49 protein-coding genes and 1 pseudogene (2 of these 50 cut by a window edge) are annotated in these 56,137 nt (G+C 72.9%); 26 read left to right on the forward strand and 24 right to left on the reverse strand.

Annotated features, from left to right (window positions below; translation table 11 throughout):
* A protein-coding gene (locus tag ACFVQG_RS01610) for a PP2C family protein-serine/threonine phosphatase (protein WP_383375572.1) crosses the window boundary here: on the reverse strand, positions 1–893 show its 5' portion. It extends 313 nt beyond the left edge of the window; only the first 893 of its 1,206 coding nucleotides appear in the window; its start codon is at positions 891–893; the stop codon falls past the left edge of the window.
* 331 nt (positions 894–1,224) lie between these two features.
* On the opposite strand from ACFVQG_RS01610, the pseudogene ACFVQG_RS01615 reads away from it, so the two are divergent.
* Positions 1,225–1,308 (forward strand): annotated as a pseudogene (locus tag ACFVQG_RS01615) (four-helix bundle copper-binding protein); the annotation flags it as partial.
* 79 nt (positions 1,309–1,387) lie between these two features.
* Here the strand turns inward: ACFVQG_RS01615 and ACFVQG_RS01620 are convergent.
* Entirely contained in the window at positions 1,388–2,851 is a 1,464-nt protein-coding gene (locus ACFVQG_RS01620; RefSeq protein WP_383375574.1) for an aminotransferase class I/II-fold pyridoxal phosphate-dependent enzyme, read from the reverse strand.
* A 196-nt stretch (positions 2,852–3,047) separates the two neighbouring features.
* Between ACFVQG_RS01620 and ACFVQG_RS01625 the strand changes: the two genes are divergently transcribed.
* Positions 3,048–4,244, forward strand: a complete 1,197-nt coding sequence (locus tag ACFVQG_RS01625) for an amidohydrolase (RefSeq protein ID WP_383375575.1) — start codon at positions 3,048–3,050, stop codon at positions 4,242–4,244.
* A gap of 245 nt (positions 4,245–4,489) precedes the next feature.
* Here the strand turns inward: ACFVQG_RS01625 and ACFVQG_RS01630 are convergent, their stop codons facing one another.
* Together ACFVQG_RS01630 and ACFVQG_RS01635 are read right to left on the reverse strand one after the other, a co-directional pair.
* Positions 4,490–5,032 (reverse strand): DUF6924 domain-containing protein, encoded by a 543-nt coding sequence (locus tag ACFVQG_RS01630; RefSeq protein ID WP_383375577.1) that lies wholly within the window; start codon positions 5,030–5,032, stop codon positions 4,490–4,492.
* 219 nt (positions 5,033–5,251) lie between these two features.
* Positions 5,252–6,526 (reverse strand): PHB depolymerase family esterase, encoded by a 1,275-nt coding sequence (locus ACFVQG_RS01635; RefSeq protein WP_383375579.1) that lies wholly within the window; start codon positions 6,524–6,526, stop codon positions 5,252–5,254.
* A 343-nt stretch (positions 6,527–6,869) separates the two neighbouring features.
* On the opposite strand from ACFVQG_RS01635, the gene ACFVQG_RS01640 reads away from it, so the two are divergent.
* From ACFVQG_RS01640 to ACFVQG_RS01675, 8 genes are all read left to right on the forward strand, one after another.
* Positions 6,870–7,046, forward strand: a complete 177-nt coding sequence (locus ACFVQG_RS01640; RefSeq protein WP_383375581.1) for a hypothetical protein — start codon at positions 6,870–6,872, stop codon at positions 7,044–7,046.
* 76 nt (positions 7,047–7,122) lie between these two features.
* Entirely contained in the window at positions 7,123–7,863 is a 741-nt protein-coding gene (locus ACFVQG_RS01645) for an NAD(P)/FAD-dependent oxidoreductase (protein WP_383375583.1), read from the forward strand.
* Between the two features lie 880 nt (positions 7,864–8,743).
* Positions 8,744–10,036, forward strand: a complete 1,293-nt coding sequence (locus ACFVQG_RS01650) for a helix-turn-helix domain-containing protein (protein WP_383375585.1) — start codon at positions 8,744–8,746, stop codon at positions 10,034–10,036.
* A gap of 13 nt (positions 10,037–10,049) precedes the next feature.
* Positions 10,050–10,808 (forward strand): toll/interleukin-1 receptor domain-containing protein, encoded by a 759-nt coding sequence (locus tag ACFVQG_RS01655; protein ID WP_383375587.1) that lies wholly within the window; start codon positions 10,050–10,052, stop codon positions 10,806–10,808.
* A 152-nt stretch (positions 10,809–10,960) separates the two neighbouring features.
* Complete coding sequence (locus ACFVQG_RS01660) at positions 10,961–12,820, forward strand: hypothetical protein (protein ID WP_383375589.1); 1,860 nt, start codon at positions 10,961–10,963, stop codon at positions 12,818–12,820.
* Positions 12,817–13,893 carry a hypothetical protein gene (locus ACFVQG_RS01665; protein WP_383375591.1) on the forward strand — a complete coding sequence of 359 codons (1,077 nt, stop codon included), beginning with the start codon at positions 12,817–12,819 and terminating at the stop codon, positions 13,891–13,893. Before ACFVQG_RS01660 ends, ACFVQG_RS01665 begins: the two co-directional genes overlap by 4 nt.
* 44 nt (positions 13,894–13,937) lie before the next feature.
* Positions 13,938–14,384, forward strand: coding sequence for a hypothetical protein (locus ACFVQG_RS01670; RefSeq protein WP_383375595.1), 447 nt, complete (start codon positions 13,938–13,940; stop codon positions 14,382–14,384).
* Positions 14,385–14,574: 190 nt separating this feature from the next.
* Complete coding sequence (locus ACFVQG_RS01675) at positions 14,575–15,960, forward strand: MFS transporter (protein WP_383375597.1); 1,386 nt, start codon at positions 14,575–14,577, stop codon at positions 15,958–15,960.
* A 46-nt stretch (positions 15,961–16,006) separates the two neighbouring features.
* Here the strand turns inward: ACFVQG_RS01675 and ACFVQG_RS01680 are convergent, their stop codons facing one another.
* The 4 genes from ACFVQG_RS01680 to lnt all read right to left on the reverse strand — a co-directional run bounded on the left by ACFVQG_RS01680 (position 16,007) and on the right by lnt (position 21,039).
* On the reverse strand, positions 16,007–17,950 hold the full coding sequence (locus ACFVQG_RS01680) for a helix-turn-helix domain-containing protein (RefSeq protein WP_383375600.1): 1,944 nt from the start codon (positions 17,948–17,950) through the stop codon (positions 16,007–16,009).
* Positions 17,951–18,025: 75 nt separating this feature from the next.
* Positions 18,026–18,826 (reverse strand): 3-hydroxybutyrate dehydrogenase, encoded by an 801-nt coding sequence (locus ACFVQG_RS01685; RefSeq protein WP_383375602.1) that lies wholly within the window; start codon positions 18,824–18,826, stop codon positions 18,026–18,028.
* A 54-nt stretch (positions 18,827–18,880) separates the two neighbouring features.
* Positions 18,881–19,360 (reverse strand): NUDIX domain-containing protein, encoded by a 480-nt coding sequence (locus ACFVQG_RS01690; protein WP_383375604.1) that lies wholly within the window; start codon positions 19,358–19,360, stop codon positions 18,881–18,883.
* A gap of 68 nt (positions 19,361–19,428) precedes the next feature.
* Complete coding sequence (gene lnt, locus ACFVQG_RS01695; RefSeq protein WP_383375606.1) at positions 19,429–21,039, reverse strand: apolipoprotein N-acyltransferase; 1,611 nt, start codon at positions 21,037–21,039, stop codon at positions 19,429–19,431.
* A 422-nt stretch (positions 21,040–21,461) separates the two neighbouring features.
* On the opposite strand from lnt, the gene ACFVQG_RS01700 reads away from it, so the two are divergent.
* Positions 21,462–22,490 (forward strand): O-antigen ligase family protein, encoded by a 1,029-nt coding sequence (locus ACFVQG_RS01700; RefSeq protein WP_383375608.1) that lies wholly within the window; start codon positions 21,462–21,464, stop codon positions 22,488–22,490.
* Positions 22,491–22,503: 13 nt separating this feature from the next.
* On the opposite strand, the gene ACFVQG_RS01705 is transcribed toward ACFVQG_RS01700, so the two are convergent.
* A complete protein-coding gene (locus tag ACFVQG_RS01705) occupies positions 22,504–23,052 on the reverse strand; it encodes a hypothetical protein (RefSeq protein ID WP_383375610.1) in 549 nt (182 codons plus the stop codon).
* A 73-nt stretch (positions 23,053–23,125) separates the two neighbouring features.
* A complete protein-coding gene (locus ACFVQG_RS01710; RefSeq protein WP_383375612.1) occupies positions 23,126–23,911 on the reverse strand; it encodes a glutamate racemase in 786 nt (261 codons plus the stop codon).
* 69 nt (positions 23,912–23,980) lie between these two features.
* Here ACFVQG_RS01710 and ACFVQG_RS01715 point away from each other — a divergent pair, with 69 nt between their 5' ends.
* The gene (locus ACFVQG_RS01715) at positions 23,981–25,144 is read left to right on the forward strand and encodes a glycosyltransferase (RefSeq protein WP_383376492.1); all 1,164 of its coding nucleotides are present in this window, start codon (positions 23,981–23,983) and stop codon (positions 25,142–25,144) included.
* Between the two features lies 1 nt (position 25,145).
* On the opposite strand, the gene ACFVQG_RS01720 is transcribed toward ACFVQG_RS01715, so the two are convergent.
* Entirely contained in the window at positions 25,146–26,459 is a 1,314-nt protein-coding gene (locus ACFVQG_RS01720) for a TerD family protein (RefSeq protein WP_383375614.1), read from the reverse strand.
* Between the two features lie 290 nt (positions 26,460–26,749).
* Between ACFVQG_RS01720 and ACFVQG_RS01725 the strand changes: the two genes are divergently transcribed.
* The 4 genes from ACFVQG_RS01725 (at position 26,750) to ACFVQG_RS01740 (ending at position 31,634) form a co-directional block, all read left to right on the forward strand.
* Positions 26,750–27,187 carry a DUF6643 family protein gene (locus ACFVQG_RS01725; protein ID WP_383375616.1) on the forward strand — a complete coding sequence of 146 codons (438 nt, stop codon included), beginning with the start codon at positions 26,750–26,752 and terminating at the stop codon, positions 27,185–27,187.
* Between the two features lie 42 nt (positions 27,188–27,229).
* Entirely contained in the window at positions 27,230–28,054 is an 825-nt protein-coding gene (locus tag ACFVQG_RS01730) for an MOSC domain-containing protein (RefSeq protein ID WP_383375618.1), read from the forward strand.
* A 424-nt stretch (positions 28,055–28,478) separates the two neighbouring features.
* On the forward strand, positions 28,479–29,081 hold the full coding sequence (locus ACFVQG_RS01735; protein WP_383375620.1) for a hypothetical protein: 603 nt from the start codon (positions 28,479–28,481) through the stop codon (positions 29,079–29,081).
* A 108-nt stretch (positions 29,082–29,189) separates the two neighbouring features.
* Positions 29,190–31,634: a right-handed parallel beta-helix repeat-containing protein gene (locus ACFVQG_RS01740; protein ID WP_383376494.1), complete on the forward strand. Its 2,445-nt coding sequence runs from the start codon at positions 29,190–29,192 to the stop codon at positions 31,632–31,634.
* Positions 31,635–31,666: 32 nt separating this feature from the next.
* Here ACFVQG_RS01740 and ACFVQG_RS01745 read toward each other — a convergent pair whose 3' ends face one another.
* A complete protein-coding gene (locus ACFVQG_RS01745) occupies positions 31,667–33,991 on the reverse strand; it encodes a hypothetical protein (protein ID WP_383375622.1) in 2,325 nt (774 codons plus the stop codon).
* Between the two features lie 323 nt (positions 33,992–34,314).
* Here ACFVQG_RS01745 and ACFVQG_RS01750 point away from each other — a divergent pair, with 323 nt between their 5' ends.
* Both ACFVQG_RS01750 and ACFVQG_RS01755 read left to right on the forward strand, forming a co-directional pair.
* Positions 34,315–35,154: a DeoR/GlpR family DNA-binding transcription regulator gene (locus ACFVQG_RS01750; RefSeq protein WP_383375624.1), complete on the forward strand. Its 840-nt coding sequence runs from the start codon at positions 34,315–34,317 to the stop codon at positions 35,152–35,154.
* A 117-nt stretch (positions 35,155–35,271) separates the two neighbouring features.
* Complete coding sequence (locus ACFVQG_RS01755) at positions 35,272–35,745, forward strand: SRPBCC family protein (protein WP_383375628.1); 474 nt, start codon at positions 35,272–35,274, stop codon at positions 35,743–35,745.
* A gap of 157 nt (positions 35,746–35,902) precedes the next feature.
* Here the strand turns inward: ACFVQG_RS01755 and ACFVQG_RS01760 are convergent, their stop codons facing one another.
* Complete coding sequence (locus tag ACFVQG_RS01760; protein ID WP_383375632.1) at positions 35,903–37,048, reverse strand: PLP-dependent cysteine synthase family protein; 1,146 nt, start codon at positions 37,046–37,048, stop codon at positions 35,903–35,905.
* 317 nt (positions 37,049–37,365) lie between these two features.
* Between ACFVQG_RS01760 and ACFVQG_RS01765 the strand changes: the two genes are divergently transcribed.
* Together ACFVQG_RS01765 and ACFVQG_RS01770 are read left to right on the forward strand one after the other, a co-directional pair.
* Entirely contained in the window at positions 37,366–37,686 is a 321-nt protein-coding gene (locus ACFVQG_RS01765) for a hypothetical protein (protein ID WP_383375635.1), read from the forward strand.
* Positions 37,687–37,869: 183 nt separating this feature from the next.
* Positions 37,870–38,361: an ATP-binding protein gene (locus ACFVQG_RS01770; protein WP_383375637.1), complete on the forward strand. Its 492-nt coding sequence runs from the start codon at positions 37,870–37,872 to the stop codon at positions 38,359–38,361.
* A gap of 45 nt (positions 38,362–38,406) precedes the next feature.
* Here the strand turns inward: ACFVQG_RS01770 and ACFVQG_RS01775 are convergent, their stop codons facing one another.
* From ACFVQG_RS01775 to ACFVQG_RS01795, 5 genes are all read right to left on the reverse strand, one after another.
* Positions 38,407–40,968 (reverse strand): ABC transporter permease, encoded by a 2,562-nt coding sequence (locus ACFVQG_RS01775; protein ID WP_383375638.1) that lies wholly within the window; start codon positions 40,966–40,968, stop codon positions 38,407–38,409.
* Positions 40,965–41,723 (reverse strand): ABC transporter ATP-binding protein, encoded by a 759-nt coding sequence (locus ACFVQG_RS01780; RefSeq protein WP_383375640.1) that lies wholly within the window; start codon positions 41,721–41,723, stop codon positions 40,965–40,967. Before ACFVQG_RS01780 ends, ACFVQG_RS01775 begins: the two co-directional genes overlap by 4 nt.
* Complete coding sequence (locus tag ACFVQG_RS01785) at positions 41,720–41,998, reverse strand: SHOCT domain-containing protein (RefSeq protein WP_383376496.1); 279 nt, start codon at positions 41,996–41,998, stop codon at positions 41,720–41,722. The genes ACFVQG_RS01780 and ACFVQG_RS01785 overlap by 4 nt, the downstream gene beginning before the upstream one ends.
* Positions 41,999–42,148: 150 nt before the next feature.
* Positions 42,149–43,390, reverse strand: a complete 1,242-nt coding sequence (locus tag ACFVQG_RS01790; RefSeq protein ID WP_383375642.1) for an ROK family protein — start codon at positions 43,388–43,390, stop codon at positions 42,149–42,151.
* A gap of 51 nt (positions 43,391–43,441) precedes the next feature.
* The gene (locus ACFVQG_RS01795; RefSeq protein WP_383375644.1) at positions 43,442–44,089 is read right to left on the reverse strand and encodes an alpha-ketoglutarate-dependent dioxygenase AlkB family protein; all 648 of its coding nucleotides are present in this window, start codon (positions 44,087–44,089) and stop codon (positions 43,442–43,444) included.
* 67 nt (positions 44,090–44,156) lie between these two features.
* Between ACFVQG_RS01795 and ACFVQG_RS01800 the strand changes: the two genes are divergently transcribed.
* Complete coding sequence (locus ACFVQG_RS01800; RefSeq protein ID WP_383376498.1) at positions 44,157–45,290, forward strand: methyltransferase; 1,134 nt, start codon at positions 44,157–44,159, stop codon at positions 45,288–45,290.
* On the opposite strand, the gene ACFVQG_RS01805 is transcribed toward ACFVQG_RS01800, so the two are convergent.
* Both ACFVQG_RS01805 and ACFVQG_RS01810 read right to left on the reverse strand, forming a co-directional pair.
* A complete protein-coding gene (locus ACFVQG_RS01805) occupies positions 45,271–46,134 on the reverse strand; it encodes a ketose-bisphosphate aldolase (RefSeq protein WP_383375646.1) in 864 nt (287 codons plus the stop codon). The genes ACFVQG_RS01800 and ACFVQG_RS01805 overlap by 20 nt on opposite strands.
* Positions 46,122–47,030 carry an SIS domain-containing protein gene (locus ACFVQG_RS01810; protein WP_383375648.1) on the reverse strand — a complete coding sequence of 303 codons (909 nt, stop codon included), beginning with the start codon at positions 47,028–47,030 and terminating at the stop codon, positions 46,122–46,124. The genes ACFVQG_RS01805 and ACFVQG_RS01810 overlap by 13 nt, the downstream gene beginning before the upstream one ends.
* Before the next feature lie 134 nt (positions 47,031–47,164).
* Here ACFVQG_RS01810 and ACFVQG_RS01815 point away from each other — a divergent pair, with 134 nt between their 5' ends.
* The 3 genes from ACFVQG_RS01815 to ACFVQG_RS01825 all read left to right on the forward strand — a co-directional run bounded on the left by ACFVQG_RS01815 (position 47,165) and on the right by ACFVQG_RS01825 (position 50,467).
* The gene (locus ACFVQG_RS01815) at positions 47,165–47,944 is read left to right on the forward strand and encodes a DeoR/GlpR family DNA-binding transcription regulator (protein WP_383375650.1); all 780 of its coding nucleotides are present in this window, start codon (positions 47,165–47,167) and stop codon (positions 47,942–47,944) included.
* A 190-nt stretch (positions 47,945–48,134) separates the two neighbouring features.
* The gene (locus ACFVQG_RS01820) at positions 48,135–49,964 is read left to right on the forward strand and encodes a glycoside hydrolase family 15 protein (RefSeq protein WP_383375652.1); all 1,830 of its coding nucleotides are present in this window, start codon (positions 48,135–48,137) and stop codon (positions 49,962–49,964) included.
* 44 nt (positions 49,965–50,008) lie between these two features.
* The gene (locus ACFVQG_RS01825; protein ID WP_383375654.1) at positions 50,009–50,467 is read left to right on the forward strand and encodes an archease; all 459 of its coding nucleotides are present in this window, start codon (positions 50,009–50,011) and stop codon (positions 50,465–50,467) included.
* A 184-nt stretch (positions 50,468–50,651) separates the two neighbouring features.
* Here the strand turns inward: ACFVQG_RS01825 and ACFVQG_RS01830 are convergent, their stop codons facing one another.
* The 3 genes from ACFVQG_RS01830 to ACFVQG_RS01840 are packed head-to-tail and all read right to left on the reverse strand — an operon-like array spanning position 50,652 to position 53,614.
* Positions 50,652–52,088: an RtcB family protein gene (locus tag ACFVQG_RS01830; RefSeq protein WP_383375656.1), complete on the reverse strand. Its 1,437-nt coding sequence runs from the start codon at positions 52,086–52,088 to the stop codon at positions 50,652–50,654.
* A gap of 20 nt (positions 52,089–52,108) precedes the next feature.
* On the reverse strand, positions 52,109–52,957 hold the full coding sequence (locus ACFVQG_RS01835) for a universal stress protein (protein WP_383375658.1): 849 nt from the start codon (positions 52,955–52,957) through the stop codon (positions 52,109–52,111).
* Positions 52,958–52,972: 15 nt separating this feature from the next.
* The gene (locus ACFVQG_RS01840; protein WP_383375660.1) at positions 52,973–53,614 is read right to left on the reverse strand and encodes a phosphoribosyltransferase; all 642 of its coding nucleotides are present in this window, start codon (positions 53,612–53,614) and stop codon (positions 52,973–52,975) included.
* Positions 53,615–53,768: 154 nt separating this feature from the next.
* Here ACFVQG_RS01840 and ACFVQG_RS01845 point away from each other — a divergent pair, with 154 nt between their 5' ends.
* Together ACFVQG_RS01845 and ACFVQG_RS01850 are read left to right on the forward strand one after the other, a co-directional pair.
* Entirely contained in the window at positions 53,769–54,350 is a 582-nt protein-coding gene (locus ACFVQG_RS01845; RefSeq protein ID WP_383375662.1) for a redoxin family protein, read from the forward strand.
* Positions 54,351–54,356: 6 nt separating this feature from the next.
* The gene (locus ACFVQG_RS01850) at positions 54,357–55,229 is read left to right on the forward strand and encodes a cytochrome c biogenesis CcdA family protein (protein ID WP_383375664.1); all 873 of its coding nucleotides are present in this window, start codon (positions 54,357–54,359) and stop codon (positions 55,227–55,229) included.
* Positions 55,230–55,245: 16 nt separating this feature from the next.
* On the opposite strand, the gene ACFVQG_RS01855 is transcribed toward ACFVQG_RS01850, so the two are convergent.
* Positions 55,246–56,137: the 3' portion of a lysine N(6)-hydroxylase/L-ornithine N(5)-oxygenase family protein gene (locus tag ACFVQG_RS01855; RefSeq protein ID WP_383375666.1), read on the reverse strand. 434 nt of this gene lie beyond the right edge of the window; 892 of the gene's 1,326 nt are visible here — the last part of the coding sequence; the start codon falls outside the window, past its right edge — the gene reads right to left on this strand; it ends in the stop codon at positions 55,246–55,248.

Raw genomic sequence — 56,137 nt, forward strand, 5'->3', positions numbered from 1 at the left:
GGGCACTTCAGGATGGTGGTCCAGCGGCCACCCCGAATCAGCACCGGTGGCGGGTGACCGTAGTTGACCCAGCTCAGTTGTCCGGTGCCGAGGTCGAGGTCGGCGATGACGCCGGTGGCGTAGCGGTCACGGTGGAACTGCTCCATGAGCGCCGCTTCGATGGCGGCGCCGGTCTCGGCGAGGCTGGCGCCCCTACGGCGGTGGCTGCGGCAGGTGGCGACGGCCAGGTTCGCCGTCAGCCCGGCGGCGGTGTCGTGTCCCATGGCGTCGAACAGGGCCAGACGGGCGGTTTGACCGGCCAGCGCGTAGTCGAAGGCGTCACCTGCCGTCTCGTAGGCCGGTTCCATGACCGCAGCGATCGTCACCCTGCCGTTCGAGAACACCTGCGGCGGCATCAGGGTCCACTGCATCTCAGCCGAGGGGCTCATGGGCCGGGTGCGGGAAAGCCGGGCGTAGGAGTCGCTGTAAGCGCGCTTGGACACCAGCAGCAGGCCCAGCAGGGAGGCCAGATCCTCCCTCGCCTTCCCGTCCGCTCCCCCGGTCGGCACGGCATCCACCCGCAGGACGCCCAGACGCTCGGTGCCGTCCAGTACCGGCACCCAGTGCCGTCCTCGGCCGTCGGACACGGCACCGCCCAGACCCCGCTGGAAGGCCCTGCCCGCGAGGGTGGCGTCGATGCGCAGCTCCTCGCCCCCGTGCCCGGCGTCCGGACCGTGGCCGGTCAGTTCACGCAGCACGTCCTGCTGCAGGTCGGCCAGGAAGATGGCGACCCGCCCCAGGCCCGCCCGGGTGGCGTGGGAGGCCACCAGGGTGGGCAGGTCCTCGAACGTCGACAGGTGACTGGCCCGGGTCAGGGCGGTCAGTACGCGGGCCGGGTCCTCGTACGCTGCCACGGTCTATTCCCCTCAAGAGGGGACTGCCCGCGTCCGTCCGTCGCCCTCGTCGAGAGGGGCCTGGGCCTGCTGGTGGCTGAGGAAGACGGGAAGCCCGGAACACACTGCCGCCGTCAGCCTACTGCAGTCACCGCCGCGCCCTGGGCGAGGTCGGGTAACACCCTCTCCGGGCCCTCTCTCCGACGGCGAGGGCCTGCCGCCCCGGGAGTCTTCGCGCCCGGGCGGGGTCGTCCAGAGGCGTCCGGTGCTACGCGTCAAGGGTCGGGGTCCGCCCCGCTCCGGACCCCCACCGCACTCACTGGAGGTCCGCTTGAACGCCGCGATCCGGGACATGCTCGCCACTCACCCCGCCGACCTGGGCGGTGTGGACCGTGGCGAGTTCGCCCGCTGCATCGAGGACTGCGTCGCCTGCGCCCACCGAGCCGGGCCCCGCCGGGACCACATCTTTCGCACGGCCGGGTGGGTGGGCGGGCGCCGCGTGCGATCAACCGTCGTCAGTCCCGCGCCACCACACGGAGCGTCTTGAGCGAAGGGTCGGCCGCGTCCGGGATCAGGACCCCGTGCTCGACACCGCTGCGCAGGTAGTCCATCACCTCGTCGGTGATGACTTCACCGGGAGCGACGACGGGCACCCCCGGCGGGTACGGGCTGATCATCTCCGCGGCGATCCGTCCCGCGGACCGCTCGACGGGCACGTGCTCCACCGGGGCGAAGAACGCCTCCCGCGGCAGCATCGCCTGCTCCAGTTCCAGGGACGAGGGCTCGGGCAGGCGCACCGGCGGCTGCTTCTCGATGGAGTCGGCGCCCTCGACCAGCGCGCGCAGGGCGTCCAGCAGGACCTTCTCGGTCTCGTCGTCGTCGGCGTGCGTGAGGGACGCGCTGATCCGGCAGGTGTCGGAGCCGCCGACGTCCACCTGCCGGTTCGCCCGCAGCCATTCGGCCGCCTGCATGCCGCTGATGCCCAGTTCCCGTACGTCGATCACCATCTTCAGCGGGTCGAACGCGGCGGCGAACCCTTCCTCGACGACCTCCCCGCCCATGGGCCGCAGGCCGGGCAGATCGCCGACGGCCGACCGGATGCGCTCCGCGCGGTGCAGCGCAGCGTCCAGGAGATCGTGTCCGTGTTCGACCATCTGACGGCGCCAGCCGTCGAGGGTCGCGTAGACCAGGGAGGAGGCACTGGTGGTGCCCAACAGGTCCTCCCGCTGCTTGAGGACCTCCGGCGACACCCGGTCGTACTGGAGGTGGAAGACGGAGCTCTGCTCGATGGCCCCGCCCATCTTGTGGACGCTGGTGACCACCAGGTCGGCCTCGGCGTCCATGCCCCAGGCCGGTAGCCCGGGATGGAACGGAAGGTGGGCCCCCCACGCCTCGTCGACGATCAGCGGGACGTCGTACTCGTGGCAGACCCGGGCCACGCCCGCCACGTCCGCACAGGTGCCCCAGTCGGTGGGAGTGATCAGCAGCATGCCCTTGGCATCCGGGTGCTCCTGAAGGCTGCGCCGGACGTCGTCGGGCTCCGGCGGGTGCACCAGGTGCCGCCCGGCGTCGAACTTCGGGTGCACCCAGATCGGCTCCACACCGTTGACGACGACGGCCGCGATCACCGACTTGTGCGCGTTGCGGGACAGCAGCAGTTTCTCGCCGGGACCGGCCACGGCCAGCATGGCGGTCTTGACCGACAGTGAGCTGCCACAGGTGGAGAAGAACGCCCGCTCGGCCCCTACCGCGTCGGCCATCAGTTCCTGGGCCTGGCCGAGCACGTTCTGGGACTGACGGCGGTCGTCCAATCCGTTGAGGGACAGTACGTCCGACCGGAACACGTCCAGCCCGACGATGTCCGCGACCCGCGGGTCCACGCCTCGGCCCTGCTTGTGCCCCGGCGGACCGAAGACCACGTCCCCACGACGCCGGAACTCCTCGAGCGCCTCCAGCACGGGTACCCGCGAGTGATCCATCGTTCCTCCCAGCGGTCATCCTCCACCCGGCCGTTTTCGGCGCGGCGACTGCGCTCCGCGTCGTCCGAGAGCACACCGGACGTGTTGCACCGGTTCCCCGGTCGAAACCCGGAAGTGTCGCGAAGCCCGGTTGACGGCACCCGGTGGTGCACGGCGCGAAGACCGACGACCGCGCACCTTGATCCGAGGAGGCCAGATGGCTCGTACGCCTTCCGACGACGACACGCATGCCGACATCCACGACAGGCTGCGCGCAGAGGTCGCGAAACGGGCGGATCAGTTGTGGGAGGTCGCCCGCGAGTTGCACGCCCGTCCCGAGCACGCCTTCTCCGAGCACCACGCCGCGGCGCTGCTGACGGGCGCGCTGGAGAGCGCCGGTTTCGAGGTCGAGCGCGGGACGGCCGGGATGCCCACCGCGTTCACCGCCCGCTCGGGCCGGGGGCGTCCCGCCGTGGCACTGCTGCTGGAGTACGACGCCCTGCCGGGTCTCGGCCACGCCTGCGGACACAACCTCATCGCAGCCGCCGGTCTGGGAGCGACGCTCGCGCTGGACACGGTGCTGGACGCCTCGGCCGGGCGCGTCATGGCGGTCGGGACGCCGGCCGAGGAGGGCGGGGGCGGAAAGGTCCTGGAGGTGGAGGCTGGCGTATTCGACGACGTCGACGCCGCGCTGATGTTCCACCCTGGCGTGTACGACTGGACGCGGGCGCCGCTGACCGCACAGGTGCAGCACCGGGTGGCCTTCCACGGCCGCGCCGCGCATCCCACCGGCAACCCGACCGAGGGCGTCGACGCTCTCTTGGCGCTGGTCGAGCTGTTCAACGTCCTGACCGCCCTGGGCAGGCGTCTGCCAGCAGCCTCCCACATCCAGGGGATCGTCACCGACGGGGGCACGGCGACCAACATCGTCCCGGAGTACGCGGAAGGGCTGTTCGGCCTGCGCGCGGCAACGAACGAGGCGTTGGAGCACCTGACCGGGCAGTTGCGCGCCGCCGCCGAGGGCGTCGCCCACGCCACGGGCACCCGGGCCGAGGTGGAACGGGGCACGCTCCGCTACGAGCACTTCCGTGACAGCGGCCCGCTGTCCGAGACGTTCGCCGGACACCTGTCCGCGGCGGGGATCGAGCTGACGCCGCCCGCGCCGGGCGTCTACCTGGGATCGTCGGACATCGGCAACGTCAGTACACGCGTGCCTGCCATCCATCCCTTCGTCGCCATCGCGAACGACGGGTCCGACCACACCCCCGAGTTCGCCGCGGCAGCCGCCTCCCCGCGGGCCCGCGACGTGCTCGTCGCCGTCACCGGCGCGCTGGCCTGCACGGCCGCGGACCTGCTCCTCGACGCGGACTTGCGCGAGAAGGCGTGGAGACTGCACCGGGAGGCGGGACGCTGAGCCATCTCCACCACAGCCGTCTTCACCGAGTCCATCGCCCCGCATCCGGCCGCAGAAGGCGTCTGCGCGGCGTTGGTTCCCCTGGCGCTCTCCCAGTCCCTGCGCCGCGGAGCTTCCTTCTTCGGCACGGCTTCCAGGTGGTCCGGGTTGCAGCAGAGCGGGGGATGTTCAGCGTCCAGGTGCAGGTGCAGGTGCCGGTGCCTGCCGCGTGGGTACGGTGGTCAAAGCCGTGTCGGCCCTCGACTTCACCGGTGGCCCCAGGTCTGTCGACGGTCGCGTAATTGGGTCTGTCCGCAGTTTCGTGAGACCGTCCAGAAGGACCGGTAGATCCCCTCGGGATCATCGTGAGCCCATGCCGCGTACTCCTCGAAGCCCGAGTTGTCGATGCTCAGGTTCGCGTGGACATCGTGGAGCCCTGCGGGGATGGTGCGGAAGTCGCGACCGAACTCGGTCAGCCGTTCGTAGTCCTCTTCATCCACGCACTCCTCCCCCGTCCGCGTCGTGGCCGCCAGCAGCGGGTGGCTCTCGGCCTGCGTGGTTGTACGGTCGGCGAGAAAGACAACGGCCAGGTTGTCGTCGCCGCGGACCGCAGTCAGCACCTCGTCAACGGTCGCCCCTGCCCAGGCCGGATCGTCGAGGAAGTGGACGCGTGCCTCGTACTGCCTGTCTCCCCAGGGTTCCATCAGCGCAGCCGCCACATCCTGCCACGCCTGGTCGTCGAGGTAGTCGGTTCTGACGACCAGGGCATCGAACTCATCACGCCCGGTGGCGGCGGGCAACTCTCTCATGGATCCATCTCCTCGGTGACGATCGGTGAGCCGTGCCCGACTGTCTCACGGGCCGTTTTCGAGGAGCGGGTCCGGAGGAGGGCTGGCAGCCCCGGAACGCCGAGGACGGCCCTTGCGGCACGGTGCGCTTGTGCCGCAAGGGCCGAGGGGGTGATCGCACCCGCCGAATCCCCCTGCGTGTCACACAGTTCGAGCGCCGCCTTGACGACCGCGGCCCTCTCAGTGCCGACGCTGGGCGGCCATCCACTGCCAGATGTGCGTTCCGTCGATGCTGGGGTCGTTGCGGGCGACGTAGATCCACGAGAAGTGGCCGTTGAACCGGTAGCCGTTCCAGATGACGTGGTCGTACAGCGTCATCAGCGATCCGCGGATCACCTCGTGCGCGTGGACGGTGTTGGCCTGCGAGTCCACGACGGTGTCGTCGCCGGAGGTGACGAGCCAGCTGGGGGTGGTGATCCGGGCCAGCTCACTGTCGGGGAGCAGCGGGGCTCCTCCGGGCGGGAAGGCGGTGACGATGCCGCAGATCGGTACGGATGCGGCGAACAGGGTGGGATAGACGGTGGTCATCTTCATGCTCATGTAACCGCCGTTGCTGCACCCGGCGACGTAGATCCGGTCGCGGTCGATGCGGTGCCTGCGGACTACCTCGCCGATGATCTCGTGGATGAGGGGGGCGAAGCGGGGGCCGTCCTCCATCCAATAGGAGGTGCTCTGCGGGGCGAGGACGTAGGCGCCGCCGAAGATGCGCTGCGCCTCGGGGGTGGCGAAGCCGAGGGCTCCGCGGTTGGCCCGTAGCGTGGTCTCGTTGTCGTAGTAGTTGTTGGGCAGTGAGGCGCCCTCGCCCCCGCCGTGCAGCCAGACGATCAGCGGACGCCTGTCGCGCCGGGGGGAGTGGACATCGGTGGGTGAGTACAGCCGGTACTTCATTCCTGAGCCGGAGACGTGGGCGCCGAACGCGTCCACCTCAGGGTCCGAGAGCCGGGGGTTCTGCACGAACTTCTCGATGACGACGGTTCGGTGATTGCGCAAGACGATCGGGGCGTGCTGAGTGAGGGTGTAGGTGAGGTCGAGCATCACGTTGCGGCCCTCGTCCGCGAGGTAGCTGAGCGTGCTCCCCCCGATCTGGCCTTCCCCGTGGCCCAGTTCGAGCACGATGTTGCCGTTGCGGTCGAGCCGAGCAGCGGTCACCGCGCGGTCGAGGTCGTAGTCGCTGACCCTGTCGTCGTCGGGGGCGGCGGGGAACGGCCTGGTGCCTTTGGCGTGCACGCCAAAGGTCGCGCTGGTCAGGCTGGCCGGGTCGATCGGGCCGAGCCGGGCGGTCTCGAGGGTGATCGAGGTGACCTGTTCGCCGCCGTCGAGCACTTGGGCGTTCAGGGTGAATCTGACGGTGGCGGGCGTGCGGTCGGCGGCGTACGCGGCGACGCCGGGGAGGGACAGCCCGGCGGCTCCCGCGCCGACGGCCAGAACGGTGCGACGGCTGATACGTGTTGCCATGCGGGCTCCTTATGGGGTCGGAGGCTTCACCGTGGCCTGTGCGCCGCACTCGTCTGATGCGGCCACAGCCGACACGAGGTCAGTAGAACAGGGAGGATCGCCGACGGGCAGGTCTCTGCCGGACAAAGGATCGCGCTGCAGTGCCCGCGAGTTCGGAGCGATGACAAGGCCAAGATCTGCCTCGCACGGCGGGCGCGCGACGTTACCGGCCGGTTCAGCGGACCCGCGAACTCGTCGGCGGGCCGACTCTCCCCCTCCTCCTCGGGGTCAGCGTGGGCGGACAGGTCGGCGACGCAGCGGGTCTTACCGAGGTAGGGCCGCTGCGCAGCGGCAGCGGATACGTATGTCCCTGGCGGACTCTTCGGCGGACTGCCAGTCGCTGGACGAACTCGCCACTTTCGTGGTCGGCGTCAACCAGTCGCTGGCCGTCCTGAGCCGCATCGGGTCCCCGGACTCCGAGCCGCGGTCCGTGGCCCGCCTCGCATGCTCCACGGTGGCGGACGCCATCGCGGCAAGCTGACAACCCGTGGGGCGGTTTCGTCCGGTCGTACGCAGTACGAACACCGGCATGCGCCACGCGACCGGACATCAGTCGGGTGAGCCGTGCGCGGGTGCACGCCGCCCGCTTCCGCGCCCACGCGGCGTCCGTCGAGAAGGTCCGCACCCTCGGCGTGGAGATCGTCACCGACTGCGAGGTGAGCCGGCTCATCGGCGCCGACCGGGTGGAGCGGGCCGAGATCCGGCACCGCGTCACCAAGGAGACCCGCCTCGTCCCGGCCGGAACCGTCGTCGCCGCGCTCGGCTTCCTCGCCGACCTCGGGCCGCTGCAACACTGGGGGCTGGACCTCCAGGCCCGGAAGATCACGGTCGACACCCACATGGCGACCAACCTGCCCCGGGTGTTCGCCGCGGGTGACATCACCGACCACCCCGGCAAGGTCCGCCTCATCTCGGTCGGCTTCGGCGAGGCCGCCACCGCCGTCAACAACGCGGCCACCGTCATCGACCCGGAGGCGGACCTTTTCGCTCCCCTCTTGCCACGGTCGGTCGGATACCGCCAGCCCGCCCTCAACGACGTGCTGCTGCAGACGTATCCGCATTCGCAGCGGCTCATGGGGGTCTGCCGGGTCGGAAGCGAGGCCAACGAGGAGCTGAACGCAGCGGCGCGGGCCACCGGTGCGCTGCGGCCGGAGTTCACGGCGGGCGGCCTCCACGGACTCGTCGTCGACAACACCCTCGCCTTCAGGCACGGCACGCGGCCTCCCCGGGACTATCACGACCGCCGCACCATGTACCTCCTGGACGGCATCCGAGGCTCCTCCGCCGCTTCTGGCTGACGATGACTGCACACCTGCCCTAGTGTTGCGCGTCGCCCTGCGGCGTCGTCTCGCTCAGGCGCAGCGCGAAATGCGTGCAGCCGGGTCACGGTGGATGATCCAGAAGAAGGGCCCTAGCCGATCCGGCCGTTCCCGCTCCCGCACTCACATGACCCGGTCACGCTGGGAGGGGCACGCACCCCTCGTACGGACGGATGAGCGGGTGCGATCGCACATCAGGCACCCGAAAGAGTCACAGGCACACGGACCGCACGCATCGTACGCGCCAGCGCGTTCGATCTCACGGCGAAGCCGCACCGGAGGGCTCCGGTACGGCTTCGCCGTCTCACGGATCCGCGCAGAGATCCCGCCGGGACGGACCTCGGGGGGCCTCGCCGTATCACCCGCGTATCACACAGCCATCACCAACTGGGCAGACGCTCCCGGACCAAGTGGCTGCGACCTGCAATTTCATGCCCGCACTGGACTGACATAGACGCCCCTGGACGGTCTCTACAACCTGTGCCATGGGGCACCCAGTGAGGGACCGAGGTTCGAGGCCGGGGCGTCTACTGGCCCGAAAAACGGTACCGCAGGGTGTTCCGTGGTGTGTCACTCACACCCCGGACTCTCTTACGCGTCACGAGGCCTCACACGGCCGGGGGAACCCGGCGGCCCTCGCGCCCTCCTGGCTCACGCGCCCTCCCAGTCAATGGGCTCCCGGGCTTCCCCATGCGGCACGGCTTCCAGGTGGTCCGGTTCTCCCCGCCACGCATGCCGCGTTCCCGGGTCGGAGAAGGAAACGGGAAACAGCATCGATCGCCTTGTCCGCCCCAGCCTGGCTGCCGCACTCTTTCGTGCAGTGCCGACTCGGCCACGGCGGAGGGGCTTGGAGGTTTCCGTGCCACAGCCGTCCACCGGGTTCGGCCAGGAGTTGAGGAAGCGGCGTCTGGAGGCGGGGCTCAGCCTCACCGCCCTGTCCGGCGCCGTGCACTACAGCAAGGCGCAGTTGAGCAAGGTGGAGCGGGGCCTGAAGGCCCCCAGCCGTGACCTCGCCCGTCTGTGCGACGCCGCCCTCGGGGCAGGCGGGTCCCTGTTGGTCCTGCTCGCACCGAAGACCGCCGACCAGCCCGTCGATCCGGCGCCGGGCCATGTCCACGAGGAGGACTGGAGAATGCAGTTGTCGCCGGACGGCCCGAACACCTTCCAGCCCGTGGGCCGACGAGGCGTCATGGGCGCCGGTGTCGCCTCGCTGATGACGTGGCGGTCCGACAGCGCGGGCCCGGCCACGCCGACCGCGGGCGCGGAAATGCAGGAAGCCTCCCGCTCGCTGTTCACTCACTACCGCAGACTCGGCCAGACGGTGGCGCCCGGTCTGCTCCTGCCCGTTCTGATCGCACAGACCCACACCCTGCGGGAACTGTCCGCCCACTGTGACAGCGGCACCCGCCGCCACCTGTTGGCCCTCGGCTCCCGGTACGCCGAATACGTCGGCTGGCTGGTGCAGGAGACCGGGGACGAGCGGGCGGCCCTGTGGTGGACGCAGCGCGCGGTCGATCTGGCGGCCGCTGGCGGCGACCGGGCACTGGCAGGTTACGCACTGGTCCGCCGGGCCCTGGTCACGCTGTACCACGACGACGCCGAGCAGACGATCGCTCTGGCCCGTCGCGCGCAGAGTAGCGCTCTACCCCCGCGGATCCGCGGGCTCGCCGCGCAGCGCGAAGCCCAGGGCCACGCCCTGGGCGGCGATCACCGAGCCTGTCTGCACGCGCTGGACCGCGCGCGTGCGTTTTTCGCCCGCCACGACGAGGGGACCGACGGACCGGTGATCGGCACCATGCACCTTCCGGATCCGGTCGGCATGGTCACCGGCTGGTGCCTGACCGATCTCGGGCGGCCTCGCGAGGCGGGCGAGGAGTTGGACCGGCAACTCGCCCTGGTCGACGAGAACGCGGTCCGCACCCAGGTCAGGTACGGCGTCCGCCGTGCACTCGCCTACGCGTCGGCTGGCGAGATCGACCACGCCTGCGAGCTGGCGGCGCCCCTGCTCGACCGGGTGGAGGCCGTGGGTTCCGCCACCGTCACGACCGACCTGCGGCGGCTCGCCCGCGTCCTGGCGCGCCACGCGAACCATCCCTCCGTACGCCGTCTGGGACCGCGACTCGGCACGGTGTCGCACTCGTCCATCATCTGAAGGAGTCACCGGCATGCCCCACGTGTTCATCAACTACCGCACCGGCGACGGTGAGCGGACCGCAGCCCTACTCGACCAGGAGCTGTCACGGCGCTTCGGCGAGGACCGCGTCTTCCGCGCATCCAGGTCCATCGCCCCCGGGGATGCCTACCCCGACGCTCTGCTGACCGCGTTACGCCGCAGCTCCGTTCTGCTGGCCGTCGTAGGACCGGACTGGACGAACTTCCGCAGCCGACTGCAGGATCCCGACGACTGGGTGCGCAAGGAGATCGAGGCCGCGTTCGAGTGCGGACTCGTCGTCTTGCCCGTGCTGGACGGCCGCAAGACCGACCGGCTGAGCAAGGCGGCCCTGCCCCCGGAGCTGGCGCGGCTCGCCGATCTGCAGTCAGTGCCCTTCGACAGCACCCACGACACCAAGGCCGGCGTCCGGCGGATCGGTGATCTCGTCGCTGAGCTGGTCCCCGAGCTGCGGGACCTGAGCGAGCCCGGTGAGCCGTCGCCGACATCGACCAGCGTGCGCAACTCGATCGGGGACGTGAGCGGAACGTCCGTGCAAGCGGGCGACTTCCGCGGTGACGTCGGCGGCACGATCGTGAGGAGTTCCAGCGCCACGGTCCACACGGGCAGCGGCAGCGTCTACAACCACTCCCGCCATGTGTCGGGCGACCGCTACATCTCGGGCACCGGGACGACGTACACCGAGGGCGACCACCACGGGGACGTTCACCAGCAGTTCGAGGAGCCGGACCGGTCCCGGGACGACCGACGGTGAACACCGAGCACACGACCAGGGTCGAGAGCACGCAGGGTGTCACACATACGGGCGACGGCCACATCCACGTCAACTTCGGAGCCGCTGCGCACGAACCTCGAAAGCCGGTCTTCCGGCAGCTTTCCGATGACCAACTGCGCTGGACCCGACGGGTGTTGGTTCCTCCCGTCAACATGGGCAGGGCCCGCACCACGCTCGAGGAGACGGGCACCGTCATCCTCGATGGTGCCCCCGGCAGCGGCCGCTCGGCCACGGCCCGCGTACTACTGCGCGAACACCACCGTCCTGGCGAGACGTTCCGCGAACTCCTGCCCGACGAGCGGGACGAGTTGCCTCTGCGCGACCCGGCTTTCGTCGACCCGGGCGACCGGCTGCTGCTCGACCTGTCCACCGCGGGGACCGGTCTGTGGCATGCGGCACGGGACGACCTGCCCGCCCTGCGCCAGACAGTGCACGAGCGGCGGGCCCATCTCGTCGTCGTCATGCCGCACGACGGGGCCCTCGATCCCGACATCCAGCACTACCGTGTCGAGATCGGACCTCCGACCTTCCCCATGGAGGTTCTCAGGCGCCATTTACGCGCCCACGGCGTGCCGTACGAGGAGTTCCTCCAGAACGACGTCACCGTCGACGCGTTCCTCAGCGAACGCAAACCCATGCGGGAGATCGCCGACTTCGCCGACCGCATACGCCGGGCCCGCGAAACGGCCAGGCCCGACGAGGGGTTCACCGAGTGGTGTGCGGCCGCGAAACGTGCGGGCGCAGGGCGCCGCACCGAAGTCGCCGCCCACGTCGCCGGTTTGCCCGAGGCCTCCCAACGCGCCCTGATGATTGCCGTGTCCATGCTCCACGGTGCGCACGCCGACGTCGTCCACCGGGCGGCCGCGCTTCTGCTGAGCACGGTCGGGGCCCCTCAGGAGGAGACTTCGCTCCTCCAGCGCAAGGACCTTGCCCAGCGGCTGACGGAGATCTCGGCCCGCTCCGGGCCGGACGGTCGCGTACGGTTCACCGACGTGGACTACGACTCCGCCGTCCGCACCCACTTCTGGGACCACATGCCCGACCTGCGGCCCCATCTCGACGCATGGGCCGCGCGGGTCGTCGGGTCGGACGACCCGCATCTCGTGCCGGACGTCCGCGACGGACTGGTGGCCCGGCTGGCCGGTGAGTACCTGCGGACCGGGCGGGCGGACGGGCTCGCCGCACTCGCCGAGCGGTGGAGTGCGGAGAGGGCGGGCAGAGCACACTTCGAGGCCTCGGTCCAGGCGCTCACTTGTGGTCTCGCTGACCCCGCCCACGGCAGGGAGTTCCGCGAACGGATCTATCAGTGGTGCGCGTACCGCCGACTGACCGGTGAGTTCGCGGAGGTACTGGTCCAGGTCTGCGCCGACGTCCTCGCGCCCAACCATCCGGACCACGCGCTGATCCGGCTGCACCATCTCGCCCGGCGTGAGCGCGGCACGGCTCACGCCCTGCAGGCCCTGTGCGACCTGGTGGCCGGAAGCCGACGGCTGCGCCGAAGGCTGCTCGACCGGCTGGCACGCGGCGACCTCGCACCGGCCGACCTAGGCCTCTTTCTGCGCGTCTGCCATCCGGCGCCGCTCACGGAACGCTCCGTCACCACCCGGGCCCTCGTAGACGAGGACGGGGTCCGGCACTCGCTGACCACGTGCTGGCGCGCGGTGCTGAGCGACGCGGTGTCACGGCCGGAGGGACGACGGGCGGCACCACGGGCAGAGATACAGCGCTGGCTGCACTGGGCGGCCGAGGGCGCCGGTGACCGGGGGGAGGTCCTCCTCGACCTGCTGGTCGACGCCGCCGACCGCTGCGGGGAGGACCGGGGTGCGGCGTTCGCCGCGCTGTATGCGTCCGCACGCCAGGCGGAGCGGGCTTCGCCTGGCCGCGGCGCCCGCTCCGCCGAGACGACCGACCTGCTGCTCCACAAGATCGGTGTGGCCCAGGGCCTGGATCGTGCCGCCCCGTCGGCACCGGCCGGAGGGGGTCGACCATGACGACCGCACGCAAGACGACGACCGTGTTCCTCACCGTTCTGTGCGGACTGCTGCTGGCCATCGTCGGCCTGGTGCAGCGATGGCCCGGCTGGACGTGGCCGGCGCTGGCCGTGCTTCTTCTCGTGGTGCCCGCGGGAGTCTTCCGGGTGGCCTCACAGCGCCGCGGCCCGGTGCCGGTCAGCTTCGAGGAGCAGCTCACGGCCGCCCCGGTGGAGCGGACCGACTGCCGCGTCAACCGAGTGGCGCTCCCGAGCCTCTGGGACGACTACCACTTCGTCTTCTCGGCGACCGTGCGGTGGTGCTTCACCGACGGTCCGGGACACGGCACGGTCCTCAACCCGGCCGGCCTCGCTGTCGACGCGGTCCTCAGCCGGGCTCGCGCCCTTGCGGAGAAGCGGGAACCCGGGCACACCTCGCTCCTTCAGCATGAACTCGGCGGCGCCCTCAGCCGCATGTGCTCGGACTCCACGGGCCACCTCCGTGCCATGGCGGAGGACGTCAGCCTCACGTTGCCCGACGAGGATCAGGAGCGTCTGGACCGGCTCGCCGACGTGCGCAAGGACGAGGCGGTCTGGGAGCACCAGCGCAAGTACGAGCAGAGCAGGCGCCGGTATCTGGGCGAGGACGTCCTCAAGGACACCGGCAGCGCTGTCGTGTGGTGGCTCACCAAGAACGACGAGCACGTGGCGAAGACCGTGGGCGACCTCCCCCTGCTGGCGCAGCTGACCTCCGCGGCCAACGACACCGACATCCCCAAGCGCCTGCTCGAGTTGCTGCCGCACTGGCCGGGAGGCCCCGGGACGCCGGACACCGGCACGGAGCCCGCCGCTCCCCCGCCCCCCGCGCCCTCGGCTGCGGATTACCTGTCGGGATTCTTCGAGGCCATGGGCTTCACCGAGAACGACGACCGGCGGGCGATGCTGGCCCAGCAGTTCTCACGGCTCATCGAGCAGCACAACCGACACGAGACAGCGGAGGACCTCATACGCCGATTCGATCCGCCGCGACCTCCCGCCCCCGACACCGTTGCGGAGGCGGCCACCGGCACCAGCCCGTCGGCCGAGACGGCCTGACCGCCGACCGGGCCGTTTCATCCCCGCGCATCCAGGAGGACGCGATGGACGCCGAAGTGGCCGCGATGGCGGCCTCAGGAGCCACCACCCTGGTCTCCCTCATGGTCACTGATTCATGGGCTCACGCCCGTGCGCTGATGGGCCGGTTCCTGGCACGCGCGGGTGCGGACACCACCGCGATCACCTGCCTGGACGACGCGCGTACGCGGCTGCTCCGCACCGGCACCACGGCGGACGAGCACGCCACGTCCGGCATCGCAGCCGAGTGGCAGACCCATCTCTGTCGTCTGGTGGAAACCGAAGCGCTCACCGGCGAGGACCTGAGTGCTCTCGGAGCCTCGCTGCGCCAACTGGCGGCCACCGCGGCGAGCCGCCCTGCAACGGTGCACAACACCGTCTCCGGCGGCACCCAGCATGGCCCGATCGTCCAGGCTGGCACCGTCACCGGCCTGGCCTTCCCCTCGGATCCGTCCCCACATCACCCCGGATGACGCAGCACAGACACTCTTCGATCTGCCATCGATCAAGCCCTCGAAACGGCCCACGACGCGCCCTACATAGGGGCGACACGCATACATCGCCCGCGAACTATGTAGTCCCACCACATGTGCCCCTGACCTGCGCGTTCCTACGGTGTTCCGACACCCGTCCGTCCCCACCGCACACGAGGAAGTGGCGCACATGGCCTCCGCAGCAACCGCTCCCCCAACACCCGGCAATCTCAGGCGCATCGTCGCCGCCAGCCTCATCGGCACCACCATCGAGTGGTACGACTTCTTCCTCTACGGCTCCGCCGCCGCGCTGGTGTTCAACAAGCTGTTCTTTCCGGACTCGGACCCGCTGGTCGGCACGCTGCTGTCGTTTCTGACGTATGCGGTGGGGTTCGCGGCGCGGCCCCTGGGTGCGCTGGTCTTCGGGCACTTCGGGGATCGGCTCGGTCGTAAGAAGCTGCTGGTGTTGAGCCTGCTGATGATGGGCGGGGCGACCTTCGCGATCGGGCTGATGCCGACGCACGCGACGATCGGCAGTGCGGCGCCGGTGTTGTTGACGGTGTTGCGGCTGGTGCAGGGGTTTGCGCTCGGTGGGGAGTGGGGCGGGGCCGTGCTGCTCGTCTCCGAGCACGGGGACGCGCGGCGGCGCGGGTTCTGGGCGTCCTGGCCGCAGACCGGGGCGCCCGCGGGGCAGTTGCTGGCGACCGGTGTGCTGTCGCTGCTGACCGCCGTACTGTCGGACGCGGCGTTCGAGTCGTGGGGCTGGCGGATTCCGTTCCTGCTGTCCGGTGTGCTGGTGATCGTCGGGCTGTGGATCCGGCTGTCGGTGGACGAGTCGCCGGTGTTCCGGCAGGCGCTGGCGCAGGCCGAGGCGCGCAAGGCGGACAGCGCGGCGGTCGCCGAGAAGCTGCCGCTCGTCGCGGTGCTGCGTCATCACTGGCGTGATGTGCTGGTGGCGATGGGCGCGCGGATGGCCGAGAACATCAGCTACTACGTCATCACCGCCTTCATCCTCGTCTACGCCACCACCGAGACCGGGCTGTCCAAGCAGACCGCGTTGAACGCCGTACTCGTCGCGTCCGCCGTGCACTTCGCGGTGATCCCGCTGTGGGGTGCGCTGTCGGACCGTATCGGGCGTCGGCCGGTCTATCTGATCGGTGCTGTCGGTATCGGGGCGTGGATGTTCCCGTTCTTCGCGCTCATCGACACGGCCAGTTTCGGCAGTCTGCTCCTCGCCGTGACCGTGGGACTGGTGCTGCACGGTGCCATGTACGCGCCTCAGGCGGCCTTCTTCTCCGAGATGTTCGCGACCCGGATGCGCTACTCGGGCGCCTCCATCGGCGCGCAGTTCTCCTCGGTGGCCGCCGGTGCGCCCGCCCCGCTGATCGCCACCGCGCTGCTGAACGACTACGGCAGCTCCACACCGATCTCCCTGTACGTCATCGCGGCGGCGCTGCTGACGGTGGTCGCGGTGGCGGCGGCCAAGGAGACGCGTCATCGGGATCTGTCCGATGTCGGGGGCGCTGAAGGCGCTCAGTCCCCGGCCGCTCCCAAGGCCGACGCGCACTCCGTCTGATCCGGCGCCCCCTGCCCGGCCCCCGTACGCGCCCCGCGTACGGGGGTCAGTGGCGTTCCGGGGCCGCCAGGCGGTGCAGGCGCAGGGCCAGTTGTATCTCCAGGGCGCGGGCCGGGTTCTGCCAGTCGTCGCCGAGGAGGCGGCCGATGCGTTCCAGACGCTGGGCGACGGTGTTGACGTGGACGTGCAGTTCGTCCTTGGTGCGGGCCGGGCTCATGCCCGAGGCGAAGTAGGCGTCCAGGGTGCGCAGCAGGTCGGTGCCGCGGCGGTCGTCGTAGGACACGACCTGGCCGATGGTGCGGTCCACGAATCCGGCGATGTCCCGGTCGGTGGCCAGGAGCAGGCCGAGGAAGCCGAAGTCCTCGGCGGCGGCGCCGTCCCCGGAGCGGCCGAGCAGGCGCAGGGCGTCGAGGCAGCGGCGGCCCTCGGCGTAGGCGGCGGTCACCGCCTCGGGGTGGTCGGTGAGGTCCTCCACCGGCGCGGAGGCGCCGACGGTGACCGCTTCGTGCACCGCCGTGCCGAGTTGCCGTGCGGTGCGGCGGGCCAGGTCGGTGGCGGTGTCGCCGGGGGTGAGGGGGAGCAGCAGGACGGTGCCGCCGTCGCGGGCGGCGGCCAGGCCGTGCCGGGTGGCGGCCAGGTGGGACGCGGCGGACCACAGGCGGCGGCGGGCGGCGGCCTCCTGTTCGGCGTCGGCTGCGGTGCCGTCGAGGCGGGCGGCGAGCACGACATGGGTGGCGTCGAGGTCGGCGTGCAGCCGGGAGGCGCGTTCGCGCAGCAGGCGTGGGTCGCGGTCGCGGGCGTCCAGCAGGTCGTCGAGGAGTTCGCCGCGGACGCGCTGTTCGGCCTCGGCGGCGGAGCGCCGGGCGAGCAGCAGCAGGGAGGTGACCATCGCGGCGCGTTCCAGGGTGCGCTGGTCGACGGGGTCGAGGCCGGGGTGGCCGCGCAGCACCAGCGCGCCGAGCAGTTCGCCGCCCGCGGCCACGGCGGCGATCCAGTCGTCCGCGTGCCGGACCGCGTGGCCCTCGGCGCGGGAGGCCTCCAGGGCCTCGGGCGGCGCGGCGGCGGCCTCGGTGAACTCGACGGTGCCGTCCAGGACCTCGGCGACCGCGGCGGCCACGTCATGGACGCCGCCGCCGCGCAGCACCAGCTCGGCGAGCCGGTCGTGCACCTCGGAGGCGCGTTCGATGACGCCGCTGCGGTCCTGGATGATCTCGTTGGCGCGCTCCAGACCGGCGAGGGCGGAGCGGGTCTCGGTGAGGAGGTTGGCGGTGTCGATGGCGGCGGCGGCCAGCGCGGCGAACGAGCCGAGCAGGGCGATCTGCTCGCGCTCGAAGACCCGGGCGCGCCGGTCGGCGGCGTAGAGCACCCCGATGACGTGGTGGCCGAGCATCAGCGGGACGCCGAGGATGGCGACCAGGCCCTCGTCGCGTACTCCGCCGTCGATGCTGGTGGTGTGCTGGAAGCGGTGGTCCTTGAAGTAGTCGTCGGTGACGTACGGCCGCGCGGTCTGCGCGACGAGGCCGCCGAGGCCCTCGCCCATGCCGAGCCGCAGCTGCTGGAAGCGGGCGGCGACGGAGCCCTCCGTGACCCGCATATAGGTGTCGCCGCGCTCCGGGTCGTTCAGGCTGAGGTAGGCCACGTCGGTGCCGAGCAGGGAGCGGGCCCGCTGCACGATCGCCTGGAGTACGGCGTCGAGGTCGCGCAGTCCGGCCAGGTCGTGGGCGGTCTCGAAAAGCGCGGACAGCTCGGCCTCCCGGCGCCGCCGCCCCTCCAGCTCGGAGCGCACCCGCAGCGCGAGCAGCTTGGCGTGCTCCAGGGCGGCGATCCGCTCGGGCGGATGGCCCCCGGCGCGGGCCAGCAGCACGGGCTGCTCATAGGCGTCGGCCGAGGCGCCCCGGGCGAGCAGCTCCAGGAACGGCGCCTCGGCGGGCACGGGGGCCGTCGCCTCGGTCGCGGGGCGTTCGGCGGACTGCAGGTGATCGCGGGACATGCTCACAGGATTCCTCATCACCCGGGCGCCCCGTCAGCCCTGTGGATAACTTCGGTTCCGCCCGGCTACGGCGGGTCAGTGGGCGGTCCAGCCCCCGTCGAGCACGAGGGAGGTGCCGGTCACGAAGGACGCCTGTGGGCTGCACAGGTAGGCCACGGCCGCGGCGACCTCGTCCGGTTCGATGAGCCGTTTGACGGCGGTGTCCTGGAGCAGCACCTCGCGCAGCACGCGCTCCTCGGGGATGCCGTGCGCCCTCGCCTGGTCGGCGAGCTGCCGCTCGACCAGGGGGGTGCGCACATAGCCGGGGTTGACGCAGTTGGAGGTGACACCGTGGGACGCGCCTTCGAGGGCGGCGGTCTTCGACAGCCCCTCCAGTCCGTGCTTGGCGGCCACGTACGCCGATTTGTACGCCGAGGCGCGCAGACCGTGCACGGACGACACGTTGACGATGCGGCCCCAGCCCTGCCCGTACATGTGCGGCAGGGCGCCGCGGATGAGCCGGAAGGGCGCCTCCAGCATCACGGTGAGGACCGTGTGGAAGACGTCGGGCGGGAACTGTTCGAGGGGGCGCACGAGTTGCAGTCCGGCGTTGTTGACCAGGACGTCGGTGCCCGCGGCGGCGTGTTCGGCGGCGTCCAGGTCGGTGAGGTCGAGCAGTTGCGGCTCGACGGCGCCCGGCAGGCCCGAGGCCGCCTCGGCGAGCGCGGCCAGCCCGGCGTCGTCGCGGTCGACCGCTCTGACCTTGGCCCCGGCGGCCGCGAGCCGCAGCGCGCAGGCGCGGCCGATGCCACCGGCGGCACCGGTGACGAGGGCGGTGCGACCGCCGAGGTCGGGCGTGGGGTCGAGGGCGCCGGGGAGGGCATGGGACAGGCTCATGCTCCGACCCTAGGCAGCACCCATCCCCCGACACATGTGGTGGCCACCCATACTTCAGTGCGGGCTTGTGGGCTCAAACCATGTGGGTGCCTCCGACATCGCCTGCTTGATCCGCAGGCGGCCGAACTCATGCAGGTCCGGCAGCGCGTCCACCGCGAACCAGCCGACGTCCAGCGACTCGTCGTCGTTGACCCGTGCCTCCCCGCCGAGCGCCCGGCAGCGGAAGGTGATGTCCATGTACTGGCAGACGTCGCCGTTGTCGTAGGTGACGGGGTCCAGGGCCTGGACGACGACGACCCGCTCGGCGACACAGCGCACCGCGGTCTCCTCCGCCACCTCCCGTACGGCGCACGCCGCGGGCTGCTCGCCGGGCTCCGGGATACCGCCGATCACCGACCACCTCCCGGTGTCCGAGCGCCGGTTCAGCAGCACTCTGCCGTCGTCGTCGAAGACGACGGCGGTGACCCCGGGGAGCCACAGCAGCTGATGACCGGCGGACGCACGCAAGGTGGTGATGAATTCAGGAGTAGCCATGGCGCCGACCCTAACGGGCCGCTCCCCGGCGCCCGGACCGGTTCCGGGGGCGTACGGCGGTCGTACCGCTACACGTCACCCGCGCGCCGCCCGCGCACACCAGCCCCGACCGCCCAGCCGACACCGCCCGCGGCCACCAGCAGCAGGGCCATCTCCGGCAGGATCCCCAGCTGGGTGGCGGGGGTCTTCGAGGAGCGCAGCGGAACCTCCTGGACCAGCGAGTCGGCGACGAACATGCCGGTCCGCTGGGTGATCCGCCCGTCCGGCATGATGATCGCGCTGACGCCGCTGGTCACCGGGACGGTGACGGTCCGGCTGTGCTCGACGGCGCGGATCCGGGACATGGCGAGCTGCTGGTAGGTCATCTCGCTGCGGTCGAAGGTGGCGTTGTTGCTGGGTACGGAGATCATCTGGGCGCCGTCGGTGACGGTGTCGCGCACGGCCCAGTCGAAGGCGGCCTCGTAGCAGGTGGCGAGGCCGACGCGGGCGCCGTCCATGGTGAACACGCCGGGCTCGCTCCCCCGGCTGAAGTCCTGGCGGACCATGCTGGTCCAGTCCTCGTTGATGGCGTCGAGGAGCGAGCGCAGCGGCAGGTACTCGCCGAACGGCTGGATCTGCCGCTTGTCGTAGGTGTCCACGGGGCCCTTCTCGGGGTCCCACAGGATCTGCTCGTTGAGCAGCTTCCCGTCGCGCGCGACGACGCCGCCCACCGAGATGGGGACACCGATGGCCTTCGCGGCGCCGTCGATGACGGCCCACGCGTCGGGGTTGGCGAACGGGTCGATGTCGGAGGAGTTCTCCGGCCACAGCACGAAGTCCGGCTTCGCCACCGTGCCCGCGCGGACCTCGGCGGCCAGCCGCTCCGTCTCGCGCGCGTGGTAGTCGAGGACGGCCCGGCGCTGGTCGTTGAAGCCCAGTCCCGCGCGGGGCACATTGCCCTGGATCAGCGCGACGGTCACGGTGCCGTCCTCGGCCGCGTCGCTGACCAGCGGACGCGCGGCCACGGCCGCCGCCACCGGCAGCGCGAGGCTCAGCAGCGCCACCGCCGCGACCGGGCGCCGTACGGCAGCGCCGCGGCGGCGTTCGACGGCCAGGCGGACGGTCTCGTACAGGCCGAAACCGCACAGGACGACCGCGAAGCCGAGCACCGGGGTGCCGCCCACCGCGGCGAGCGGCAGGAAGACGCCGTCCGCCTGACCGAAGGCGATCTTGCCCCAGGGGAAGCCGTTGAAGGGGACACGCGCGCGTGCCGCCTCGCCCGCGATCCACACCGCCGCCGCCCACACCGGCCAGCCGGGCAGTCGTGACACCGCGGCGACCCCGGCACCGACCAGCGCGACGAAGACCGCCTCGATGACGACCAGGGCCAGCCAGGGCCCGGGGCCGACCTCCACGCCGGTCCACACCAGCAGCGGCAGCAGGAAGCCGAGCCCGAAGAGGTAGCCGAGGCCAAGGCCCGCCTTCCAGCTCCGGCCGCGCAGCACCCAGCCGAAGACGGCGAGGGCGGGCAGGGCCAGCCACCACAGGGTGCGCGGCGGGAAGCTGACGTAGAGCAGCACTCCGGAGAGCGCCGCGGCGGCGGCCGGGACCAGACGCAGCAGCCGCGCGGCCCGCGAGCGGGGCGCGGTCTCGGGCTGTGCCTGGTCCGGCTGACCCACGGAGGTTGCGGTGACGGTCACTCCGGGAGTGTACGGCGGGTGACCGCACCACGGACAAGCGCGGGCCCGACGGGTGACCACACCGCCGAGGGGCGACCCCCGCCGGGCCCCGCACCGCCGACCACCGGCCACCGGCCCCCGCCGCGTGCCGCACCGCCGACCACCGACCACCGACCACCGACCACCGACCACCGGCCTCGCCGCGTGCCGCACCGCCGACCACCGACTACCGGCCCCCGCCGCGTGCCGCGCAGCCGACCAGCGGCCCCACCGGATGCCACGTCGTTTCTCCCCAACCCTCCCCTCCTCATCCCCAAATCCCCCCTCAGCCGTTACGGTGTGCGAAGCCTTCGTCGCACACAGGGCGTCACCTCCATGGCGGCGGGGCGATCACGGGTCGGGGGCGACCGGGTGCGGGGGTACGCGGGGTGGGGTCCACGGGGATGACATCGGTGGCCGGTCCGGACGCCGAGGGGGAAAGACGGAGCGCGTCCGACGCGGCGGGGGTCGTCGTCCTCGCGGCCTGCGCCGTCTGGGCGGTGATCACGGCCGCGGCGCACGACGGGCGTCCGGAGGGTGTGCTGCTGGCGGTGCTGGCCGTGACCGCGGGCCATGCGGCGGGCCGGATCGCCGGGGCGGTGCTCCCGGTGGCCGCACCCTGTGCCGGGGCCGTGGCCGGACTCGGCCTGGCCATGGCCGTGCCGCGGCTCGCGCCGGGACCGCAGCCCGGCGTCCCGCTCGGTCACGCGGGGGCGGTCGCCGCCCTGCTCGCGCTGGCCACCGGCGCCGCCTGTTGCGCGGCCTGGGCCACCGAGGCACCGGGCGCACGGCTGGCCCTGTGGCTGCTGGCCGCCGGGACCACGGTGACAGCGGGCCTGCTCGGTTCCGCCATTGGAGTGATCGCCTGTGTCGCGGTGCTGCTCTGCTCCCTCGCTGCGGGCCGGACGCACAGACGTGGGGTGGGCCTCGCGGGGCTCGCCCTGACGGCGGCCCTGACGACCGGCACGATCTGGGCGATGGCCGCGGGGGCGCTGCCGGACGGGCTGGCGATCTCCCTGGAGGGGCGTCTGACCGGGCACCGGGTCGAGCTGTGGCACGACGCCCTGGCCCTGGCGCGCGGCGACGCCGCGCTGGGTGTGGGCCCGGGCCGGTTCGGGGAGCTGAGCCCCACGGCGGCGGCGCTCCCGCTGTCCGACGGCAAGCCGCACTCGGCGCCGTTGCAGCAGGCGGCCGAGCAGGGCGTCGTCGGTGTGCTGCTGCTCGCGGCGGCGTTCTGCTGGGTCCTGTTCGCCCTCTGGCGCACCGCGCGCCCCACACCGGTCGCCCTCACGGCCGCCGCGGCCCTCACCGCGCTCGCGGTGATCGCCTCGGTGGGCAACGCCCTGAGCTTCACCACGGTGTCGGTCGGCGCGGGCCTGCTGATCGGCCTGGCCACGGCCCGCCCGCTGGCACAGGACCCGCGGGACGACTGAGCGCGGCGGACCCTCAGCGGGCCGCGGGCCCCGGCGTGCTCGGGCGCAGGCGGTCGCGGATCACGCGTACGGCCGCCTCGGCGTCGTCGACGGTGATCGTGAACGTGTGGCCGTCCCACAGCCGCAGCACCACGCCCTCGCCGCGCCGTACGACGACGGCGGTGCCCTTCTCGGGGCGCCAGCGGTAGCCCCAGCCACCCCAGTGACGCGGGGTGACGTGGGCTATGAACTCGGCGTCGACGACGCGGGACAGGGGGATGCGGCGGCGCGGTACGCCGATGTGGCCGCAGCGGACTTCTAGGGACTCCCTGTCGACCCGCAGGGCGACGTGCACGAAGGCGAGGGTGCCGAAGAGGACCAGGAGCCCGGCCGCGATACAGCCGACGACGGCCATCACCAGCGGGACGATGCCGGAGGTCCAGGCGGAGTCGACGGCGAGCTGGATGCCCAGCGCCATGCAGGCACAACCGAGCAACGCCAGCAGCCACTGCATCCGGTTGGTGGCGCGTCCGGTCCACACGTCGGGATGCGGGGTGTGGCCGCCGCGGGGGTGGTCCCTCATGGCTTCGAGACTACTCATGTTTCGGTGCGCGCGTACCCCGTCGCACACAGTGATCAGGCGGGGCGGACCCCGGTCACTGGACGGGGCTGACCACCGGGAGGAGACGGCCCTCCTCATAGGCGAGCGCGGCGGCGGGCAGGGTGCCCGCGCGTCCGCTCAGCAGCACCGTCAGGGAGCCGCGGGCCGCCGCCCCCGGGGCGTCGGGTTCGCCGAGCCTGCGCAGCGCCTGGGCGGCGACCGCACCGGCGGAGCCGTGCAGGACGAGCGGGGGGCCGCCCGGGCGTCGTACGGCGGCCCGGATGCGGTCGGCGACCAGTTCGTAGTGGGTGCAGCCCAGGACGACGGTCGTCACGTCCGGCGGGGTCAGCTCGGCCGCCGCGGCGACGGCGGCGTCGATGGCCGTCTGGTCGGCGTGCTCCACGGCCTCGGCGAGCCCCCAGCACGGCACCTCGGTGACGGTGACGCCGTCGGCGAAGTCCTCGATGAGGTTCCGCTGGTACGGGCTGCCGGTGGTGGCCGGGGTCGCCCAGATCGCCACCGGGCCGCCCCCCGCGGCGGCCGGTTTGATCGCCGGGACCGTGCCGATGACCGGGATGCCCGGCTCGAGGCGGGCGCGCAGGGCGGGCAGCGCGTGCACGGTCGCGGTGTTGCAGCCGACGATGAGGGCGTCCGGGTCGTGCGCGGCGGCGGCCTCGGCGACGGCCAGGGCGCGGGCGGTGAGGTCCTGGGGGGTGCGCGGGCCCCAGGGCATGCCGTCGGGGTCGAGGGAGAGCACGAGATCCGCGTCGGGGCGGAGGCGCCGTACCGCTGCGGTGGCCGCCAGCAGTCCGATTCCGGAGTCCATGAGCGCGATCTTCACCCGGCCACGATAGACGATGTGCCCCGTCGGGCCGGTGGGGTGGGGCACACTGCGCGGGTGAGCGCCTTGATGTGGACCGCCGCCGGATCACTCGCCGCCTGGCTGTGGCTGCTGCTCGGTCAGGGTTTCTTCTGGCGTACGGATGTCAGGCTGCCGCCCGCGCGGGATGCCTGGGTGTGGCCACCGGTCTGTGTGGTGGTGCCCGCGCGGGACGAGGCCGGGATGCTGCCGCTGAGTCTGCCGTCGCTGCTCGCGCAGGACTATCCGGGGCGGGCGGAGGTCTTCCTGGTGGACGACGGCAGTACGGACGGCACCGGGGACCTCGCGCGCGAGTTGGCGCGCCGCCACGGCGGGCTGCCGCTCACCGTGGGCTCCCCGGGCGAGCCGCCCCAGGGCTGGACCGGGAAGCTGTGGGCCGTCCGGCACGGCATCGGCCTGGCACGCGCGCGTGAGCCCGAGTACCTGCTCCTGACGGACGCCGACATCGCGCACGCGCCGGACAGTCTGCGCGGCTTGGTGGCGGCGGCTCACGGCGGCGGGTTCGACCTGGTCTCGCAGATGGCGCGGTTGCGGGTGGCGAGCGGGTGGGAGCGGCTCGTCGTACCGGCCTTCGTCTATTTCTTCGCGCAGTTGTATCCCTTCCGGCGGATCGGCCGGAAGGGAGGCCGGACGGCGGCAGCGGCGGGGGGCTGTGTGCTGCTGCGCGCCGAGGCCGCCGAGCGGGCGCGGATCCCGGACGCGATCCGGCACGCCGTCATCGACGACGTGGCACTCGCGCGGGCGGTGAAGAACAGCGGCGGGCACATCTGGCTGGGGCTGGCGGACCGGGTGGACAGCGTGCGTCCGTATCCCCGGCTGCACGATCTGTGGCGGATGGTGGCGCGCAGCGCCTACGCCCAGCTGCGGCACAACCCGCTGGTGCTGGCCGGTACGGTCGCGGGGCTGGCGCTGGTGTATCTGGTGCCGCCGGTGGCGCTGGTGGCGGGACTGGCCGCGGGCGACGCGGTGACGGCGGTGCTGGGCGGGGCGGCGTGGCTGGTGATGACGGGCACGTATCTGCCGATGCTCCGCTACTACGGGCAGCCGCCGTGGCTCGCGCCGCTGCTGCCGTTCACCGCGTTCCTGTACCTGCTCATGACGGTCGACTCGGCCGTGCTGCACTACCGCGGGCGGGGCGCGGCCTGGAAGGGCCGCACCTACGCGCGTCCGGACGCCGTCGCCGACGAGGGCTGAGTCACTTCCTGCCCGGGGTCCAGTTCATGCCCCAGCCGTAGGCGTAGTCGACGGTCCGCTGCGGGCTCACACCGCGCTCAGGGACCAGGTAGCGGGCCTCGCGCTGGACCATCAGGTCGCCGCCGTTGTTGGTGATGAGGGCGAGTGCGCACACCGGCGACGGGACGGTGCACTCGTCGAGGGAGAAGTCGATGGGGGCGCCGTGCTGCGGGCTGAGGGTGACCGTGGCGTGCAGGTCGGCGAAGGAGCGGGCCCCCTCGTAGATGGTGACGAAGATGAGGATGCGCCGGAAGTACTGCTTGTGGTCGAGGTTGATGGTGAGGTTCTCACCGGTCGACACGGCGCCGGTGCGGTCGTCGCCGTCGAGGTGGATGAAGGGGGGCTGGTGCAGGGAGCCGAAGGCGTTCCCGAGGGCCTGGACGACGCCCTTGCTGCCGTCGCTGAGTTCGAACAGGGCGCACAGGTCGAGGTCGAGGTCGGAGTGCATGGCGACGGCCCGGCCCAGCTTGCGGCCCCATCCGGAGAACTGCTTGCGCACCTCCCAGTTGAGGTTGACCCGCATCTGGCCCGAGGTGCCGCCCTGCTTGGTCAGGGAGACCGAGGGGGCCGCCTTGGTGAGCGTGACCTTGGTCAGCCGCACCGGGGCGGGCGGCGCCTGCGGCGGGGGCGCGGGGGTGCCGACCGGCGGGGTGATGGTGGGGGTCGCCGGAGGTGCGGGCGGCGGGGGCATGGTGGGCGGCGGTGCGGCGGGCCGGGCGGGGGCCGTGGCGGTGGGCGGCGCGGCGTGCTGGGGCTCGTCCACCGTGATCCCGAAGTCGGTCGCGAGGCCCTCGAGACCGCTGCTGTAGCCCTGGCCGACGGCGCGGAACTTCCAGGCGCCCTGGCGGCGGTAGAACTCGCCGAGCACGAAGGCCGTCTCGACGGAGGCGCCCGTGCTGTCGAACCGCGCGACCGAGGTGCCCTGCCCGTCCTGCCGGACGTCGATGTAGAGGTCCGGCACCTGGCCGAAGTTGCCGCCGTCCGAGGAGGCGGCCAGCACCACCCGGTCGATGGCCGGTTCCACGCGCGCGAGGTCGACGACGAGGGTGTCGGTGACGCGCCCGCCGGTGGTCTGCTTGCCCTCGTAGCGGATCGCGCCGGAGGAGTGCGTGGGCTGGTTGTAGAAGACGAAGTCGGCGTCGGAGCGGACCTTGCCGCCCACCAGCAGCAGGGCCGAGGCGTCCGCGTCCGGCACCCCGGGCCCGGAGCGCCAGCCCACCTCGACCCGCAGCGCCGCCGTCGGCACTGGAGCGTTCGATCCCTTAGGCATTGACATGTCCGCCCCCATCACGTGTCGTCACGCCAGGCAGCACCCGGCCGTCCCTGCGGTTCTCCAGGCCCAACTTATTGCCCGGCGCGCCGAAGTCCCATCGGGTGCGCCGGAAAGACGTGTGGCCAACCGCCGGTAACCCGCTCGGAACTGAGCCTTTACACGATTCCGACGCGACACGATGCCCCTTTTTGCCAAGTTCGCTCGGATTGGGGACACCAGGTCACCGCGGACACGGAAAACAACCCTCTTATCGGTCTCCCCAACCAGCACATCGTGGGCTTAACTTATGTGCCATGACCTCCCCCCGCTCCACCTATGGCGGCGGCTACTACTCCGCCTCCTTCCCGGACACCCCGATCTACGACTCACTCGTGGCCGAACGGGGCACCCCGCAGATCGCCCCCATCCGGGTCCCCGCGCCGTACGACACCCCGGGCCACCACCTGCCCGCGCTGCCGTCGGCGCTGCCCGCCCTCCCGGCGGCCCCGTCCCCCCAGGCCTCCTACGGCTACCCGCAGGCCCAGCAGCCCGCCCCGCTCCAGCAGGCGCCCGCGGCGTACATCCCGCAGCAGGCCACCGCCCCGCGCGGCTACCCCGGCCCGCAGCCGCAGCAGCCCCGCCCGGCGGCGCCCGGCGGCATGGGGTACGAGGCGATGCGCCCCGCGACGCCCCGCCCGGCCCCGGCGCCGTACCAGGACCCGTACAACAACCAGCAGTACCGCGGCTACTGACAATTCCCCGCGGGCTCTCATGCCACCTGGCACGATGACTCCATGGGGAATCCGAAGCTGCATTCGATTCACGTTCATCCGGTCAAGGCGTTCCGGGCGCTCACCCGCCAGGAGGCCGACGTGGAGCCCTGGGGGCTGGCCGGAGATCGTCGCTGGGTGCTGATCGACGACGGGGGAAAGGTCGTCACGCAACGCCAGCAGCCGCGCCTGGCGCTCGCCGCCGCCGAGCTTCTGCCCGGCGGCGGCCTGCGTCTGTCGGCGCCGGACATGGACCCGCTCGAGGTGCCCGTCCCCGCACCGGGTGACACCGTACCGGCGGACGTCTTCGGCACCAAGGTGGAGGGCGTGCCCGCCGATCCCGCCGCGCACGCCTGGTGCGGCGCCTATCTGGGCGCCGAGGTGCGGCTGGTGCACATGGACGACCCCGCCACCCGCCGTCCCGTCGACCCGGAGTACGCGCTGCCCGGCGAGACCGTCTCCTTCGCCGACGGCTATCCGCTGCTGCTCGCCTCCACCTCGTCCCTCGAGGACCTCAACTCCCTGATCGCGCGGGGCCGCTACGCGGCGGAGGGCCCGCTGCCCATGAACCGCTTCCGGCCCAACGTCGTCGTGACCGGCGCCGCGCCCTGGGCGGAGGACGACTGGTCGCGCATCGCCATCGGCGACGTCACCTTCCGGGTCGCCCGGATGTGCGGGCGGTGCGTCGTCACCACCACCGACCAGGGCACCGCCGAGCGCGGCCGGGAGCCCCTGCACACCCTGGGACGGCACCGCCGCCTCGACGACGGACTGGTCTTCGGCCTCAATCTCGTCCCCCAGTCCGGCGGCACCCTGCGGGTCGGCGACCCGGTACGCGTGCTCGGCTAAGGCCTGTCAGACCGTTCCCGTCGTCGCCCGAAGGGCGGCTCAGCGGCGTCAGGTGCGTGCTCTGGGGGTCCCCTGCTCGAACAGCTTGGGGGAATGCCGGGCCCTGACCCACGTACTGGATGTACTTGGGCCAGGGCCCAAGGACGTACGTGGGCCAGGGCCCAAGGACGTACGTGGGTCAGGGCCCAAGGACGTACGTGGGTCAGGGCCCGGTGCGGCGAGAGGGCGGGCATGGCGCCGCTGAGCGGGCGGGAATGGTCAGACAGGCCTTAGCCCCGCTGGCCCGTGGTCGGGTCTCGGTCAGACCGTGACCCGGCCGCCCCCGCGGGAACCCCTGCGCGGCGCCCGCTCGTTGAGATCCCGTGAGAAGCCCGTGAGAGAACCGGGACACGGGACGGCGCGAGGGGACTGGGGGTGCCGGACGGTGCGAGCGATCGGCGGGCTCTGGCGGTGGCGGCACAACCCGCTGCGCCGCACGACCGACCTGGTCGAGTCCTGGGTGGCGCTCACCGCGCTGCTGCTGATCCTGATCGCCGCCCCGCTGCTCGGCTCCCTCGTCGGCGCGTCCACGGAGCGGGCCCTGCAGCGCTCGGTCCGCGAACAGCGCGAGTCCCGGCACGAGGTGACGGCCACCGTCGTCCGCAAGCTCACCGACAGCGTCCTGGCCGCCGACCCCGAGACCACCGCCAGGGACCCGCGCAGTCGCGTCCTCGCCGACTGGACCGCCCCGGACGGCACCTCGCGGCACGGACCGGTCATCGCGCGGGTCGAGCGTCCCGAGCCCGGCGACCGGTTCCGCATCTGGACCGACGGCCACGGGCGCGCCATGACCCGCCCGCTGGACCCGGCGACGGCCACCACGCACGCCGTCCTCGCCGGGGTCGGTGCCGCCCTGCTGACGGCCTGTCTGGTCGAGGGCGCCAGACGGCTGGCCGTCTGGCGGATGGTCCGGCGCAGACACGCGGCCCTGGACCGCGCCTGGGAACAGGCCGGCCCGGACTGGGGCAGGACCGGCGCCGGCAGCTGACCGCCTTCCGGCTCTGGTCAACCCGCGGTCCGCGCGCACGCTACGGTGGACCGGCCGGAGTTCCTCGGCATCGACCCGCGTACGACGAGGTGGGGGCACAGCAACGCCATGGCACAGGGCACGGTCCAGGTGACGCACACCGGCACATCGCGGTGGCGGCGCCGCACGGGTGAGTACGCGTCACTGGCAGCCGCCCTCGATGCCGCGGCCGACGGTGACGTCCTCACCATCGCCCCCGGTACCTACCGGGAGAACCTCGTCGTGCAGCGGGCGGTGACGCTGCGCGGGCCGGAGGGCTCCCCCGGCTCGGTGCGCATCGCGCCCGTCGACGGGGTGCCGCTGACCGTGCGCGCCTCCGCGGTGGTCCAGGACCTGCATGTCGAGGGCCAGGACGCGGCGGCGCCCGCCCTGCTGGTGGAGGAAGGCGCCCCGGAGCTGATGGACATCCGGGTCGTCACCCGCTCCGCCGCCGGGATAGAGGTCCGCGGCGACGCCCGCCCGTCCGTGCGCCGCTGCACGATCGACAATCCGGCGGGCATCGGCATCGCGGTCGTCGACGGCGGGGGCGGTGTCTTCGAGGAGTGCGAGGTCGTCTCGGCCGGGCAGTCCGGCGTCGCGGTGCGCGGCGGCGGCCACCCCCGTCTCGAGCGCTGCCGGGTGCACCACACCTCCGGCGCGGGCCTCACCGCCACCGGGGAGAACTCCGCGCTGGAAGCGGTCGGCTGCGAGGTGTACGAGGTGCGGGGCAGCGGGGTGCAGATCACCGCCCGGGCCACCGCGCATCTCACCGACTGCGATGTGCACCGCACCACCGCCGACGGTGTCACCCTCGATACCGACGCCGTGCTCACCCTCGCCGACTGCCGCATCCACGACATCCCGGAGAACGCGGTCGATCTGCGCTCCCGCGCGGTCCTGACGCTCACCCGCTCCAGCGTGTGCCGGTTCGGGCGCAACGGCCTGTCGGTGTGGGACCCGGGCACCCGCGTGGACGCCAACCAGTGCGAGATCTTCGACAGCACCGGCGACTACCCCGCCGTATGGGTCAGCGACGGCGCCACCGCGGTGCTGGACTCCTGCCGGGTGCACGACGTGCCGGACGCGCTGTTCGTCCTCGACCGGGGCTCCCGCGCGGACGTCGTCGACAGCGATCTGACGCAGGTACGCAACACCGCGGTGTCGGTGAGCGACGGCGCGACCGCGCAGCTCGACGACTGCCGCATCCGGGACGCCGCGACGGGCGCCTGGTTCCGCGACCACGGCAGCGGCGGCACCCTCAACAACTGCACGCTGGACGGCATGCAGACCGGCGTGATCGTCACCAAGGGCGCCGACCCGGTCATCGAGCGGTGCACGGTCGACTCCCCCGCGGAGGCGGGCTTCTATGTCTCGGCGGGCGGTCGCGGGACGTTCCAGAACTGCCGGGTGACCGGCAGCGGCGGCTACGGCTTCCATGTGATCGACGGCTGCCGTACGACGCTGCGGCGGTGCCGCACGGAACGCTGTGCGCGCGGGGGGTACGAGTTCGCGGACGCCGGTCCCGACGCCGGTTCCGGCACCGGCCCGGTCGTCGAGGACTGCGCCAGCGACGAGAGCGCGAGCGTACGGCCGTCGGCGACGCTCCAGACCGCCGTGGAGACGACCCCGCGGTCAGCCGGGCTGCTGGGCGCGATGATCCCCGGGCAGCGGGCGGCCGAACCGGCGACGCCGCCGACCGTGCCCGAGGCGCCCGCGGAGCCGGTGCGGACCTCCAAGGCGGTGCTCGGCGAACTGGACGCGCTGGTCGGCCTGGACAGCGTCAAGCGGGAGGTGCGCGCCCTCACCGACATGATCGAGGTGGGCCGCCGCCGTCAGCAGGCCGGGCTCAAGGCGGCGTCCGTCAAGCGCCATCTGGTCTTCACCGGCTCCCCCGGCACCGGCAAGACGACCGTCGCCCGGCTCTACGGCGAGATCCTCGCCTCCCTCGGAGTGCTGGAGAAGGGCCATCTCGTCGAGGTGTCCCGCGTCGACCTGGTCGGCGAGCACATCGGCTCCACGGCGATCCGCACCCAGGAGGCGTTCGAACGGGCGCGTGGGGGCGTGCTGTTCATCGACGAGGCGTACGCGCTGTCCCCCGAGGACGCGGGCCGCGACTTCGGCAAGGAGGCCATCGACACCCTGGTGAAGCTGATGGAGGACCACCGGGACGCGGTCGTGGTGATCGTCGCGGGCTACACCGCCGAGATGGAGCGCTTCCTGTCCGTCAACCCCGGGGTGGCGTCCCGCTTCTCGCGCACCATCACCTTCACCGACTACGGCCCCGACGAACTGCTGCGGATCGTGGAGCAACAGGCCGAGGAGCACGAGTACCGGCTGGCGCCCGGCGCCGACCAGGCGCTGCTGAAGTACTTCACCGAGATCCCGAAGGGCGCCGCGTTCGGCAACGGCCGTACCGCGCGGCAGACGTTCGAGGCGATGGTGGAGCGGCACGCGAGCCGTGTCGCCCAGGTCAGCGAGCCCAGCACGGACGAGCTGACGCTGCTGTACGCGGAGGATCTGCCGGAACTGCCGTGAGCCCGCGCGGGCAGGGGCTCACGGCAGCGTGGCTACGGCCGCGTCTCCGGCCGTGGTGCGGGCAGCTCCGGCCTCAGGCGGGCGAGCAGGCGTTCGCGTTCCTCGGCGAAGGTCGGGTCCGCCTGGTAGTCGGAGTGGCCGAGGACGGGTGCGGGCAGCGGATGCCGGTCGGTGCGGCCGTGCGCCAGCGGGTCCTTCAGCGCGGCGCAGTCGACGTCCGGGCCGCCGTCGTCGGGCAGCCGGACGGGACCGCCGATGGGGTCGGTGAGCCGGTACAGATTGCGCCAGCAGTCGACGTCCGCGTGCAGCGCGGCGAGCGCGTCCGGCCCGAAGTGGGCGGGGAACCAGCGGCCGTACAGCCGCTCCAGCGGTGAGCCGTACGTCAGCAGGGCGACCCTCCGGCGTACTCGCGGCGACAGCTGCCAGGCCGTGGCGGCGGCCAGGACGCTGCCCTGGGAGTGGCCGGAGATCACCAGCCGCCCGCCCGTGGTGCGGGTCCAGGTGTCGATCCGCCAGGTGAGGTCCGGCACCGCCCGCTCGGCGTAGCAGGGCGGCGCGAACGGGTGGGCGGCGCGCGGCCAGAAGGTGCCGACGTCCCACAGGATGCCGATGGTGCGCCGCGCGGAGGCGTCCTTGTAGGCGCGCCTGCCCCAGGTGACGAACAGTATGAACCCGACCCCTATCAGCCAGGAGCCCAGCGCCTGCGCGGTCTGGGCGGCGCCCTCGACGAACGGGTGCGTGTCCCGCGTGGCCGGGCCGGGTGCCTCGCCGGTGGCGAAGGCGCCGACGAGCGCGCCGGTGCCGAACAGCAGGGTCACGGTGGTGATGACGGCGACGAGCAGCGGTCCCGAGTCGGTGAGCGCGGCCATGGCGCGGGTGCGGGCGATGGATCCGGTGCGCTCGGGGTCGCGGGTCTCGTCGGGGTAGTCGGCCGCCACCGCGGCACGCTCCGCGCGGGCCCGGCGCAGGGTGCGCCGGGCGAGCCAGCCGCAGAGCACCAGCAGGATCAGCAGCAGCGGTGGGATCACGGACGCCTGCCAGGTCAGCAGCACGGGCGGGCCGTCGATGGAGGTGCCGGTGCCGTCCAGCCAGTCGGCGACCCGCTGGGCGACGCCACCGGCCATCACGCCGCCCAGCGCGCAGGCGAGCAGCGCGACGGCGGGTCCGCCGAGGCCGCGCATCGCGGCGCGCGCGTCGGGGAGGCCGCGGTGCAGCTGGTGCGCCACCCCGGCCAGCACGACCACCAGCAGTCCTTGGGTCAGCGCGAGGCTGCCGAACGGCGCGTCGTCGTGCAGCCTGCCTCCCGACCGCCACCCCGGCCGCTCCCAGCCCGCGTACAGCAGGGTGAGGGCGAGCAGGACGAGGGAGGCCATCGGCAGCCACCGTACGAGACGGCCGTCGAGGGACTGGTCGGGGCGCCGGTCGGCGGGGCCACGGCTGCAGACCACCCACAGCACGAGGACCGCACCGGCCACCAGGGCCGCCTTCAGCAGCCAGCCCAGCACGTCCAGGGCGGCCGGGCCGCCGGGCTCGTGGTCGTGGCGGGCGGCGGCGAGACCGACCCCGGCGGTCACCGTCAGCAGACCGGCCGCGGTGTGCGCGGCCCGCAGCCGGGCCACCAGACGCCGCCCGTACCAGAACCCGGGCTGGGCCAGCGCGCTGCGGCCGGTCTCCTCGTCGGGCGTGCGGGCCAGCGGCGGCTGGGACTCGTACGCGTTCCAGGTGCGGCGTGAGAGGTACCAGAGCAGGCCGGTCAGGGCGAGCGGTACCAGGGAGGCGAGGGCGAGGCGCCGTCCGGGCGCGCTCCACCAGCCGTCGCCCGACGCGGCCGGGGACAGGAAGCCCAGCCAGGAGTGGCTCTCGGCGCACGCGCGCGTGCCCGCGCACTGCCAGGCGGTCAGGTCGAGGGCGACCTCGCAGGCCGCCGCGACCAGCAGCACGGTCAGCGACAGCGCGACGAGCCGCACCAGGGCGCCGTACAGCCGCGCCGTGCGGGTGCGGCGGTCTCGGACGCTGGGCCGCATCCAGTGGGCGAGGTTGACCACCATGAACGGCAGCAGCAACAGCCACAGGGCGCGGGTGCCGTTGCCCGAGGTGAGGTTGCACCAGACGTACGCCTCCGGGACCGGGCGGCCCTCGGTCCGGGCCGCCGGGGTGTCCGGCTCCTCGGTGTCCGCGGAGCGCCGGAAGACGGCGGCGGTGTCGTCGCCCGCGATCCGCACCGTGCGCGGATCGTTGAGCATCTCTTCCGGGGTGGTCCCGCCCACCCCGTGGACCAGCAGTTCCAAGGCCTCCTCGGGCCGCTCCGCCGGGCGGGCGGCACCGCCTTCGAGGATCCGTTCCTGCGCACGTTCCACTGTTCTCGTTTCCCCCGTGACGCGCCGTCGGTTTCTGTCGGTGCGGCCCTCAGGATCTCCGCTGCGGGTCGTCCCGCACACCCGTTGTCACCGAATCTCCCCGATCCGTGTGACAGCCGTGCCTCGGATGAGACGCAAACGACACCACGGGTGAGACGTAGATGACATGTGCGCGTCGGTACGGCCGGTGGCGCGACCCGCCGCGGGCCGTGCGAGGATGGGACCGCCGCACGCCCGGAACGCGAGATCTGCCCTAGTCGGAACGGGTGCGCGCGGCTCGGCGGACAGCGTGGACGGCTTGAGGCGAAAGGACCGGAGCGTACGTGAGCGAGAATCAGAACCTCCTCGCGGAGCAGCGGCGCGCCCTGATCCTGGACGAGGTACGGCGCCGCGGTGGCGTCCGGGTCAATGAGCTGACCCGCAAGCTCGGGGTGTCGGACATGACGGTCCGCCGCGACCTCGACGCGCTCGCCCGGCAGGGGGTGCTGGAGAAGGTGCACGGCGGGGCCGTGCCGGTCGCGGAGGCGAGCACCCACGAACCGGGCTTCGAGGCCAAGTCGGGTCTCGAGCTGACCGCCAAGGAGGACATCGCGCGGTCCGCGGCGGAACTCGTCGCGCCGGGCGCGGCGATCGCGCTCTCCGGCGGTACGACGACGTACGCGCTGGCGCACCGGCTCGTCGACGTCGCGGACCTGACCGTGGTCACCAACTCGGTGCGGGTGGCGGATGTCTTCCACGCGGCGCAGCGCACCTCCGGTCCCCGCCAGGGCGCGGCGACGGTGGTGCTGACGGGTGGGGTGCGCACCCCGTCCGACTCGCTGGTGGGGCCGGTGGCGGACCAGGCGATCGCGACGCTCCACTTCGACGTGCTGTTCCTCGGGGTGCACGGGATATCGGTGGAGGCCGGTCTGTCGACGCCGAACCTCGCGGAGGCGGAGACCAACCGGCGGCTGGTGCACTCCGCGCGCCGGGTGGTGGTGGTCGCCGACCACACCAAGTGGGGCACGGTGGGCCTGAGTTCGTTCGCGGACCTGCAGCAGGTGGACACCTGGGTGACGGACGCCGGGCTGTCGGCGAAGGCGCGGGCGGACGTCACCGAGCGGGTGCGGCAGTTGGTGGTCGCGGGCGAGGACACCGCCGAGGCCGTGGACGCCGTCGAGTGAGGTGACCTACGCGGGCGGTCGGGGCGCTGACTTCTGCCGGGACGCCCGTTATGGTGGCGCTGCCCGTCGTCCGTCGTCCGCGCCGGAACTCCCGTGGCGCGCAAGGGGGTTGCGTCCATGGCTCGCCGTCTGCGTCCAGTGGGGCCCGACTTCGTCGAGGAGGCACCCGTACGGCTGGTCTTCGCCCGGGTGATCGCGGCCGACCCGGAGTCGGTGTACCGCGCGCTCGCCGAGGACACGGCGGGCTGGCCCGACTGGTTCTCGGCGGTGACCTCCGCGCGGGCGGTCGACGACGGCGCCGGACGCGAGATACGGCTCAGGGGCGGGACACGGTTCCGGGAGACGGTCGTCGCGGCGAACGGTCCCGAGGTGTACGCCTACCGCGTGGACGTCACCAACGCGCCGGGCGTCCGGGCCCTGGTCGAGGAGTGGCGGCTGACGCCGGTGGGGGCGGGCACGCGCGTGCGGTGGACGTTCGCGGCGGCCGGTCCGGCGCCGTTCCGGCTGGTGCTGAGGCTGGCGCGGGGCGGGCTGGGGCGGGCGTTCCGGGATGCGATGAGGGGGCTGGAGCGGCGGCTGGTGAAGGGCTGACGCCCGCGCTGGGTGCTAGCGCTGGGTGCTAGTCTCCCGCGCCTGAAATCCGTCGGTAGGTCTGTCTCGTTCCGGCGGTCGGATTCCCGCCGCCGAACAGGCGCGTTGACCGCCTGCGGCTCAGCCAGGACTGCCTGGGAACTTCCGGCGTAGGACACTAGTCGGGCCACACGCCCGTCGTCAGCAGGGTGTCGATCGCCGTGGTGTACGGCGCGATGTCAAGGCCCTGTCCGGCCAGCCAGGCGTCCGAGTAGTACTTGTCGAGATAGCGGTCGCCGGGGTCACACAGCAGGGTCACCACGCTGCCGGTGCGGCCCTCGGCCACCATCTCCGCGACGATCTTCAGCGCGCTCCACAGACCGGTGCCCGTCGAGCCGCCCGCCTTGCGGCCGATGGCCCGCTCCAGGGCCCGTACCGCGGCGATGCTCGCGGCGTCGGGCACCTTCATCATGCGGTCGACGGCGCCCGGGACGAAGCTCGGTTCCATCCGGGGGCGGCCGATGCCCTCGATGCGGGAGCCGCTGTCGCAGGTGACGCCGGTGTCGCCGGTGGTCCAGCCCTCGAAGAAGCAGGAGTTCTCCGGGTCGGCGACGCAGACGCGGGTGTCGGCCTGCATGTAGTGGACGTAGCGGGCGATGGTGGCGGAGGTGCCGCCGGTGCCCGCCGTGGCGACGATCCAGGCGGGCTCGGGGTAGCGCTCCAGGTGCAGCTGGCGGAAGATCGACTCGGCGATGTTGTTGTTGCCGCGCCAGTCCGTGGCCCGTTCCGCGTAGGTGAACTGGTCCATGTAGTGGCCGCCGGTCTCGGCGGCGAGGCGGGCCGACTCCTCGTACATGGTCCGGGGGTCGTCCACGAAGTGACAGCTGCCGCCGTGGAATTCGATCAGGCGGCACTTCTCCGCGCTCGTGGTGCGCGGCATGACGGCGATGAAGGGGACGCCGATCAGCTTGGCGAAGTACGCCTCGGAGACGGCGGTGGAGCCGCTGGACGCCTCGATCACCGGGCGGCCGGGGCGGATCCAGCCGTTGCACAGGGCGTAGAGGAAAAGCGAACGGGCCAGCCGGTGCTTGAGGCTGCCGGTGGGGTGGGTCGACTCGTCCTTCAGATACAGGTCGATACCCCAGTGCTCCGGCAGCGGGAAGCGCAGCAGATGGGTGTCGGCGGAGCGGTTGGCGTCGGCCTGCACCTTGCGGACGGCCTCTTTCAGCCAGCTGCGGCACGCGGTGTCGCTGCGGTCGACGTCGAGGGTGCGGGCGGGGCGGGCGGCAGGGGTCCCGTCGGTGTGGATCTGCTGCGGGGTCATCACGGCGGGGCTCCTTAGGGCTGTGCGCCGACGGCGCCGCGCGCGGCCGGTGCTTCGATGATAGACACCCGGCACACGCTTCTCACCTGCATAAACGCGCCTTTGGGTGCCTCAAAGGGGCGCTGGGGGTACCCGTCGCGCACAGGCGCGCGCAGGGGCGCATTCGCGTGAGTGCTTCGGGTAGTGCGCCTCCTGGCGGTCGTGCGCACTGGTGTTCACCCCCTGGTCGGGGGCAGACTGCACCGCGTCAGGACGCCGCGGAGCACGAACCGCGCGGGAGCAGCCAACCGGAAGGCGTGACAAGGGGGCGGCAGAGCATGGCGGAGCCGGAGTTCACGGCCGTGGGCGTACGGATCGGCAAGGGCCTGCGCTCACTCACCCGGGCCGGACAGGTGCGGATCAGCGACGGCAGGCTGGAGTTGCTGACCAGCTACGGCAGCGAGATCGACAGCGCGCCGGTGCGGTCGGTGCGGGCCTCGAAGCCGTGGTTCGCCTCCGGGCACCGGGCGCTCGCCGACCTGAACGGCAAGCGGTATCTGCTCACGCTGGGCGACCACGACCCCGCCCCGGGCGAGCCGGGGCCACCCGCGGCACGCCGGTTCATCGAAGCGGTACGGCGAGCGGCCGGACGCCGGTAGCCACACGCGAGTTGCGGTGCCGTACCCCTTGCGTCACGCTGGTCCCACGTCACTCTGGGTTTACCGGCGATAACGCTGCGAACCAGCCCGCCGGCCACGACAGCAGGCGGCCGTTTGACAGCAAGCACCCTGCTGGATCCGTCCTCAGTGTTCTTCCGGACCTCACGTCGGGGAGTCGCAGCCGTGATCAGTCACCCGAGCAGGCAGTGCACGGTGGAGCTCCAGGCTCTGCCGTCGCGGATCGGCCAGGTCCGCAGAATCCTTTCAGCGCAGTTGCGCTACTGGCATCTGGACCAACTGATAGACCGGGCCACGCTCGGTGTGACCGAGCTGTTGACCAACGTCCACCGGCACGCCCAGCCCGACAAGATGTGCACCGTGGAGATCGAGCTGCTGCTCGACCGGCTCACCGTCTCGGTGCGCGACCACGATCCCCGGCTTCCCGTGGTGGAGAACGCCGGGGAGATGTCCACGTGCGGGCGGGGGCTGGCGATGGTGGCGGCGATGAGTGAGAGCTGGGGGGCTCGGGCGGAGGGGGAGTCCGGGAAGGTGGTGTGGTTCACGTTGCCTACGGCTGTGGCTGAGCGGGTGCCGGAGGTGGGGAGCCTTGCCGACGACGCGCTTGCCGGTAGGGAGGACGCCGTCCTTCCCGCCGCGTCCGCCGTTCTCGGCTGACGCGGCGGGAGTCTGGCTCGGTCGCCATCGCCTACTCGGTCGCGCCTACTCGGTCGCTATCGCCTTGAGGATGTCGAGGCGTGCTGCTCGGCGTGCCGGGCGCAGGCCCGCCAGGGCTCCGGCCGCGAGGCCCACCAGGACCACCACCGTGAGTTGGAGGGGTGGGAGGGCGAAGGCGAAGGCGCTGTCACTCGCGCCGTCGGAGGCCCTGACCAGGACCCAGCCGAGGAAGGCGCCCAGGCCCAGGCCACCTGCGGTGCCGAAGGCGGCGACCAGGACGGACTCCCAGCGGACCATGGCGCGCAGCTGGGCCCTGGTCTGGCCGACGGCGCGCAGCAGGCCCAGTTCGCGGGTGCGCTCGTGGATCGCCAGGGTGAGGGTGTTGGCGATGCCCAGGAGGGCGATGAGGACCGCGAGGGCGAGCAGGGCGTAGACCAGCGTCAGCATCATGTCGATGCCGCCCGCCGAGGACTCGGCGTACTCGTCGCGGGTCTGGACGTCGGGGTTGCCGTAGCCCGCGGCGAGCTTCTCGACCGCCGACTTGCCGTCGGTCGTCGTCACGCCGTCCGCGAAGGTCACCGCGATGAGGGTGTCCGCGTCCTGGACGCGGTGCGGGGCCCAGGCGGCGCGGGTGATGACGTAGTCGCCCGCGAGTTCGGACTGGCCGTAGACGGCGCGGACGGTGAAGGTGCGCGTGTCGCCGTCGGTGAAGGTGAGGCGGGTGGTGGCGCCGGGGGTCAGGCCCTGGCGGTCGGCCTCCTTCTCGGTGAGGGCGATGCCGTCGGTGCCCAGGGCGCGCATCGAGCCGTCGACCGTGCCGAGGTCGAAGGTACGTTCCAGGGCGGTGGGGTCGGTGACGGTCAGCGCGCGGCCCGCGCCGTCGACCTCGGCGACACCACGGCCGAGCCCTACGGCGGTGTCGACCTCGGGCAGTTCGTCGATCGCCTCGGCCAGTCGGGGGCTGAGGCCGCTGCCGCCCCCGCCGAACGACGGGTTGCTGACGGCCACGTCGCCCGCGAAGGAGCGGGACACCGTCTGGTCCATGGTCGCCTTCAGCGAGGCGCCGAAGACCGTGAAGAGGGACACCACGGCCACGCCGGTCATCAGTGCTCCGGCCGTGGCCGCCGTGCGCTTCGGGCCGCGCAGCGCGTTGCGGCGGGCGAGGCCGCCGGTGACGCCGCGCAGTCGGTCCAGGGGGCTGCCCAGGACGCGTACCGCCGTCGTGGCGGCGACCGGGCCCAGGACCACGAAGGCGGCCAGGGCCAGCACCGCGCCGGTGCCCGCGAGCCATACGGACGGGGAGACCAGGGTGCCGACGAGGGCCAGCACCAGCGCGGTGGCGAGCAGGGCGGTGCCCAGGACGGCACGGAGGCGGGAGGCGCCGGAGGTGTCGACGGCCGTTTCGCGCAGGGCGGCCAGGGGTGCGGTGCGTCCGGCCCGTACGGCGGGCAGGAGCGCCGAGCCCAGGCAGACCAGCACGCCGACGACCAGGGGCAGGGCGAGGGACAGGCCGCTGATCACCAGGGCGCTGTCGGGGAAGGGGAAGCCGATGGCCGGGAAGAGGGCCTGCAGTCCGGCGGCGATTCCGGTGCCGCCCGCCAGGCCCGTCGCCGATGCCACTACGGCTACCGCGCCCGCCTCCACCAGCGTGGCGGCGGTGATCTGGCGGCGGGAGGCGCCGAGGGCGCGCAGCAGGGCGTTCTCTCGGGCGCGCTGGGCCACGACGATGGCGAAGGTGTTGTGGATGGAGAAGGTCGCGACCAGCAGGGCCACGCCGGAGAAGACGAGGAGGAAGGTCGTGAAGACGCCCAGGAACTGGCTGGAGATCATGTCCGTGTTCTCCCGCGCGGCTTCCTGACCGGTGATGGCCTCGACATCCCGCGGGAGTACGGCGGTGAGCGCGTCCGCGAGTTCGTCCTGGTCGACGCCGGGGCCCGCCCGTACCTGGATGCTCGCCGCCTCGCCGGGGCGGGCGGTGAGGTACTTCTCGGCGTCGGCGCGGGTCATGCCGGTGTAGGTCACCTGCGCCATGCCGTCCTCGCCGCCGAAGGTCGCGAGGCCGACGATCGTCACCTGGACGGGGTCGGGGGTGCGCAGGGTGGTGGTGTCGCCAAGCCGCAGGTCGCCCCGCTCGGCGGCGCCCCGGTTGACGACGACCTCGCCGGAGCGCTGGGGTGCGCGGCCTTCGGCGAGTTCGTACGGGTTCAGCTTCGGGTCGGTGATCCAGTTGCCCGCGACGGTGGGCGGGCCCTGGCCGCCGACCGGGTCGCCGTCGGCGCCGACGAGCTGGCCCGCGCCCTCGACGCTGGGGACGGCCGCGGCCACGCCGGGGACGTCCTCGATGGTCTTGACCAGGTCGGTGTCCACCGGGGCGCGTACGCCCTCGCTCTCGCCGGGGGTGGTGATCGCGTCGGCGCTGCGGACGACGGCGTCGGTGCCGCTGGTCGCGTTGCCGAACATGGTGTCGAAGCCGGAGCGCAGGGTGTCGCCCATGACGAGCGTCCCGGCGAGGAAGGAGACCCCGAGAAGGACGGCCAGGAACGTACCGGCGAAGCGGCGGCGGTGGGCGCGCAGCGCGGAGACGCTCAGGCGCAGGGAGGCGTTCATGAGCGCGCCTCCGCGACGTCGAAGGCCTTCATGCGGTCCAGGACCTTGTCCGCGGTCGGGTGTTCCATACGGTCCACCAGGCGTCCGTCGGCGAGGAAGACGACCTCGTCGGCGTGGGCGGCGGCCACCGGGTCGTGGGTGACCATGACGACCGTGCGGGCGGTCTGGCGCACCGCCCGGCCGAGCAGGCCGAGGACCTCCTCGCCGGAGCGGGAGTCGAGGTTGCCGGTGGGTTCGTCGGCGAAGACGACGTCCGGGCGGCCCGCGAAGGCGCGGGCCACGGCGACGCGTTGCTGCTGGCCGCCGGAGAGTTCGGAGGGCCGGTGGTGGAGTCGGTCGCGCAGACCGACCACGTCGATCAGCGCGTCCAGCCACTCGGCGTCACCGCCGCGGCCCGCGAGGTCCAGGGGCAGGCGGATGTTCTCGGCGACGGTCAGCGTCGGCACCAGGTTGAACGCCTGGAAGACGAAGCCGACGCGGTCCCGGCGCAGCAGGGTCAGGCGGCGGTCGTCGAGGGCGCCCAGTTCGGTGCCGCCGATGTGGGCGGAGCCCGAGGTGAGGGTGTCCAGTCCGGCCGCGCAGTGCATCAGGGTGGACTTGCCGGAGCCGGAGGGGCCCATGATCGCGGTGAAGCGGCCGGTCGGGAAGTCGACGCTGACTCCGTCCAGGGCCCGTACGGCGGTGTCGCCGGTGCCGTACACCTTGACGGCGTCGACGACCCGGGCGGCCGTCCGCGGAAGGGTGGGGGCGCTCATGCCGCACCGCCCTTGCCCGTGCGGCCGAACCGCTCGTCGAGGACGGACAGGCGCCGCCAGTACTCGTCCTCGTCGATCTCGCCGGAGGCGAAGCGGTGGCCGAGCGCGGTGAGGGGTGAGTCGTCGTCGACGGCGGGGCGGTGGGGGCCGCGTCCGCGCCACACGGTGCGGCGCAGGAGCGTGACGCCGCCGACGATCACGGCCGCCCAGACGAGGGGGAAGAGGAGGATCCAGGGGCCGGGGCCGCCGTCGCCGAAGTGGGCCAGTGTCGTCAGCATGCCGAGTCATCTCCCGAAGCGGTTCGGTTGGGTCGTGCGGTGATGACTCGACGATGGCTCCGGGGGCGGGTCCGGGTCGTCGTACGGCCAGCGGCAGTGCGCGTACCTCCTTGGGAGTAGGAGGGGCGCGTTCCGGTACGCCCTCGGCTACCCGGCCAGCGCCGCCAACGGGTCGTCCAGTACCGGCTGCCAGGCCAGTTCCGCCGCGCCCACCAGGCTGTTGTGGTCCAGGGAGCAGGCCAGGATGGGGACGCCGCCGCTGCGGCCCCACAGGCTGCGGTCGGCGACGACGGCGCGCAGACGGTCGGGGTCGGTGTCCAGGAGGGTGCGGTGGAGGCCGCCGAGGATGATGCGGTCGGGGTTGAGGATGTTCACCAGCCCGGCGAGGCCGAGGCCGAGGCGGTCGATGAGGGCCTCGGCGGCGGTGCGGACGGCCAGGTCGGCGTACTCGTGGCGGAGCAGGTCGATGGCCTGCTGGAGGAGGGACACCTCGGGGCCGGGCTCGCGACCGGCGGTGGTGAGGAAGGCCAGCGGGTCGGCCTCGACGTCCAGGCAGCCGCGGCTGCCGCAGTGGCAGGGGCGGCCCTCGGGGTTGACGGTGAGGTGGCCGACCTCCAGGGCGAGGCCCGAACTGCCGGTGTGCAGGCGCCCGTCGAGCACCAGCGCGCCGCCGACGCCACGGTGCCCGGTGGCCACGCACAGCAGGTCGCGGGCGCCGCGCCCCGCGCCGTGCCGGTGTTCGGCGAGGGCGGCGAGGTTGACGTCGTTGGCGGCGAAGGCGGGGCCGGTGATGCCCGCCGTACGGACGCAGTCGGCGAAGATCTCCCGGACCGGCGCGCCCGCGGGCCAGGCGAGGTGCAGGGGGTTGAGGGCCAGTCCCTCGGGTTCGGCGACCGCGGAGGGGACGGCGAGTCCGGCGCCGACGCATCTGCGGCCGGTCTGCCGGAGCAGTTCGGCACCCGCCTCGACGACCGAGCCGAGCACCTTCGCCGGGTCGGCGTCGACGGTCTCGCAGCCGGGCGCGGTGGCGACGATCCGGCCGCCCAGGCCGACGAGGGCCGCGCGGAAGCCGTCGGCGTGCACCTGCGCGGCGAGCGCCACCGGGCCGTCCTGCGCCAGTTGGAGGCGGTGCGAGGGGCGGCCCTGGGAACCGGCGGCGGCGCCGGGGCGGGCGTCGACGCGGATCAGGCCGAGGGCCTCGAGTTCGGCGGCGACCGCGCCCGCCGTCGCCCGGGTGACGCCGAGTTCGGCGGTGAGGACGGCGCGGGTGGGTGCCCGTCCGGTGTGCACCAGTTCCAGCGCGGGTCCGAGCGCGCCGCGCCCCCGGTCCAGCCGTGTCCTCGAGGTGGTCCCTTCCCCCGACTGCCGGGGGTCCGCCTTGCCACTCATGAGGGGGAGTCTCCCATGATCCGTCCGCGCGCCGGTCCGCGCGCCCCCGGATCACAGACCGCTGACCCGCAGGGTGATGTTCAGGCGCCCGGTCAGTCCCAGCCACTGCGGGCCCGTGCCCGGACGCACGCGCGGTACGCCGTGGTACGCGAGCCGGGACGGCCCGCCGAAGACGAACAGGTCACCGCTGCGCAGTTCGACGTCCGTGTACGGGCGGGCGCGGGTCTCGGTGTTGCCGAAGCGGAAGACGCAGGTGTCGCCGAGGCTCAGGGAGACGACCGGTGCGTCGGACTTCTCGTCGCCGTCGCGGTGCATGCCCATGCGGGCGTCGGCGTCGTAGAAGTTGATCAGTGCGATGTCGTACGGCGGCGCTGTCCGTCGCGGGCCGAGTGCGTCGGCGACGGCGCGTCGGCCCAGGTCGCCCAGCCAGTCGGGGAACGGCTTCACGGGTGCGCCGTCGCCGTCGGTGACCGTGCGGGCGTAGGCGTACGGGTACCAGTGCCAGCCCAGGCAGACCTGGCGGGCGGTCATCGTGCCGCCGCCGGGGGTGCGGACGGTGCGCAGTCCGGCGGGTGGGCGGGCCCACGCCCGGCAGGCGGTCAGCAGGTCGCGCTGGGCGTCGGCGTCGAGCCAGTCGGGGAGGTGCACCGCGCCCGGCGCGACCTCCGCGCGGGCCCGGGGGAACAGCTCAGCCTCCATGCGCCCATCCTGCCCCACCAGGGTTGAGCTGCGGCTCGGCTAGCCTGGACGCACGATGAACGACCGTATGCCGACGCCCTGGGGCGACCTCGCGCTCACCCGTTTTCCCGAGGACCCGCGGGCCCGCCTGCGCGCCTGGGACGCCTCCGACGAGTATCTGCTCAGACATCTCGCGGCCGAGGACGTGCCGCTGTCCGGCACGGTCGTGGTCGTCGGCGACCGCTGGGGGGCGCTGGCCACGGCGCTCGCGGCGCACCACCCGACGCAGATCACCGACTCCTTCCTGACCCAGGAGGCGACCCGCGCGAACCTCGCCCGGGCCGGTGCCGAGACCGGCGCGGTGCGGCTGCTGACCACGCAGGACGCGCCGCCGGAGCGGATCGACGTGCTGCTGGTGCGGGTGCCCAGGAGCCTGGCGCTGCTGGAGGACCAGTTGCTGCGGCTGGCGCCCGCCGTCCACCCGGGCACGGTGGTCGTCGGCACCGGCATGGTGAAGGAGATCCACACCTCCACGCTGAGGCTGTTCGAGCGGATCCTCGGCCCGACCCGCACCTCCCTCGCCGAGAAGAAGGCCCGGCTGATCTTCTGCACGCCGGACCCGGCGCTACGGCGGCCCGGCAACCCGTGGCCGTACAGCTACCCGGTCCCGGACGGGCTCGGTTCGGTGTCGGGGCGCACGGTCGTCAACCACGCCGGGGTGTTCTGCGCCGACCGGCTCGACATCGGCACCCGGTTCTTCCTCCAGCACCTGCCCGACACCCGGGGCGCGCGCCGGGTGGTGGACCTGGGCTGTGGCAACGGTGTCGTGGGGACGGCGGTGGCGCTGGCGGATCCGGCGGCCGAGGTGCTGTTCGTGGACGAGTCGTTCCAGGCGGTGGCGTCGGCGGAGGCGACGTACAAGGCGAACGGGGTTCCCGGGCACGCGGAGTTCCGGGTCGGGGACGGGCTGGCCGGGGTCCCGACGGGCAGTGTGGACGTCGTGCTGAACAATCCGCCGTTCCACTCGCACCAGGCGACCACCGACGAGACCGCGTGGCGGATGTTCACCGGCGCGCGGCGGGCGCTGCGGCCGGGCGGCGAGCTGTGGGTGATCGGCAACCGGCATCTGGGCTACCACATGAAGCTGCGGCGGCTGTTCGGCAACAGTCGGCTGGTCGCCAGTGACCCGAAGTTCGTGGTGCTCAGGGCGGTGAAGCGGTAGCGAGGGTGCGGACGGTCTCCGTGACCGTGCGGGCCATCGCCTCGCGGCCGACGCTGAGGTAGGTGCGGGTGTCGGCGGCCTCGGGGTGGTCGGCGAGGAAGCACCGGATCGCGCCGGTCATGGCGAGGTTGAGGGCGGTGCCGATGTTCACCTTGGTGATGCCGCCCGCGACGGCCGCCCGCAGTTCGCCGTCCGGGAGCCCGGAGGAGCCGTGCAGGACCAGGGGTACGTCGACGGCGGCGGCGAGTTGGTGGAGCAGGGCGTGGTCGAGGGCGGCGGTGCGGGTGGTCATGGCGTGGCTGCTGCCGACGGCGACGGCGAGGGCGTCCACGCCGGAGGCGGCGACGAAGGCCTTGGCCTCGGCGGGGTCGGTGCGCGCGCCGGCGGCGTGCGGGTCGAGCGGGGGCGCGCCGTGCTTGCCCCGGACCTCCCCCAACTCCGCCTCGATCCAGAGGCCTTGGGCGTGGGCCCAGTCGGCGGCGGCACGGGTGGCGGCGAGGTTCTCGGCGTACGGCAGCCGGGCCGCGTCGTACATCACGGAGCTGAACCCGGCGTCCGGCGCCTGCCGCAGCAGGGCGTCGCTGGTGATGTGGTCGAGGTGCAGGGCGACGGGCACGGCGGCCCGTTCGGCGGCGGCGACGGCGGCGCGGGCCAGCGGCAGGAGCCGTCCGTAGCGGAACCTGACGGCGTTCTCGCTGACCTGGAGGACGACGGGTTCGGCGGCGGTCTCGGCCCCGGCGATGACGGCCTCGACATGCTCCAGGGTGATGATGTTGAAGGCGGCGACCGCGCGGTGGGCCGCCGCGGCGGCGGTGACGAGTTCGCCGGTGGTCACGAGGGGCACGGGCGCTCCCCGTCCGGGGCCGGGAGCACGACCGAGCGGGTGAGGTGGCGGGGCCGGTCCGGGTCGAGGCCGCGGGCGGCGGCGACGGCGAGCGCGAGGCGCTGGGCGCGGACCAGGGCGGCGAGCGGGTCCAGGTCCTCGTGCACCCAGGTGGCGCCGGTGGCCCGCACCTGGTCGGCGAGTCCGGCGGGGGCCGGGCCGAGCATCCAGGTCGCGGTGGTGGCGGTGGCGATGCTGATGGGGCCGTGCCGGTACTCCATCGCGGGGTAGGCCTCCGTCCAGGCCAGGGCGGCTTCCCGCATCTTCAGCGCGGCCTCGTAAGCCAGGCCCACGGTCCAGCCCCGGCCGAGGAACGCGAACTGGGTGCGGCGCACGAGCCCTTCGGGCAGTGCGTCGGCGAGCGCGGCGCGGGCGTCGGTGACGGCCGCGTCGGTGTGCAGGCCGAGGTGGGCGCGGAGCAGGGTGAGCGCGCTGGTGGCGAACCGGGTCTGGACGACGGAGCGTTCGTCCGCGAAGTCCAGGACGACGAGGTCGTCGGCGGCTGCCGTGACGGGGGTGTGCGGGTCGGCGGTGATCGCGGTCGTACGGCCGTCGCCCCGCAACCCGCCGAGCAGGTCCAGCACTTCGGTGGTGGTGCCGGAGCGGGTGAGGGCCAGGACCCGGTCGTAGCGGCGGTGGTGCGGGAACTCCGAGGCGGCGAACGCGTCGGTCTCCCCGTGGCCCGCGTCCTCGCGCAGCGCCGCGGCGGCCTGCGCCATGTAGTACGAGGTGCCGCAGCCGACGATCGCGACCCGCTCCCCCGGTGCCGGGAGCACCGCGCGGTGCCGGTGCGCCTCGTGTGCGGCGCGCTCCCAGCACTCGGGCTGGCTGTTCAGTTCGTCCTCGGCATGGGTCATGCCGTGTGCCCCCTCTCCGGCGATGCTTGTTTCTGCAAGATAGCGCCGACTTTCGAGCATCATCAAGCATGCGGACCGGCGTGGGGGTGCTGCGCTAGGGTCGCCGGAGACAAGATCCCGGGAGGACGTTGCCCATGTCGCGGGACGCCCGCTGGAAGGCGCTGCTGGAACTGCTCGTCGAGCGGGGCCGACTGGACGTCGAGGAGGCCGCGGCCGAGCTGGCGGTGTCGGCGGCGACGATCCGCCGCGACCTCGACCAGCTCGCCGAACAGCAGATGCTCGTACGTACCCGGGGCGGCGCGGTCGTGCACGGGGTGTCGTACGAGCTGCCGCTGCGCTACAAGACCGCGCGTCACGCCTCCGAGAAGCAGCGCGTCGCGGCGGCGGTGGCCGGGCTGGTCGCGCCCGGTGAGGCGGTCGGGCTGACCGGCGGCACGACCACCACCGAGGTGGCGCGCGCCCTCGCCGTGCGCGCCGACCTGGCGTCGGGCTCGCCCGCGCTGACCGTGGTGACCAACGCCCTCAACATCGCCAACGAGCTGGCCGTGCGGCCCCAGTTCAAGATCGTGGTGACCGGTGGGGTGGCGCGGGCCCAGTCGTACGAGCTGATCGGGCCGCTCGCGGACGGGGTGCTCGGCCAGATCACCCTCGATGTGGCGGTGCTCGGCGTGGTCGCCCTCGACGTCACCCACGGCGCCGCCGCCCACGACGAGGCGGAGGCCGCGATCAACCGGCTGCTGTGCGAGCGCGCCGGGCGGGTGGTGGTCGCCGCCGACTCCAGCAAGCTGGGACGGCGCGCGTTCGCCCGCATCTGCGCCACCGAGGCGGTGGACACCCTGGTCACGGACGTGGCGGTGGACGCGGACACGGTCCGCCGCTTCGAGGAGGCGGGGGTCGAGGTCGTCGCGGTCTGAGCGGGACCGCGCGGACCGGCGGCGCCCAGGGCCCGTCCGGCGGAGCAGGGCGCAGGAAGTCGGCGGCACGTTGTCAGCGCCGGTGGGCGGGGCACGGGGCCAGGCCCTCACGTCCACGGCGTGCTCCGCCGGACGGCCCTAAGCTGGAAGCCACGCGCGTGGTGCGATCGGTCGGGCCTGGGAGGCGGCGATGGTCGGGACACCGGGGGACGGCACGGAGCGGCGACGGTATCTGCCGATCGCCGAGCACGGGCTGATCGGGGATCTGCGCAGCGTCGCGCTGGTGGGGACGGACGGGACGATCGACTGGTACTGCTGTCCGTCCTTCGACGCGCCCAGCGTCTTCGCCACGGTCCTGGACGCCGACCGGGGCGGCTGCTTCGAGCTGGCGGCCGGTGGGGCGGCGCGGACCAAGCAGTTCTACTTCCCCGACACCAACGTCCTGATCACCCGGTTCTACACCGAGGACGGCGTCGGTGAGGTGCAGGACTTCATGCCGGTCAGCGAGGACTCGGCGGAGTCGGAACGGCACCGGCTGATCCGGCGGGTGCTGTGCGTACGCGGCTCGCTGCCGTTCCGGGCCCGGGTGGCCCCCCGCTTCGAGTACGGCGGGCAGCCGCACACCCTGCGCCTGGTGGACGACGTGGCGCTGTTCGAGTCCGTCTCCCTCTCCCTCGGCCTGACCGCGACGGTGCCGCTGGAGGTCGACGGCGCCGACGCGCGGGCCGACTTCAAGCTCTCCGAGGGTGAGACGGCGGTGTTCGCGCTGGACCAGGTCAGCGGCGAGGTGGCGCCGCGCCGGTGTCCGATCGCGGAGGCCGAGGAGCAGTTCGGCCAGACGGTGGCGTACTGGCGGCGCTGGCTGTCCGCCTCGAAGTACCGGGGCCGCTGGCGGGAGATGGTGCACCGCTCCGCGCTCACCCTGAAGCTGCTCACCTACGCGCCCACCGGCGCGATCGTGGCCGCGCCGACCACCAGCCTGCCCGAGCACCTGGGCGGCGAACGGAACTGGGACTACCGGTACGTGTGGGTGCGCGACGCCGCCTTCTGTGTGTACGCCATGCTGCGGCTCGGCTTCACCAGCGAGGCCGCCCAGTTCATGCGGTTCGTGACCCGGCACATCAGCTCCGGCGACGGCAAGCCGTCGGGCCCGCTGCAGATCATGTACGGCATCGACGGCCGCACCGAACTGCCCGAACGCGAACTCCCCCACCTGGAGGGACACGAGGGCTCGGCGCCGGTGCGGGTCGGCAACGCCGCCGCCGAGCAGCTCCAGCTCGACATCTACGGCGCCCTCATCGACTCCATCTACCTCTACGACAAATGGGCCGAGCCCATCTCCAGCGACCAGTGGGACGACGTGTGCGCGCTGGTGGACTGGGTGTGCGAGCACTGGGACCAGCCCGACGAGGGCATCTGGGAGACCCGGGGCGGGCGCAAGAACTTCCTCTACTCCCGGCTGATGTGCTGGGTGGCGATCGAGCGGGCCGTCCGGATGGCCAACCGGCGCGGGCTCCCCGCCGACCTGCCGCGCTGGCAGACCTGCCGGGACACCATCTACCGGCGGATCATGTGCCGGGGCTGGTGCGAGAGCCGGGGCGCCTTCGTCCAGCACGAGGACTGCGAGGTGCTGGACGCGGCGGTGCTGATGATGCCGCTGGCCAAGTTCATCGCGCCCACCGACCCCAAGTGGCTGTCCACCCTGGACGCCCTCACCGAGGAACTGGTCTCCGACTCGCTGGTCTACCGCTACGACCCGCGGATCAGCCCCGACGGCCTGCGCGGCGACGAGGGCACGTTCTCCATCTGCTCGTTCTGGTACGTGGAGGCCATGGTCCGCGCGGGGCGGGTGGAGGAGGCGCAGCTCGCCTTCGAGAAGATGCTGACGTACGCCAACCATCTCGGCCTGTACGCCGAGGAGATCAGCCACTCCGGGCAGCAGCAGGGCAACTTCCCGCAGGCGTTCACCCATCTGTCGCTGATCAGCGCGGCCTTCAACCTGGACCGGGCGCTGGGCTGACGCCGCGCGGGTGTGGAACGGGACCGGATGGGCAGTCGGGGGGCATGGTCGGTGATCCGGACGACGTGGTGGAGGCGCGGCGGCAGGGCGTGAGCGGGCACCGTGCGCTGCCGCACACCGCGGACCTGCGCATCGAGGCGTGGGGCGCGAGCCGGGAGGGCTGCCTGGTGGAGGCGGTGCGGGGGATGGTGGAGTGCTTCGCCGACGTGGCGGGGGCACGGCCCGCGGCGGTGCGGCGGGTACGGCTGGCCGGGGACGGGGACGAGGAGTTGCTCGCCGGGCTGCTGGACGAGGTCATCTTCCGGATGGAGGTGCACGGTCAGGTGCCCGTGGACGTCGCGGCGGCCGAGGGCGGGGCCGGGGCCGTGGAGGTGCGGCTCGCGGTCGCCGGGCTGTCGGACGTGGAGATCACGGGGGCGGTGCCGAAGGCGGTGTCGTGGCACGAGCTGCGGATGGGGCCGGACGCGTACGGGTGGTCGTGCGGGGTGACCATCGACGCGTGAGGCGTGCGCGGGCGTGCGGCGGCCTCGGGCCCATGGACGCGTGAGGCGTGCGCGGGCGTGCAGCGGCCTCGGGCCCATGGATGCGTGAGGCGTGCGCGGGCGCATGGACGTGTGCGGCCTCCGCAGGCCCATGGACGCGTGAAGCTTCCGCGGCCCCATTGACGCGTGAGGCTTCCGCGGCCCCTCAGCCCTTCACCACCCCCACCGGCACCAGCCGCGCCACCGTGCGGCACAGCCCCGCGCCCTCGCTCGCCGCGACCACCTCGCCGACGTCCTTGTAGGCCTCCGGGGTCTCCTCCGACAAGCCGCGCCAGGAGCGGGGGCGGACGGCGATGCCCGCGTGTTCCAGACGGGCGCGGAGTTCGCGGCCGGTGACGGTGCGGGCGGCCTGGTGGCGGCTCATGCGGCGACCGGCGCCGTGGCAGGTGGAGTGGAAGGCGTCGCCGCCGGGCACCCCGGCGAGGACGTAGGAGGCGGTGCCCATGGTGCCCGGGATGAGAACCGGCTGGCCGGTCGGGCGCAGGTCGTCGGGGAGGTCGGGGTGGCCGGGCGGGAAGGCGCGGGTGGCGCCCTTGCGGTGCACGCACAGGGCGCGCCGGGCGCCGTCCACCTCGTGGGTCTCCAGCTTGGCGAGGTTGTGCGAGACGTCGTACACCAGGGAGAGACTGACCCCGGCCGCCCGCCGGAAGACGCGGCGCGTCGCGTCCGACAGGAGCTGGCGGTTGGCCCGGCCGTAGTTGGCGGCGGCGGCCATCGCGCCCAGGTAGGCGCGGCCCTCGGGCGACTCCACGGGGGTGCAGGCCAGCTGCCGGTCGGGGACGGTGATGCCGTAGCGGGTCATGGCGCGGTCCATCAGGCGGACGTGGTCGGTGCAGATCTGGTGGCCGAGGCCCCGGGAGCCGCAGTGGATCATGACGCAGACCTGGCCGGAAGCGATGCCGAAGGCGGTCGCGGCGGCGGTGTCGTAGACCTCGACGACCTCCTGGACCTCCAGGAAGTGGTTGGCGGAGCCGAGGCTGCCGACCTGCCCGAGGCCGCGCTCCCGGGCCCGCTCGCCGACCTCGGTCACCTGGGCGTCGGCGACCGCGCCGCCGTCCTCGCAGCGGACGAGGTCGCGCTCCTCGCCGTGGCCCTCCTCGACGGCGTACCGGGAGCCGCCGCTGAGGATGCGCTCCAGTTGCCGGGGGCCGCTGAGGTGCCAGACGCCGCCGGGGCCCGCGCCGCGCGGGATGGCGCGGTCCAGACCGTCCATCACCTCCCGCAGGGCGGGTCCCAGGGCGCGCCGGTCGCAGTCGGCGGCGAGCAGCCGTACCCCGCAGGAGATGTCGAAGCCGACGCCGCCGGGCGATACCACGCCGCCCTCGGCGATGTCGGTCGCGGCCACGCCGCCGATCGGGAAGCCGTAGCCCCAGTGGATGTCGGGCATGGCGTACGAGGCGCCGACGATGCCGGGGAGGGTGGCGACGTTCTCCACCTGGGCGAGGGACTGCTCGGCGTCGGCGAGCAGTCCCGGGGAGGCGAACACGACGCCGGGTACGCGCATGGCGCCGTGCCGTTCGACGCGGTAGCGGTAGGGCCGCTCCTCGACGGGCCGGGTCCGGGCGGCCTGGGTCGCGTTCATCGTGTCCTCGCCAGCCGTGGTCAGTCGGGGACGGTGGGCACGACGGCGACGGGGCAGTTCGCGTGGTGCAGTACGGCGTGCACCACGGAGCCCAGCCGCAGCCCGAGCCCTCGGGGCGGGTGCCGGGGCAGCACCACCAGGGCCGCCCGTGCCGAGGCCTCGACGAGGGCGGCGGCGGGCGGGCCGATGCTCAGCTCGGTGTCGACGTGCACCGCCGGGTACTCGGCGACCGGGCGGGCGGCGTGGTTCAGCAGTTGCTCGTGCAGGCGCTGTTCGTCGTCCAGTCGCGGAGGCTGGGGCATCGCGAGCCCGGAGCGCACCAGGGGCGTCCAGGCGTGCACCAGCCGGACGGCGGACCCGCGCCGCTGCGCCTCGGCGAGGGCGAAGCGCACGGCGTCCTCGTCGCCCGCGTCCCGGACGCCCACGACGACGTCACCGTCCAGGGCCCCCTCCGTGTGGCCGCGCGCGATCACCACCGGGCAGTCGGCGTGCGCGGCCACCTTCAGGCTCACCGAGCCGAGCAGCAGACCGGCGAAGCCGCCGCGGCCCCGGGTGCCGACCACGATCAGGTCGGCGTCGCACGCGGCGGCGAGCAGGGCGTCCGCGGCGTCGTCGCGGGCCAGGACGGTGTCGATGCGGGCGGTGGGCCGGACGGCGGCGATCCTGACCCGGGCGTCGTCGAGCACGCCCGCCGCCGCGTCGAGGACGCGCGCCTCGCTCTCCGCGTCGCTGGCGCCGACCGCGTGCACGATGCGCAGCACGTCGCCACGCACCCCGGCCTCGGCCGCCGCCCACTGCGCCGCGAGCCAGGAGTACGAGGTGTCGTCGACGCCGACGATCACCGTGCCGACCGCTCCGGGGCCTGTCATCGGGCCGTTCACCCCTCAGCCGTCCTCCAGGGCCGCCAGTACGTCGTCGTCCGTCAGCTGGTCGAAGTTCTCGTACCAGGCGCCCACGGCCATGAAGCCGCTGGGCCGCGTCACACAGACCACGTCGTCGACCTCGGTGCGCAGCAGGTCGGCCGCCTCGGGGGAGGCCACCGGCACGGCCAGCACCACCTGCTCCGGCTCCTGGCCGCGCACCCAGCGCACGGCGGCGCGTGCGGTGGCTCCGGTGGCGAGTCCGTCGTCGACCACGATGACGGTGCGTCCGCGCAGGTCGGGGCGGGGTCGCCCGCGCCGGTAGAGCTGGTCCCTGCGGTGCAGCTCGGTGCGTTCCCGCCGCACCACGTCGGCCAGCGCGCTCTCGCTCAGGCCGAGCCGGTCGAGGGTCACGGGGTCGAACACCGGGGGCTCGTCGCCGACGATCGCGCCGACGCCCAGCTCCTCCTGGAAGGGTGCCCCGATCTTGCGGGCGACCAGTACGTCCCACGGGGCTTCCAGCGCCTCGGCGACCTCACGGGCCACGGGGACGCCGCCCCTGGGCAGGGCGAGCACGACGGGGTGTGCGAGCGCGCCCTTCTCCTGGAGGATGCGCAGCCGCGCGGCCAGTTCCTGCCCGGCCTGCCTTCGGTCATGGAACTGCATGCGCCTCCGGGTACCCGGCGCCGCGGCGGCCATGCACACCGCGGGATCATTCACCTGGGCCGATGTCATCGAACCGTAAGGGCCCGGCCGGGCCCGCCCGGCGGCGACGGGATCTACAGTCGGCTCGTTCCCGAGCGAGCCACAGGAGTCGCCCATGCGTACCCGCACTCTGCTGCCAGCCGTACTGACCGCCGCGTTGCTCACGATCGCGGGGTGCGGGAGCGACGACGGCTCGGACTCCGGCTCCGGCGCGGCCGACACCGCCACGTCGAAGCCCGCCGCCTCGCAGAGCACCGGCGGCGAGGAGGCCCCGGCGGACTCCCCCGCCGTCCCCGAGTCGCTGAAGTTCACCGGCACCACCGTGGACGGCAAGCCCTTCGACGGCGCCACCCTCGCGGGCCGCCCGACCGTGCTGTGGTTCTGGGCGCCCTGGTGCCCCAAGTGCCGCGCCCAGGCCGCCGAGACCGCGAAGGTGGCCAAGGAGTACGAGGGCAGGGCGAACGTCGTCGGCGTGGCGGGCCTCGACGCCAACGACGCCATGCGCGACTTCGTCGACCAGACCGGCACCGGCGACTTCCCCCATGTGTCCGACGAGGACGGCGAGGTGTGGAAGCGGTTCGAGGTGACCGAGCAGAGCCGCTACGTCATCCTCGACAAGGACGGCGAGACCGTCTACGAGGGTGTGCTGCCGGGCGGCGAGGGGCTGTCCGGCAAGGTCGCCGGGCTCACCGGCTGACCCGCGATGAACGATCTGCCCCTCGCGCTCGCGCTGGGCGCGGGCATGCTGGCCGCCGTCAACCCGTGCGGCTTCGCCCTGCTGCCCGCCTATCTGTCACTGCTGGTGCTGGGCGACGACCGTCCCGGCCGTACGGTCGCGGTCGGGCGGGCGCTGACGGCGACCGTGTCGATGACCCTCGGGTTCGCCGCGCTGTTCGGGATCTTCGGACTGGCCGTGCAGCCGGTCGCCGGGCAGGTGCAGGAGCGGCTGCCGTGGTTCACGGTGGGGTTCGGGGTGCTGATGGCGGCGGCCGGGGGGTGGCTGCTGGCCGGGCGGCAACTGCCCGCGCTGGCCCCGAAGATGCGCCGGGCGCCGAAGCTGAGCCGCTCCGTCCCGGCGATGGCGCTGTTCGGCATGGCGTACGCCGCCGCGTCGCTCGGCTGCACCATCGCGCCGTTCCTCGCGATCGTGGTCTCGGCGTTCCGCGGCGGCTCCACCGGCGAGGGTGTCGCCCTCTTCGTGGCGTACGCCGCCGGGATGGGTCTGATCGTCGGCGCGGCCTCGCTGACCGTGGCGCTCACCCGCACCACGGCGGTGACGCGGCTGCGCCGGGCCGGTGCGGTGGCGCCCCGGCTGGGTGGCGGGCTGCTGGTGCTGGTGGGGGCGTATGTCGCGTACTACGGCTGGTACGAGATCCGCGTCCAGCGCGACCCGACGACGACGGACCCGGTCATCGACGGAGCGGGCACGGTGCAGCGGGCGCTGGCCGACGCGGTGGACGCGGCGGGGCCGGGCGCGGTCGCCGTACTGTGCGCCGTGCTGCTGCTCGCGGGGCTCGGCGTCCGGCACCGCCGCCGAGTGCTCCGCCGCTCGGCGGGCGGCGGAGCAACGCCGTGACGGGGTGTCCGGTCGGCTATCCCGCGGCGCCCAGGCCCTGCCGGGCCAGGAGGGACGTACAGATCTCCCCGGCCCGCACGGCCGTGGTCGACAGCAGTGTCGACGTGAGGCCGTGGGTGTGTTCGGTGCCGCCCTGGAGGTAGATGTCGGCGGTGACGTTGGGGGCCGTGGCCACGCGGTGGTCGCGGCCGACCCGGAGCGCGTCCTCCTCGTCGCGCAGACAGAGTTTGCCGATCTCGCCGAGGCTGTCGCCGATGCCCTGGGGCTGGTAGCCGGTGGCGTAGACGAGGAGATCGGCGGTGAGGGTCTCGCGTTCGCCGGTGGGCAGGAACTCGACGGTGACCTGGACGTCGTCGTCGCGGGTCACCACCTCGCGCAGGCGGGAGACGTTCATCATCCGCAGCCGCTGCCGCCCCTGCACCTGTTCCTGGTACATGGTGCGGGACAGGGACTCGATCAAGTCCATGTCGACGACGGAGTAGTTGGTGCCGCGGTGGTAGTCGAGGAGCGACTGCTTCACCTCGCGCGGGGCGCCGTAGTACAGGTCCACGGCCTCGGGGTCGAAGATCTTGTTGGCGAAGGGGCTGTCGTCGGCGGGTGTGTAGCCGTACTTGGCGAAGACGGAGCAGATCTCGGCGCCGGGGAAGCTGCGGTGCAGGTAGTCGACGGCCTCGGCGGCGCTCTGCCCGGCGCCGAGGACGACCGCGCGGCGCACCGGGGCGCCGGAGCGGGTGAGTTCGGTGGTCCGTGGCAGTAACTCGCTGTTGTGCCAGACCCGTTCGGAGAGGGCGGCGTCGGGCGGGATGTGGGGTTCCAGCCCGGTGGCCACGCAGATGCTCCGGGCGCGGCGGACGGTCAGCCGGGTGGGGTCCTCCCGGTCGCGGCTGGTGACGTCGAAGAAGCGGACC

The organism is Streptomyces sp. NPDC057877 (genome assembly GCF_042796855.1).
Lineage (GTDB): Bacteria > Actinomycetota > Actinomycetes > Streptomycetales > Streptomycetaceae > Streptomyces.

Excerpts from the sequence above, each read along its gene's own strand:
- ACFVQG_RS01620 (WP_383375574.1), bottom strand. The coding sequence starts at position 2,851 with ATGGATCACTCGCGGGTACCCGTGCTGGAGGCGCTCGAGGAGTTCCGG.
- ACFVQG_RS01625 (WP_383375575.1), top strand. The coding sequence starts at position 3,048 with ATGGCTCGTACGCCTTCCGACGACGACACGCATGCCGACATCCACGAC.
- ACFVQG_RS01630 (WP_383375577.1), bottom strand. The coding sequence starts at position 5,032 with ATGAGAGAGTTGCCCGCCGCCACCGGGCGTGATGAGTTCGATGCCCTG.
- ACFVQG_RS01635 (WP_383375579.1), bottom strand. The coding sequence starts at position 6,526 with ATGGCAACACGTATCAGCCGTCGCACCGTTCTGGCCGTCGGCGCGGGA.
- ACFVQG_RS01640 (WP_383375581.1), top strand. The coding sequence starts at position 6,870 with ATGTCCCTGGCGGACTCTTCGGCGGACTGCCAGTCGCTGGACGAACTC.
- ACFVQG_RS01655 (WP_383375587.1), top strand. The coding sequence starts at position 10,050 with ATGCCCCACGTGTTCATCAACTACCGCACCGGCGACGGTGAGCGGACC.
- ACFVQG_RS01665 (WP_383375591.1), top strand. The coding sequence starts at position 12,817 with ATGACGACCGCACGCAAGACGACGACCGTGTTCCTCACCGTTCTGTGC.
- ACFVQG_RS01670 (WP_383375595.1), top strand. The coding sequence starts at position 13,938 with ATGGACGCCGAAGTGGCCGCGATGGCGGCCTCAGGAGCCACCACCCTG.
- ACFVQG_RS01675 (WP_383375597.1), top strand. The coding sequence starts at position 14,575 with ATGGCCTCCGCAGCAACCGCTCCCCCAACACCCGGCAATCTCAGGCGC.
- ACFVQG_RS01680 (WP_383375600.1), bottom strand. The coding sequence starts at position 17,950 with ATGTCCCGCGATCACCTGCAGTCCGCCGAACGCCCCGCGACCGAGGCG.
- ACFVQG_RS01685 (WP_383375602.1), bottom strand. The coding sequence starts at position 18,826 with ATGAGCCTGTCCCATGCCCTCCCCGGCGCCCTCGACCCCACGCCCGAC.
- ACFVQG_RS01690 (WP_383375604.1), bottom strand. The coding sequence starts at position 19,360 with ATGGCTACTCCTGAATTCATCACCACCTTGCGTGCGTCCGCCGGTCAT.
- ACFVQG_RS01700 (WP_383375608.1), top strand. The coding sequence starts at position 21,462 with ATGACATCGGTGGCCGGTCCGGACGCCGAGGGGGAAAGACGGAGCGCG.
- ACFVQG_RS01705 (WP_383375610.1), bottom strand. The coding sequence starts at position 23,052 with ATGAGGGACCACCCCCGCGGCGGCCACACCCCGCATCCCGACGTGTGG.
- ACFVQG_RS01715 (WP_383376492.1), top strand. The coding sequence starts at position 23,981 with ATGTGGACCGCCGCCGGATCACTCGCCGCCTGGCTGTGGCTGCTGCTC.
- ACFVQG_RS01720 (WP_383375614.1), bottom strand. The coding sequence starts at position 26,459 with ATGTCAATGCCTAAGGGATCGAACGCTCCAGTGCCGACGGCGGCGCTG.
- ACFVQG_RS01725 (WP_383375616.1), top strand. The coding sequence starts at position 26,750 with ATGACCTCCCCCCGCTCCACCTATGGCGGCGGCTACTACTCCGCCTCC.
- ACFVQG_RS01730 (WP_383375618.1), top strand. The coding sequence starts at position 27,230 with ATGGGGAATCCGAAGCTGCATTCGATTCACGTTCATCCGGTCAAGGCG.
- ACFVQG_RS01740 (WP_383376494.1), top strand. The coding sequence starts at position 29,190 with ATGGCACAGGGCACGGTCCAGGTGACGCACACCGGCACATCGCGGTGG.
- ACFVQG_RS01755 (WP_383375628.1), top strand. The coding sequence starts at position 35,272 with ATGGCTCGCCGTCTGCGTCCAGTGGGGCCCGACTTCGTCGAGGAGGCA.
- ACFVQG_RS01760 (WP_383375632.1), bottom strand. The coding sequence starts at position 37,048 with ATGACCCCGCAGCAGATCCACACCGACGGGACCCCTGCCGCCCGCCCC.
- ACFVQG_RS01765 (WP_383375635.1), top strand. The coding sequence starts at position 37,366 with ATGGCGGAGCCGGAGTTCACGGCCGTGGGCGTACGGATCGGCAAGGGC.
- ACFVQG_RS01775 (WP_383375638.1), bottom strand. The coding sequence starts at position 40,968 with ATGAACGCCTCCCTGCGCCTGAGCGTCTCCGCGCTGCGCGCCCACCGC.
- ACFVQG_RS01780 (WP_383375640.1), bottom strand. The coding sequence starts at position 41,723 with ATGAGCGCCCCCACCCTTCCGCGGACGGCCGCCCGGGTCGTCGACGCC.
- ACFVQG_RS01790 (WP_383375642.1), bottom strand. The coding sequence starts at position 43,390 with ATGAGTGGCAAGGCGGACCCCCGGCAGTCGGGGGAAGGGACCACCTCG.
- ACFVQG_RS01795 (WP_383375644.1), bottom strand. The coding sequence starts at position 44,089 with ATGGAGGCTGAGCTGTTCCCCCGGGCCCGCGCGGAGGTCGCGCCGGGC.
- ACFVQG_RS01800 (WP_383376498.1), top strand. The coding sequence starts at position 44,157 with ATGCCGACGCCCTGGGGCGACCTCGCGCTCACCCGTTTTCCCGAGGAC.
- ACFVQG_RS01810 (WP_383375648.1), bottom strand. The coding sequence starts at position 47,030 with ATGACCCATGCCGAGGACGAACTGAACAGCCAGCCCGAGTGCTGGGAG.
- ACFVQG_RS01815 (WP_383375650.1), top strand. The coding sequence starts at position 47,165 with ATGTCGCGGGACGCCCGCTGGAAGGCGCTGCTGGAACTGCTCGTCGAG.
- ACFVQG_RS01820 (WP_383375652.1), top strand. The coding sequence starts at position 48,135 with ATGGTCGGGACACCGGGGGACGGCACGGAGCGGCGACGGTATCTGCCG.
- ACFVQG_RS01825 (WP_383375654.1), top strand. The coding sequence starts at position 50,009 with ATGGTCGGTGATCCGGACGACGTGGTGGAGGCGCGGCGGCAGGGCGTG.
- ACFVQG_RS01830 (WP_383375656.1), bottom strand. The coding sequence starts at position 52,088 with ATGAACGCGACCCAGGCCGCCCGGACCCGGCCCGTCGAGGAGCGGCCC.
- ACFVQG_RS01835 (WP_383375658.1), bottom strand. The coding sequence starts at position 52,957 with ATGACAGGCCCCGGAGCGGTCGGCACGGTGATCGTCGGCGTCGACGAC.
- ACFVQG_RS01840 (WP_383375660.1), bottom strand. The coding sequence starts at position 53,614 with ATGCAGTTCCATGACCGAAGGCAGGCCGGGCAGGAACTGGCCGCGCGG.
- ACFVQG_RS01845 (WP_383375662.1), top strand. The coding sequence starts at position 53,769 with ATGCGTACCCGCACTCTGCTGCCAGCCGTACTGACCGCCGCGTTGCTC.
- ACFVQG_RS01850 (WP_383375664.1), top strand. The coding sequence starts at position 54,357 with ATGAACGATCTGCCCCTCGCGCTCGCGCTGGGCGCGGGCATGCTGGCC.